This is a genomic window from Acidobacteriota bacterium, assembly GCA_034211275.1.
Taxonomy (GTDB): Bacteria; Acidobacteriota; Thermoanaerobaculia; order Multivoradales; family JAHZIX01; genus JAGQSE01.
The window spans coordinates 1-42426 of sequence record JAXHTF010000036.1; the positions used below are offsets into that span (position 1 = coordinate 1).

Here is a 42426-nt window from a genome sequence, read left to right on the forward strand (position 1 = left end):
GGACGACGAAGCGGTTGCGGAAGCCGATGAGGAAGAAGATGTGGACCAGCAGCCAGGAAAGCCAGGCGAGGAAGCCGGAGAGGCGGAGCTTGCCGAGGACGGCCACTGCGGACTTGCGGCCGAGGGTGGCCATGGAACCTTTGTCCTTGTAGACGAAGGGCTTCGGCGGCTGGTTGCGGAGGGCGCGGCGGATGTTGGCGGCGGCGTGCTCGCCTTGTTGGATGGCGGCGGGGGCGACGCCGGGGATCATTTCGCCGTCCTGCTCCAGGTGCACCAGGTCGCCGGCGATGACGACCTCCGGATGGCCGGGGATGGAGAGGTCGGGCTCGACTTTGACTCGACCGGCTTTGTCGAGGGGGACGCCGAGGCTCTTGGCCAGGGGGGAGGCGGCGACGCCGGCGGCCCAGAGGACGGTGCGGGCGGGGATGCGTTCTTCGCCGCAGGTGACGCCGTGCTCGTCGATCTCCGTCACCATGGTCTTCGTGCGGACCTCGACCCCTAGATCCTCCAGCTGCTTTTGGGCCTTGGCGGAGAGCTCCGGCGGGTAGGGCGGGAGGACGCGGTCGGCGCCTTCCAGCAGCAGGATGCGGGCTTCGCTGGGGTCGAAGTGGCGGAAGTCCCGCACCAGGGTGTGGCGAGCGATCTCCGACAGGGCGCCGGCGAGCTCGGCGCCGGTGGGGCCGGCGCCGACCACCACGAAGGTCAGGTGCTCCCGACGTTCTTCGTCGCTGGTGGCGGTTTCGGCGCGCTCGAAGGAGAGCAGCACCCGGCGGCGGATCTCCAGGGCGTCCTCGATGCTCTTGAGCCCCGGTGCCAGATCGCGCCATTGATCGTTGCCGAAGTACGAGTGGGTGGCGCCGGTGGCGATGATCAAGTGGTCGTAGGGCAGCGGGGCGCCGGGATCGAGATGCACCAGCCGTGCCTCCGGGTCCACCTCCGTAGCCTCTGCCAACAACACGTCGGTGTTCTTCTGTTTGTGCAGAATGCGGCGAATGGGCTCGGCGACGTCGATGGCGCTGAGGCCGGCCATGGCTACCTGGTAGAGCAGGGGCTGGAAGAGGTGGTGGTTGCGGCGGTCTACGACGGTGAGGCGCACCGGCGCTTTGGCCAGGGCGCGGGCGGCGTAGAGGCCGGCGAAACCGCCGCCGAGGATGACCACGCGGGGAAGTTGTTCGTTCATCAGGGGTCTTTCTGAGCCGCCGACGGAGAGTGCCGGGATCCCGGTGCCGGGGGCGGCGTCCGCCGGGTAGGGCTGTTCAGTTGGCCGTCCAGGTTGGGCCGTTCGGGTTGGGTCCCTCGGCTAACCCGTGCGCACCTCGGCGTCGACCTGATCTTCCCCTTCCGTACGGGCGATGATGGCGGCACCGCAGGAGTCGCTGAAGACGTTGACGGCGGTGCGGTACATGTCCAGGGGGCGGTCGATGGCGAGCATGGCGCCGACGATGAGGTCCACTTGCGGGCCGCGCAAATCCACCGAGTTGAGCACCAGGAAGATGATCACCAGGCCGGCGGAGGGCACCGCAGCGGCGCCGATGGAGGCCAGCAGGGCGGTGAGCACCACCGTCAGCTGCTGCATCAGGGAGAGCTCGATGCCCATGGCCTGGGCGATGAAGAGCACCCCGGCGCATTCGTAGAGGGCCGTGCCGTCCATGTTGATGGTGGCGCCCATGGGGAGCACGAAGGAGCTCACCTTGTTGGAGGCTCCCACGCGCTTTTCCACCGCGTTCATGGTCACCGGCAGGGTGGCGGCGGAGGACGAGGTGGAGAAGGCCATGGTCAGGGGCTCGAGCATGTTGCGGAAGTGGATCCCCGGGCGGATCCGGCCGAGCACGATGAGCAAGATCGGCAGGGTGACGAAGAGGTGCACCGTCAGGGCGCTGGCGATGGTCACCATGTACATGCCCAGAGCCCGGAAGGCTTCCGCTTCCAGGGTGTTGGCGGCGCGGGCCATGAGCCCCAGCACGCCGATGGGGGCGAGGCGGATGATCCAGCCGGTGAGCAGCATCACCGCCTGAAAGGCCGACTCGAAGAAGTCCAGGAGGCTGGTCCGAGGCTTCTCCGGCAAATGGGCGGTGGCTAGACCGAAGAGGATGGCGAAGAGGATCAGCGACAGCATGTCGCCGTTGGCCGCCGCCTGCACCACGTTCATGGGCACCATGTCCAGGAGCAGGTCCACCGGCGAGCTGGGGGTCTCGATGGACGGCGGCCGGGCGGTGTCCTCCGCCAGGTTGGCGCCGACGCCGGGCTGGATCAGGTTGACCGCCACCAGGCCCACCACCACCGCCAGGAAGCTCGACAGAACGTAATAGCCGAGGGTCTTGCCGAACATCCGGCCGAGGGTGCGCCCGCCGCCCACGGAGGCGACGCCGGAGATCACCGAGGTCAGCACCAGGGGCACGATGATCATGCGCAGCAAGCGCACGAAGAGGGTGCCGAGCCAGCCGAGCTTGTCGGCGGCGACGGCGCCAAAGAGGTCGTTGCCACCGAGCATCAGCCCGACGATCATGGCGGCGATGATCTGCCAGTGGAGCTTGCGGTACCAGGGACGAACGCTGGGAGCTTGACCTTCTTGCATGCCTGGACGGTATGGCATCGGCCCCGTTGGGCGCAAGGCCTAGCCTTTCGGCAGCTTGAGCACCAGAGAGGCGGTGGTGGTGGTGTCGGTGGTGTCGAAGCCCGGCACCGGGAGGTTGTCGTAGCGGAGCTGGTAGGCCACCTTCAGAGCCCAGGCGCTGGTCAGCGCTGCCTGGACGCCCACCTCGCCGTCGAAGCGATAGTCGTCGCTGACGTCGAAGTTGGGGTAGTAGGTGAGCTTGGAGGTGGCGGAGGCGTTCTCGGACAGCTGCCACGAGCCCGCCAGCTTGAAGAGGGCGCCGAAACTGTCGTCGCTGGTGTCGGCGTCCGGGTTGGCGGGGTCATCCACCAGCTCCTCGCGGGTCCAGGTCAGGGCGGCGGTGGTGGCGAAGGTCCAGGTCTCGTTGTCCACCCACTGCTGCTTCAGACCCAGATCGGCCACGGTGCGCAGATCGACGCCGGTGAAGCGATCCTCCAGCAGCGACAGCCCGGCGGTGAGGGAGAGGCGCTCGGTGAGCTGGCGGCTGCCGTGGGCGAAGGCGCCGTAGCGCTCGGCGGTGGTCTCGTTGTCCTCTTCGGCGCGCAGGGCGTTGGCGCCGGCCTCCAGGCTCCAGACCTCCCACTCCTTCGTATATTCCAGATCGAAGCCACCGGAGGAGGTGTCGGAGTTGCCGGAGGTGGCGACATAGCTCAGGCCGAGCTTGAGCTCCCAGGTGGGCTCGGGGGGTTCCGGGGCGGCTTCCGGCTCCTGGGCGAGGGCGGGCAGCGTGGCGAGAAGGACCAGGGCGATGAGGGTGGGGCGCAGGAGGGCACGAGGCTCGAACATGAAGAATCTCCGATGATCTGAGGCTGGGTCGTTGACGATGGGCAGTGTTGGTTGCGGCGTGGGGGATGAACGAGCGGCGGCGAGATCCCGGCATCGAAGCCGGTGGAGCCGCCGGTGAAAGCTATGCTATCCAATCTGCAAACCCTATGCCCATGGGGGTCAGGAGCTGGGTCGGGTTGGCGGTTTGGCTGCCGAGCAAGGCCGACCGGCGATCGCCCTGTTGCGCTTCCGAAGCCGGGGCGACGGAGGGTTCGGATAGCATGGCGAGCAACGAGGTACCGTGCCCATGAGCTCTCCGATCGTTGTCGGGATCAACCGCACCCAGGACGCCAGCATCTGCGCCATGGACGCCGAGGCGGTGCGCTTCAGTGTCCAGAAGGAGCGGCTGACCCGAGTCAAGCACGCCTGGGGCCGGCGCGGGGATCTGAAGTCGATCTATCGCCCCCGGCTGCCTCAGCTCGCCGATCCGGTGGATCTGGTGGTGGAGTGCTACTCCTCGGATCCTCAGGTGAAGTATCTGGCGGAGTACCGGGCGGAGCTGGAAGAGTGCCTACGCTTCCGCGAGGCACCGCGGGTGGTGGAGGTCTCCCATCACCTGGCCCACGCCTACGGCTCCTTTTTCCCCGCGGGATTCTCTCGGGCGGCGGTGATGGTGGTGGATTTCCAGGGCAGCCCGGTCTCCCGGTTCACCGAGGGCTTTCCTCGCGAGGTCGCGGTCTCTGAGGCTGCTGTCTTCAGAGGGGCCGAGGATCCGGTGGAGGTAGCTTCCTATTACCTGGGGGACGGCCGGAGCCTGGAGTGCCTGGACAAGCAGCTGTGGAATCGCTCCGCCGGAGAGCTGGGAGGCCTGGGGTTTTTCTTCTACCAGACCACCCAATGCCTCTTCCCCGGGGCGGGCCGGGAGGGGATTCTCATGGGGCTGGCTTCCTATGGCGATCCCGACGCGCTGGGATTGCCGCCTCTCGAAGTCCGCGGTGGCCGGGTCATCATTCCCCGCCCCTGGTCCGATCTCTGGGCGGCGCCCTGGCCCTTCCGCTTCTTCATCGACGGCCAGGGCCGCTTCGAGGACTGCGCCCATCTGGCGGCGGCAGCGCAGCGGGCTTTCGAGGAGGCACTGGTGGAGCAGGCGCGTTGGCTGCGGCAGAAGACCGGCGCCGAGGCTTTGGTCTACACCGGTGGTTGCGCCCTCAACTGCGCCGCCAACGCTCGGCTGGTGCGGGAAGCGGGATACCGGTCGGTGTACATCCCGCCGGCTCCCCACGACGGCGGCACCGCCTTGGGTTGTGCGCTCTATGGGTTGGTGGAGGAGCTGGGGGTCACTCCCGGCTGGCGCTGGGCGGTGGACTTTCTGGGCCCTGAGCCGGAGCTGGAGCCGGCGCTGGCGGTGCTGGACGAGGATCCGGAGGTCGACCTCTGGCGGCCGGAGGATTGGGTGGAGACCGTCACCGCGGCGCTGGCCCGGGGAGAGGTGGTGGCGCTCTTCCAAGGGGGCAGCGAGTCCGGTCCCCGGGCCCTGGGGCATCGCAGCCTGCTGGCGGATCCTCGCTACCGGGCGATGACCGATTTCATCAACCGCGAGGTCAAGGAGCGCCAGTGGTTCCGGCCGCTGGCTCCGGTGGTGACGGAGCGCTCGCAGGGGGAGATCTTCGAGCTCCACCGCCCTTCCCCCTTCATGCAGCTGGCGGTTTCGGTGCGGCCGCCGTACCGGGATCGCATCCCGGCGGCGGTGCATGCGGACGGCACCGCCCGTCTGCAGACGGTGACGGCGGAGCACCACCCGCTCCTCTTCGCCCTGCTGGAGAGCTTCGGCCGCCGTACCGGTTTGGAGGTGCTGCTCAACACGTCGTTCAACGGTCCCGGGGAGCCCATCGTCGAGACGCTGCAGGAGGCGGTGGACTTCTTCCTCCAGCGGCCGGTGCATCTCCTCGCCGTGCCGCCGTACCTGATCCGCAAGCGCCGAGAGGTGCCCCATCCCTTGCGCACCTGAGGCCGCCGGTCCCGGGGGCGTCGTCGCCGTCACCCTGGACGACCTTCCGAGCCTGGTGCTGGATGCCGGCCGAGGGCTTTGCGAAACCTCGTCGCCGAGGGCATGCAGTGCCCTCAGCGAGGAGCTGTTGAGGGTCCTGGCAGACCGTGAGATCCCGGCGGCGGTTTTCGTCAACAGCGGGTTGATGGCGGGGATGGAAGATCTGCTCCAGCGTTGGCACTGCGTCGGCGTCGAGTTGGGCAACCACACCGCTACCCACTTCGGCGTCGACCGGGGCTCGCTGGATCGGTGGTGTGAGGAAGTGACTCTGTGCGAAGACGCTCTCCGGGACATCACCGGCCGCGCACCGGCCTTCTTTCGCTACCCCTACCTGCGCTACGGCGTCGACCCCCGGCGCCGACGAGCAGCGGCCCGCTTTCTGGAGCACCGGGGATACACCGTAGCCCACATCAGCGCGCCGACGGCGGACTGGCTGCTGGCGATGCACTATCGTGGAGCTCTCGAGGCCGGCGATGAGCTGCTGGCCGAGGGACTGCGGCAAGCCTTCGTGCACCACGTGGTGAGCACCCTCGAGGCGGCGGCGGCCGTGGCCCACCGGTGCCTGGGCCGGGACGTGTGTCAGATCCTTGGCCTGCACGTGCACCGGCTGGCGGCCGACGGTCTCGGGGCGGTGCTGGATCGGCTGCGGCGTCGTGGCTACCGCTTCATCTCCTTGCGGCGGGCGCTGGACGACCCGGTCTACCGCGACCCGGAAGTGATGCGGCGTCATGTCCGGGGTAGCTGGCTCCTGGGTCTCGAGGCCTGCCGGCTCGGTCCTGAGGGGCCCCGTGAGGATTGGTTTCGCCTCGAAGAGGTGCGGCTCCTGCGGCGATTCGGCTCGCCGCTTCCGTTGGGGTGATGGCAGCGTAGAATGCTGGCCGGAGGTGTTGGATGTATACGACGGATCCGAGCAGAGGACGGATGAGCTTCGGGGGCTTCGGCGGCGGTGGGCCGGTGGCGCAGGATATTTGGATCTTGTTGGGGGTGGTGCTCTTCACCTTCTCGCTGCGCTTTTTTTCCGGCGTGCAGCTGATCCCGGCGCTCCTGCAGCTGACCCCGCTGGTCTATCAGCAGGGCTTCCTGTGGCAGCTGGTGACCTATCCCTTCATAGGCACCGGCGTGCCGAGCCTGTGGTTTCTCATCGAGCTGCTGATCCTCTTCTGGTTCACCCGCGACGTGTTCAACGCGCTGGGGCGCAAGCGCTTCTGGCGCACGGTGATGACCAGCGCCTTCGCCGGTGCGCTGGTGGCGAGCCTGGTGCAGCTGATCTCGGACCTGGCTGCCGGGAACGGCCTGCTCCAGCCCTTCGTGCTGATGCAGGGCCAGCGCATGCTGATGACCATCGTCATCGTCGCCTTCGCGGTGCTCTACGCCCAGGCGACCATCCTGCTCTTCTTCGTCTTGCCGGTGCAGGCGCGGTGGTTCGTGTGGATCGTCGTGCTCATGGCCTTCATGGGCTTCTTGGGCTCGAAGGATCTGGCGGGCTTCCTCGGTCTGCTCACCGCGGTGGGCATGACCATCGCCCAGCTGCGCGGCGGCTTGAACAACACCCTGCGCCGTTGGTGGCTGCGGATGCGGCAGAAGATGTACCAGAGCGAGCTGAAGCGCATGCGGGACAAGCGGGGCATGCGGGTGGTGCCCGGCGGCAAGGAAGATGCGGGAAGGCGCGGGCCGTGGGTGAATTGAGCCCTGCTGAGCTCGCCACGGGGACCCCGGAGCTACCCCTCGGCCGACGGGAGCTAGAGCAGGCCCACCAGCGTTTGGCGCCCCACGTGCATCGGACGCCGGTGCACACCTCCGCCTTCTTCGACCAGCGGCTGGAGGCGCGGCTGTTTTTCAAATGCGAGAACTTCCAGAAGGTCGGAGCGTTCAAGATCCGCGGCGCCACCAACGCCGTGCTCTCCCTGAGCGACGAGGAGCGCCGCCGCGGCGTGGTCACTCACTCCAGCGGCAACCACGCCCAGGCCCTGGCGCTGGCGGCCCGGCAGCAGGGCGCCCGGGCGGTGATCGTCATGCCCAGCAACGCGCCGGCGGTGAAGCGGGCGGCGGTGGAGGGCTACGGCGCCGAGGTACGCACCTGCGAGCCGACGCAGGCGGCCCGGGAGGAGACGGCGGCGGCGGCGGTGGCGGAGACCGGCGGGATCTTGATCCACCCTTTCGAAGATCTGCGCATCATCGCTGGCCAGGCTTCGGTGGCCAAGGAGCTGTTGGAGGACGTGCCGGATCTCGATCTGCTGGTGCCGCCGGTGGGGGGCGGTGGCTTGGCTTCGGGGACGGTGCTGGCGGCGCGCCACTTCGGGAGCTCCGGCGGCGGGACCCGGGTGCGGGTGCTGGGGGCCGAGCCCGCCGGCGCCGATGACGCCCGGCGCTCCCTGGAAGCCGGGAAGATCGTTCCCCTGGAGCGCCCTCGGAGCATCGCCGACGGTCTGCTCACCACCGTCGGTGAGATCACCTTCCCGATTCTGCGGGCCGGGCTCGAAGGCATTGTGACGGTGGAGGACGACGAGATCGTTGCCGCCATGAGGCTGATCTGGGAGCGCATGAAGCTGGTGGTGGAGCCCTCGGCGGCGGTGCCCCTGGCGGCGTTGCTCAAGGGGGAGAGGAAAACTCGGGGCCTGCGGATCGGGGTGATCCTCTCCGGCGGCAATGTCGACCTGGGCCACCTGCCCTGGAATCGCTGACCGGTTGACCCGAGAGCCTCAGCCGGGGCGCAAGAAGCGACTGCCGAGGGCGGTGAACAGGGCGGCGAAACCCAAGAGCGCCAGCGACGGTACCACCACCGCCTCCAGGCCGCGGCCGAAGGAGATGAGGCTGTGGAAGGCGTCCATGGCCCAGGCGGTGGGAAAGATGTGGCCGGCGGCGCGCAGCCATCCGGGCATCACTTCCGAAGGCCAGAAGCAGCCGCCGATGGCGGCCATCACCAGGGTGCTGAGCCAGCCCACCGAAGAAGCCTGTTCCTGAGTTTCCAACACCGCTCCCACCAGGGTGGCGAGGCCGGCGGCGGCGGCGGCGTAGCTGAGCAGCACCAGCGCCAGCCCGCCGGGAGACGAGCCCCAGGAGACTCCGAAGAGGAAATGTCCCGCTGCCACCAGGACCACGATCTGCAATCCCGCCAGCAGCAGCCGGCCGAGGAGCTTGCCGGCGAAGATTTGCCCGTAGGTGAGGGGCAGGCCGGCCTGGCGACGCAGGGTTCCCTGCTGTTTTTCCTGGGTCAGGAAAACGCCGCCGTAGATCACCGTCATCATCAGAACGATGAAGGTCAGGGTTCCCGGAACGCTCTGGGCCATGCCCTGGGGCACCGGCTGTCCCTGGCCGGCGGTGGCGACCTGCAGGCGCACCCGCGGCGGGCGCGTCGAGAGGCGCTGGAGCTCCTCGGCCAAAGTGCCGTTCAGAGCCGTGTTGCCGGCGGTCTCGAAGCTGCCTTCGCCGGAAGCTTCTTCTGGGGTTCCTTCCTCGACCTCATCGTTGGGCTCGGAGCTCTGCGAGGCCACGTCCCAGGTTTCCGCCATGCGCCCCAGCAGCCGTCCCAGGACCCGCACCACGTGCATCTGCGCCGCGATCGTGTATTGGGGGTTGGCGTTGCCGCGGCTGGCCAGCTGGAGGGTTTGTTGGTCGCCGGCCAGCGCCCCGGTGGTGAAGCCCGCGGGGATGATCAGCACCCGCGCCGGGTCCTCGTGCTCCTCCCGTTCCTCCGGAGCCAGCGAGCCCAGGAGCACCAGGGAGATGCTGTCGTCCTCGAGCTCCTGAATCAGCGCGTCCGCCAGCCAGCCGCCGTCTCGGTCTTCCACCGCCAGGTAGATCTGGGAGGCTTCGCCGCCCCCGCCGCCCATCTGGCCGAAGAGCCACATGAAGGCGATGGGCAGGATCAGCATCCAGACGAAGGCGGCGCGGTCGCGCACCGTCAGGCGCAGGTCGTTGATCGCCAACAGCCAGATTTTGCGCCCGCCGTTCACGCTAGCGCTCCCTGCCGCAGCCGGCGGCCCAGGAGAGTGGATCCGGTGGCCAGGAGGACGGCACCGAGGACGCTCAGCACCGCGATGTTGGTCCAGACGCCGACGACGTCGGCGCGCTCCAAGAGCAGCGCCTGGAATCCTTGGGTCGCCCAATAAAAGGGAGTGACGGGGGCCACGGCCTGCACCGAGGCGGGCAGCGCGTTGAGGGGCAGAAAGCTGCCGCTGGCGAAGGCCATGACCAGATAGACCACCGACGAGATGGTAGCGCCCTGCTTGGGAGTGCGGGCGAGACCGTAGAGAGTCGCGGCGGTACCGGTGATGGCGAGCACCAGGCTGCCGGCGAGGAGGGCGAAGGCCGGCAGGGAGACTCCCCGGCCGCCGATCCACCACGCCGCCAAGGACAGCAGCATCAATGAGAGGCAGGACACCGCGGCGGTGCTCAGGGCCTTGCCGGCGACCACCGTGCCCGTGCCCAGGGGGGCTACCAGCTGGCGGCCCAGGGTGCCCCGTTCCGACTCCAGCAGGAGGTCGCGCATGACGTGATCTCCGAGGGTGAAGAGGGCGAAGACCGCGATGCCCGGCAGGATGAAGAGAAAGATGGTGGTGGTCTGGGAGATGGGCTCTTCGCCGGAGCTCTCTTCCGCTTCCTCCTCTGGGCTCGGGGCGCTGAGGCTTCCCGGGTCCGCTTCCTCAGCCTGGAGATCTTCCAGCGACGCGGTCTCCAGGGTGATCAACGGTGGAAAGAGCACCGGGCCGGCGCGGGTCACCACCTGGTTTACCGCCACCGCGATCTCCGAGACCTGCTGGTCCGATGGGTTCTCGCCGTCTCCCCGGAGGAAGGTCGTGACCCGGCTCAGGGGCTGGTCGAGCAAATAGCTCGCCGAGGACAGCCCTTCCGCCAGCACAGTGGTGATCTGTTCGGCGATCTCCGGCAGGATGCTTTGGGCCGGATTGCGAATCAGCTCCAGGGTCACGGTCCGGCCTTCCAGCAGGTCCTCGGTGAAGTTCTCCGGCAGCCGTAGCAGCGCCGAGGCTTCTCCCGCTTCCATGCGCTGGAGGCCTTCCTCTCCCACTGCTTCGATGTCGAAATACTCCGCCGCCTGCTCGGCGGTGAAGGCGGAGCGGACGAGGTTCCCCGCCAGGCCACCGTCCCGATCCTCGATGAGCAAGTGCACCCGGGGGACCGACGGCTCGCCGCCTCCCCCGAAGCTCAGCGCCAGCAGGCCGGCGAAGACCAGGGGAAAGGAGAGCATCAGCAGAATCGCCAGGGGAGCCCGACGATGTCTCCGCAGATCCTTGACCACCATGGCGGCGAGAATGGAAAGGCGCCTCATCAGTCGCGCAGCTCCCGGCCGGTGAGCTTGAGGAAGAGACCGTTGAGACTCGGGGGCTGGATGGCGATGTGCTCCACCTCCAGCTCCGAAATCGCCTGCAGCAGCTCCATGACGGCGCGGCTCGAGCCGCCGGTGGAGAGGATCATGCGCTGGTCTTCGCTGCTCAGCACCTCGAGGCCGCGGATGCCTTCCACCCGCAGCCGCACCACTTCGTGGCTGAAGGAGCCGGTGAGGGTCACCGTCTCCTCCTCTCCCACCATGGCCTTGAGCTCGTCCAGCGTGCCTTCCGCCAGGATGCGGCCGTGGTCCATGATGGCGATGCGGTGGCACAGGCGCTCCGCCTCTTCCAGGTAGTGGGTGGTGTAGAGCACGGTGGTGCCGCCGGCGGCCACCGCTTCCACCACCTCCAAGATATTGAGTCGTGCTTGGGGATCGATGCCCACCGTCGGCTCGTCCAGCAGCACCGCTCGCGGCTGATGCACCAGGCCGATGCTCAGATTGAGGCGCCGCTTCATGCCGCCGGAGAAATTCTTCACCGGCTCGTCCGCCCGCTCCTCCAGCCCCACTTGCTCCAGAGCCCGGGTGCAGGCGCGGTCCAGCTCCTTGCCCCGGAGGTCGTAGAGCCCGGCCCAGAAGCGCAGGTTCTCCCGCGCCGACAGTTCCTCGTAGAGAGCGACTTCTTGGGGCACGACTCCCAGCTGCCGCCGGAACGCCACCGGGTCGGCGGCAAGGTCGATTTCGTCGAAGCGAACGCGGCCGGAATCCGGGGCCAGCAGGCCGATCATCATCGACAAAGTGGTGGTCTTGCCGGCACCGTTGGGGCCGAGGAGACCATAGATCTGGCCCTCTTCGACGCGGAAGGAGATTCCGTCGACGGCGCGGATATCCCCAAAGCTCTTGGTCAGGTTTTCGACCTGGATCACGAAGTTCTTCCTCCTGCCTAGACTACGCCCAGGTGCCGGTGCGGGTTGCAAAGTGCCTTGGGGACGTACTATACCGGGCGGAGTCTGCGGTGCTTCGGAAGTGTTCGTTGGAAGGAGCTTGTCGATGAGCCGATCTTCGCGCTGGTGGTTCGCCACCATTCTTTTGGTTGGGTCTCTCGTGCTCGGCGCCGAGGGGAGCCAAGCGCCGGTGCTGACCGGTCCTTTTGGCCTCGAGGCGGGGGCGGGACGGGAGCAGGTGGAGGAGGTGCTGGGGGAGCTCTCGCCGGTGCGGCCGGCGGTGTTCATGACCTCGTCGGTACCGGGGGATTGGCCTCACCTGGAAACCCTCTCACTGGTGATCACGCCCAACCAGGGGCTCTGTCGATTGCAGGCCACCACGGCTTTGTTCCCCAGCGCCGCCGACGGTGCCGAGGTGCGGCGACGCTTCGCGGAGCTTCAGCAGCGGTTGACTCAGAGCCACGGTGAGCCCAGCTTGCTGGATACGGCGGACGGGAAGAGCGCTGGGGAGAGCTGGATGGCGGATCTGCGGCAAAAGCGGGCGGCGCTGGTGGCGGTGTGGAATGCTGCCGGCGGCTCCGAGTTGGGATTCAACTTGGCGAGCGTGACCTTGAGCGCTCGCGCCCTCAAGGACGATGAGGCCTTCCTCACCGTCGACTACCTCTACACCATCTGGGACTATTGCCGCCCGGCGCTGGAAGCTGCGGAGGCGGCCGCGGAGGCCGCCGCGAAGAATGCCGAAGGTGCGCCATGACGCCGCCGACCCATGGGCGGGCGCTGGCCGACTTGCCGGGCTCCAATACCGGAGAAGGTGCCGAAGAGATCTTCGAGCGTTTGGCGGGACGGGAAGGCGTGACCATCGAGCGCATCGTCTCTCACGGGCACCATTCTCCCGAGGGGTTCTGGTACGACCAGGAGCAGTCGGAGTGGGTGATGGTGCTCCAGGGGCGGGCGGTGTTGGAGATCGAAGGCCGGGACGAGCCGCTGCACCTCGAACCCGGCGATTGGGTCGACCTCCCCGCCCATTGCCGCCACCGCGTCGTCTCCACCGATCACCACCAGCCGACGGTGTGGCTGGCGGTGCATTATTGAGCGTCTGCACGTTGGAAGGCGGGGCCTTCCCGGAAAGAGATCAGCTCTCCCGAGCCGGCGCCAACAGCACCAGATACTCCACGTTGCCGCGTTTCTTGCCCTTGCCGCCGAGGATGGGAGAGCGGGTGGAGCCGAGCACGTCCACTCCCAGCTGCGGCAGCTCGCCCAAGACCCGCTGGTGCACCTCCTCCGCCACTTCCTCCGGCAGCACCCCGCGGTCGAGGTGGGTCTCCTCCTCCGGCGTCACCTCGTAGTGGGGTTTGACCAGGGAGACGATGCGGCCCTCGCCGCTTTTTTCGACCCAACGCAACGCCGCCGGTACGGCCTTCGCTTGGCGGGTCCAGCTCAAATCCACCACCAGCAGGTCCACCGGTTCCTCCGGTGGCTCGGCGTGGAGGGCGTTGGTGCGCTCCCGCACCACCACCCGCGGATCGATGCGCAGCCGGTAGTCCAGCACCCCATACCCCGTCTCCACCGCCGTCACCTCCGCAGCGCCGTGGCGCAGCAGGCAGTCGGTAAAGCCCCCGGTGCTCGCGCCCAAATCCGCACACCGCAGCCCTTCCACCGGCAGCCCGAACTCCCGCAACGCGTGCTCCAGCTTCAGGCCTCCGCGGCTGGCGTAGGGTTTGTCTTCATCGGCAGGCTTGTTCTTGGTCACGAGCTGTCTCCCTCCGGGACCGGCCGGAGTCTCCGGCGTTCGCAAATCTATCCGCTGTAGAGTAGCCCACCATGAGCCACCCCACTTCCCGCGATCCAGTCTTTCCCCGCCACGCTGGCGCCGGGGAAGGGGTGCGGTTTCGGGCGCGAGGGCATCGCAACATCAAGGCGAGCCACGGCAAGAGCCTGGAGATCACCCGCGAGACCGAGCTCACCGAGCGGGGTACCTGCATCGTCGGCGTGGCGGCGGATTTCGAGCCGCGGCGGGTGGCCTTGGTACGGGGGCCGGTGGTGTTGCGGCTGCGGGTGGGGGAGCTGGAAGATGAGGTGCGGGCGGTGGTCACGCCGCACATGGCGGCCCGGGAGACCTTGGTGCTGCGGCGCAGCGACCAGCGCGCCGGGCGGACCTTCGCCTTCGCCGCGGACAAGGGAGCGCGGGATCTGGACCGGAAGCTGACCGAGGCCTTGAGGAATCCAGCGGCGGTGCTGGAGGTGGAGATCGAAGCGTTGCCCTCCGAGGAGCTGCCAGCGGTGGAGGAGGATGACGCCGGAACCTATCGCCCAGCCCTCACCGGAGCCCTCTACGTCGTGTCGAGAGCCCAGGCGGAGCATCCGAGCGAGGAGCTTCAGCGGCTACTCTCCGCGGTGGATGCGGTGATCACGGTCGATCCCCTGCCGGATTGGATGATGGCGCTGGATCCGCCCGTGGAGCAGTGGCCCCTGACCAGCGCCGTGGCCCCCGACGAAGCGGTGACGGCGGCGGCGGACGCGCTGAGCGCCGGGGCCCGGCTGGCGTTGCTGCTGGACGAGGGGACCCTCGCCGCCGAATCGCCGGAGCGGGCCCTGGTGCATGCCGCCTGGGAGCGTCGGGTGACTGTCACTCCTGGGCCCACGACGCCGACCTGGTGGGCGGTGGCGGCGGCGGCAGGGATCGCCCATCCGCCGTTGCAATGGTTGGGTGAGATACCCCGCCGGCGTCAAGAGTTGCGCACCGCTCTGACCCGGCGCCGCCACGCGGGTGCCTTGGTCGTCAGCGTCCCTGCGCGGCAGCTCGTCGTTCTGGGGGCGACTGCCACCGAGCTCCTGCCGGGATTTCGGGCGGTGGTGGTGGAAGACCCTGGTGGTCGCCGGGAGTGCTGGTGGCGAGGACCGGTGGAGGGCTTGGCCCAGTACGGAACGATCCGCTCCAAGATGTCAGCTCCCTGCTGGCTGGTACTGGATCCACCAGCCGGGGAGGATTCTTCGGACGCCGAGAATTCCACCGGAGCGGCCACTCCAGACGATCTGTTGCGAGCGTTGCTGGACCACGGCTTGCGAGTCAAGACCCTCTCTCCGGCTCTGGCAGCGGCTCAGGGCTGGACCCAGCGCCAGGCCTACCAGCACCTGCTGAAGCTAAAGGATGCAGTGAGCGGCCCGGAGGGTGGGGAGTGACGATGCGGATTCTCGAAGGCAAGCAGGAGCACGATCTCGACGCCGAGGCCCTGTGGGAGGAGCGCCGGGGCTACGAGCATTGCTTGGTGGACGTGGGCACCGGCGACGGACGCTTCGTGCTGCGCCATGCCAAAGAGCACCCCGACACCTTCTGCCTGGGGCTCGACGCCGTCGCCGACGCCATGCGCAAGGAGGCGGTGCGGGCGCGGCGCAAGCCGACCCGGGGCGGGGCGGCCAACGCGCGTTTCCTGGTGGCGGCGGCGGAGGATCTGCCGGGGCCCCTGGAGGGCATCGCCGACCTGCTGACGGTCAATTTCCCCTGGGGCTCGCTGCAGCGGATGTTGGTGGAGCCGGTGGAGCCTCAGCTGCGGCGGCTGGCTGCCCTGGCGGTGCCGGAGGCGCGGGTGGTGATCCTGCTCAACGCCAGCGTCTTCGACGACCACGACTACCGCGACCGCCTGGCCTTGCCGCCCCTGGACGCGGAGCGCGCCCGCCGCGAGCTGGTGCCCGCCTATGCCCGGGCGGGGGTCGTGGTGGACGAGGTGACGGAGCTCGCCGGCGAGATCCCCCACCGCACCTCCTGGGGCCAGCGGTTGGTGCGCGGTTCCGCTCGCTCGACGCTGATGTTGGTGGGGCGGCGGGTGGCTGACCTGAAGGCCCCGCGAGGGGTTGAAACCCCTCGCTAGTACATCTCGTCCCTGGCGGGACGACACCCCCACCCAGCCCAAGAACGCTGGGAGCACCAGCTCCGAGACGGCACTGGGGCAGCGGTGACCCGTTTCATTCCATTCGCCCCGCCGGTTCGCAGGCGGTGCCGTAACTAGTTTCACAACTCGTTTGCCCGTCGTGCTGTCGGATCCTCCGCGAGATATCATCCGCCCATGACGGAGCGGCAGCGGAAATTCCGCCTCACCGCCCTCGCCACCACCGGTGGCTGAGCGGCCAAAATAGGTCCGGGGGACCTTTCCTCGATGATCGAGCGGCTTACCGGCCTCGCCGGTGGGGACGGGAGAGTTGTGGTCGGGCCCCAAACCGCCGACGACGCCGGGGTGATGCGCTACGGCGACCGCGCCCTGGTGGCCACCGCCGACTTCATCACGCCGGTGTGCGACGATCCCCGCCGCTTCGGGCGGGTGGCGGCGGCCAACGCTCTCTCGGACATCTTCGCCATGGGCGGCGAGGCGCTGCTGGGCCTCAACCTCTGCTGCTTTCCCGGTGCCGGGGCGCCGGAGGGCGTGCTGGCGGAGATCCTGGTGGGAGCCGCGGAGAAGTTGCGGGAGGCGGGGGCGGCGCTGCTGGGCGGTCACTCGGTGAAGGACGACGAGCTCAAATACGGCCTGGCGGTGATCGGCGAGGCGGATCCGGAGCGACTGCTCACCAACGCCGGAGCTCGCCCCGGGGATCGCCTGCTGCTGACCAAGGCCCTGGGCACCGGCGTGTTGGTCAACGCCTTCAAGGCGGATCAGCTCGACGAGGCCGGGCTGGAAGCGGCGCTGACGCAGATGGAGGTGCTCAACCTGGAGGCCTCCCGCCTGGCCTTGGCCCATGGCGCCCACGCCGCCACCGACATCACCGGCTTCGGGCTCGCCGGTCACGCTCTGGAGGTGGCCAAGGCTTCCGGCGTCGAGCTACACCTTCGGTATGGGGATCTGCCGGTGCTCAACGGCTTCTACCGCCTGGTCCGAGCCGGTGTCAGCACCGGCTGCACCGGTCTCAACCGACGCTACACCCAGGATTCTCTGGAGCTGCCGGACCTCTCCAAGGAGCAGGAAGAACTCCTCTTCGACCCCCAAACCTCCGGCGGACTGCTGATCTCGGTGTCGAAAGGCAGCGCCGAAGCCCTCCTCGGCGGCCTCCGCTCCACCGGCCTCGACGCCCGGGAGATCGGCTTCGTCCGCCGCGGGGAGCCGCGGTTGGTGGTTTCCTAGCCTCGTTCCCTCGTTACTGCGCCCAGTCAGTTGGGTAAGAAGTTGGCCTTTCGGCAGCCGACGGGGCCCCTCAAGGCCGGATCATCCCCCCGCGATTGTGGCGGGAGCCGGCGGGGGGGCTTTGGGGGGCCGGAGGGGTAGCTTGCGCGCCCGGGGCGGTGCGCTGGACGCGGCGATCCTCCAATTGGCGCTCGACCCGCTGGTGGGGCGTGCTCTGGTGATAGTGCTCGCCGGGGTGGCCGTGGGAGGGGCCGGGGCGAAGGGTGCCGGGCGGGTAGTAGGGATGCTGGCCGGGCGCGCCGTAGAGCGGGCCGAAGGTTCCCACGGGATAGAGGGTCTGGGCGGCGACGCCGTCGGCGGTCTCCCGCTGCTCGCGGGTGAGCTCCGCCTCCAGCCGCGCCAGCTCCACCTCCAGCCGGGCCTGCTCGATCTCGGTGCGCCGCCGGCGGTCGGAGAGGGCGCCTTCGAGGGTGAGGATGCGGTCGCGCTCCGCCGCCTGCACCCAACCACCGCGGAAGGCCACCTGACCTCGCCGTCGGCGGTATTCTTCCTCGGTTACCCAGCGGTCGTCGTCGAGAACGTAGCCCAGATCGTGCCGGGCTTCCGGATGGTCCGGATCGATGAGCAGCACCTCCTCCAGCAGTCGGCCGGCGAGGGTGTAGGCGCTCTGATTCTGGCAGTAGAGGGCTAGATCGTAGAGACCGTCGGCATCGTCCGGGGCCAGCTGGCTCAAACGTTCCAGCACCTCGTCCTCGATGGTGTCTCCCCACTCGATGGAAGCCACCAGATCCCGCGGGAAGGCCAGGCTGCCGTAGGGCAGGACGATCTCGATCTGGCCGTTCTCCGCATCTCGCACCTTGCCCTCCAGAGTGCGCCCGTTCTTCAGCTGGATGACGTCCGCAGCGACATCTGCGGCCGGGACCAGGAAGGTCAGGAGGAGGGCGGTGAAGGCTAGTCTCGGCAGCCGGGGGGTGCGGAGAAATGCGGGATGGGTCGTCGGGCGGTGCATGGAACCTCCATCGGCGCGGGTTGGCAGAGACACTACTACTTCAGAAAACGCTTTCGGTGGCCAAGGAATTCCGGTCGAGACCGCGGAACGGGAGGTGCTACCATCCGGCTCCGGCGCTGCCACCGACCACCGCCGAAGATCCCCCCGGTGTCGGACGAGCAAGACCGGAGAAAAAGGCCGGAAAAGAGCAAGGCCGAAAAAGAAGCGCCATTCAAGAAGCGCCGCTCAAGAAGTGCCGGCAAAGACAGGAGTCGAAACACCATGAGTCAGGACGTCCCCAACCAGTCTGAGCAAGATCAGACCCAGCCGCCGCAGGACAAGCAGATCACCCTCAACGTTCAGCTGGACGAGAAACGCATCGCCGAGACCATTCACTGGCATGCCACCGATGCTCCTCATCCGGAGCCCCAGGCCTGCGATGCCTTCCTGCTCTCCATCTGGGATGCGGCGAACAAGGCGACGCTGCGCATCGATCTGTGGACCAAGGAGATGAAGGTGGATCAGATGAACGCCTTCGTCCTCCAGACCCTGATGACCATGGCGGATACCTTCCAGAACGCCACCAACAATCAGGAGCAGGCGGACGAGATCCGCGCCTTCACCCAGGATCTAGCGACCCGTCTGCAGCTGCCGGCGGAAGAGTAGCTACCGGTTTACGAAGCGAGGAGCTCCGCCAGCACGTCGAAGCCTCGCAACACCACCTCCGGCTCGGCGGAGGTGAAGCACACCCGCACGTGGTGAGGGTAGGGGCCGAAGCTGGGACCCGGGGCCACCAGCAGGCCGCGGTCGGCGCAGCGCTCGAGGAAGCCCAGGAGGGGATCCTCCTGCTCGAAGTCCAGCTGCTCGCTGACATCGACGAAGAAGAAGGTCGAGCCTTCAGGGGTCGGGACCCCTAGCTTGGCGGCGGCGGCGCGGCCGAGCTCCGCGTAGCGCTCCCGGGCCGTCCGCGCCCACTCCTGGCCGGGGCCGGCGAGGGCCTCGACGGCGGCCAGCTGGGAGGCGGTGGGGGCGCAATAGTAGGTGTCGGTGCCGATCTTCTTGCACTCCGCCAGCGCTTCCGCCGGCCCCACCAGATAGCCGCAACGATTGCCGGTCATGCCATAGGCCTTGGAGAAACTCTGGGAGGTGATCACCCGTTCCGGATCCATGGGCCGCAGGGGGGTGTGCTCACCGGCATAGACAAATTCCTCGTAAACCTCGTCGGAGATCACCCAGAGATCTTCCGAGGCCGCCCATTCCACGATCGCCCGCGCCCACTCCGCCGGCAGCACCTTGCCGCTGGGGTTGTGGGGCGTGTTGACGTAGAGGGCCACGGTGCGATCGGTGCAGCGGCTGCGGAAAGCCTCCACCGCTTCCTCGGCGTTGGCGGGTAGATCGTCGCCGGCGAAGAAGGGCACCGGCACCGGCGTGGCCCGGAAGGCTCGCACCATGCCCGCGATGAGCGGCCAGTAGGGAGCCATGATCAGCACTTCCTCACCGGGATCCACCAGCGCGCCGACGGCGGTGGAGAGGGCGGCGGTGGCGCCGGCGCAGATGATCACCTGGTCTTCCGTGGTGGCGCAGCCGCTGCGCTCCTCGGTGTGCCCAGCGATGGCGCGGCGCAGGTCTTTGCGCCCGGCGGGGGGCGAGTAGCGATGCATGCCGGGATGCTCCGCCACTGTCAGGTTCTCCATGCGGCAACCTTCGGCGGGCTCCATCCAGGTATCGCCGATGTGCAGCGGATAGAGCTCGCCGTCGTAGCGGCGGACTCGTTCGGCGACGCTGGAATAGACGGAGCCGACCATGGCGGCGATGGTGGGGGAAGCGCGTGGATATTTGGGCATTGCGGCGATTCTACACGGCCACAGGCCCTTCGCGCGAAGCGCCCGCCAGTGAGTGCGTCAGCTGGATCCCAGCAGCTCCCCCTGCGCCAGCCGCAGCCGAATGGAGGCGCGGACGACGTCCAGCTCGGCGAGATCTCGGCGGGTTTGCTCGTCCCGCAGGGCGGCCTCCGCCGCCAGCAGATCGTTGGTGGTGGCGCGGCCGGCGTCGTAGCGCTGGCGCTCGACTCGCAAGGTCTCCGTGGCCTGTTCGACACCGGTCCTGCCGACAGTGACGGCGCCACGGGCGGTGGCGAGCTCGGCGCGGGCGGCGCGGATTTCCAGGCTCACGCCGCGGCGGGCTTCTTGCAGCTCCCGCTGCCGCGCCTGGGCCTGGGCCTCCAGGGCCCGCTGCCGCGGCCGGTTGGTGGCGGCGGCGAAGGGGCGCCAGGAGACCAGCACCCCAGCCTCGATCCAATTGTCCTCGCGGTAGGGGCTGCCGGTGGTCCAGGTCCAGCGGGCGTCGGCGTCGAGGCGCGGCAGCCGTTCGGCGCTCACCGCCTTGCGCCGCAGCTCCAGGGCGTTCAGCTGCTGGTTTAAGGCGGCCAGATCCTGGCGGTGCTCGAAGGCCTGCTGCGCCGGTGCTGAGCCCCGGGCCTGCGCCGAGCTAGCGGCCAAGGCCTCGCCTTCCCCCTCGTTCTTCCACCCGCTTTTCCCTTGGGGCTCCCACCGTGGCTTCACGGGGTTGTCGGCTCCCACCGCCATGCCCAGGGCCCAGGTGGCGACCTCCCGGGCCTGCTCCAGGGCCAACAGATCTTGCCGCGCCGAGTCGAGGGCCAGCTGGACCTTGAGGGCGTCGGATTCCAGCGCCCGCCCGGCGTCGACCCGCGACCGGGTGTCCCGCAGGCGGGTCTCCAGGCTGGCGATGAAGCTCTCCGTAGCCTGGCGGCGGGCGTCCAGGGCGAGGACGTCGAGGAAGGCTTCGGCGGCCTCGGCGGCGGCCTCTTCGCGGCTTCGGTAGGCCTGGCTCTCGGCGGCCTCGGCCTCGGCGCGGGCGGCGGGGGCGGCGTAGAAGAGTCGCGCCGGGTCGAGGAGTGGCTGCACCACCCGCACCTCGCCGCTCTCGCTACGGCGGTCGCCGAAGGAGATGTCGCCGATGGGGGTGACCAGGTCGAGATCCCGATCCCGCTCGTTGACCCCGCCGCCGACGGTGACGGTGGGCAGCAGGGCTGCCCGTCGCTCGGCGCGGGCGGCGGCCCCGGCGGCCTCGGCGCGATCTCCGGCGGCCTGTGCCCGCGGGCGCTGTACCGCGGCGTCCATGGCCTGCTCGAGGGTCATCATCACCGGCGACTGATTCATCGGCGGTTGGGCCTGGGCGCCCCCCGCGGCCACTAGCGCCAGCAGCAAGAGCCCGGCGGTGGCGGCCCGGCGGGAACGCAACCACTGAGGCAGGAAGTCGATGCGCCGCGGCACGAAGAGCAGGGTGTAGAGCGCCGGCACCACCAGCACGGTGAGCACCGTCGAGGCGATGAGACCGGAGATCATGGCCCAGGCCATGGGCGGCCACAGGGTGGAGGGGGAGAAGGCCAGCGGCAGCAGACCGGCGACGGTGGTGGCGGTGGTCAGGAGAATGGGCCGCAGCCGGCGCTCCACCGCCTCGATGAGGGCCACCGGAATGGGTTCGCCGTCGGCCCGGCGAGCCTCCACCACCTCGAGCATGACGATGGCGTTGTTGACCACCACTCCCACCAGCGCGATGACCCCCAGCAGCGACATGAAGCCGAAGGGCTGACCGCTCACCAGCAGGCCCGGCACCACGCCGGCGGCGGCCAGGGGGACGGTGACCAACACGATGCCGACGCGGCGGAAGGAGCGGAACTCGGACATCAGGATGCCCAGCAGCAGCAGCACGCCGATGGGGAAGGTGCGCAACATGGCTACATTGGCTTCCTCCGAGCCCTCGGCGGCGCCACCGAACTGCCAGCTCACTCCCGCCGGCAGGTCCATGGCCTGGAGCTTCGGCTCCAGCTGGCGCAGTACGTCGCTGTAGGTCGCCTCGCCGTCGAGTTGGGAGAGCACCCGCACCACCCGCTGGCCATCGTGGTGGTGGATGGCGGCGGGGCGCCATTGGAGCTCCAGCCGGGCCAGCTGACCCAGGGGCACGGGTTCACCGCCGGGGGTGGAGATGTCCATGGAGAGGAGGTCTTCCACCGGCAGCGCCTCGCCCTCCGGCGAGCGCACCACCACCGGCACCGGCTCGTCTTCGGCGCGGAAGTAGCCCACCGGCAGGCCGCGGGTGCGGCCGAAGAGGGAGAGGGCGACATCGTCCCGGCTCATGCCCCGGCGGCCGGCGGCGGCGTCCTCGATGTGGAAGCGCATCATCGGCGTACCGCCGCCCAGGCTGTGGCGCACGTCGGCGGCGCCGGGGATGGCCCGCAGCTCCGCCAGCACCGCGTCGGCGGCCTGGCTCAGGGGCTCCAGCTCCTGGGCGTAGAGGCGGATCTCCACCGGTGCGGCGATGGACGGCCCCTGTTCGAGCTTCTGGACCACCAGCTCCACCGCCGGCAACTCCTGGTAGACGAAGTCCCGAGTCCAGTGGATCACTTCCTCCAGGCTGTCGGTGGAGGTGGTTTCCACCACCAGCTGGGCCAGGTGCGGGCTCCACGGGATGGTGTTGAGGTTGTAGTAGAACTTCGGCGTGCTGCGACCCACGAAGCCCGCCACCGAAACCACTTCCGGATGCGCCAGGAGCGCCCGTTCGAGCACCTGGGCCTGACGGTCGGTGGCGTCCAGGTGACTGCCCTCGGGCAGCCGCAGATCCACCACCAGCTGGTTGCGGTCGGAGGATGGGAAGAATTGCTGTTTGACCCAGCCGGCGGCCAGCAGCGAGGAGCCCACCAGCACCGCCACCGCCAGCAGCACCCAACCCGCCCGGCGCACCGCCAGCCGGCCCAGCCGCGGCGCCTGGCGCTCCAGCCATCCCTTGCGGGGCCCACCATTCAGAGAGCTGAGCTGGGGCCGCAGCAGCATGTTGGAGAGGGCGGGGGTGACGAAGACGGCGAAGAGGTAGCTCACCGTCAGGGTGAGCATGATGAGCAGCGGGATGGCGCGGGTGAACTCGCCGGTGCCGCCCTCCGCCAAGTACATCGGCACGAAGGCCGCCAGGGTGGTGGCGGTGGCCGCTGCCAAGGGTGTGGCCAGCTCCGCCACGGCGCCGGTGGCCGCTTCCTCGCTGGGCTCGCCGCGGTCCAGGCGCCACTGGATGTTTTCCGCCACCACGATGGCGTTGTCCACCAGCATGCCCAGGGCGATGACCAGCGCCGCCACCGAAATCTGGTGCAGCACGCCGCCGCCCATGGCGTAGACGGCGAGGGCGGAGAGGGCCACCAGGGGCACCACTGAGGCGACGATGAGCCCCATTCGTAGGCCCATGGTGAGCATCAACACGCCGGCGACGATCATCACGCCGAGGAGCAGCGAGCGTCCCAGCTCGTCCAGGCGGTGCTCCACCCGATCCGGCTGGAAGGCCACCTCGGTGACCTCCACCGGCGCCACCTGGTCTCGCAGCTCTTCCATCCGCCCGCGCACGGTCTCGCCGGCGGAGATGACGTTGATGCCGGTGCGCAGCACCACCCCCAGGCCCACGGCGTTCTCGCCGTCGTAGCGCATGCGCGCCGTCACCGGCTCCTCCGGCCCGCGGCGCACGGTGGCGATGGAGGAGAGGGGCACCGTCGAACCCGACGGCAGCAGCACCGGGGTGTTGCGGATCTCGTCCAGGCTCTCGAATTCGCTCTGGGGCCGCAGGGTCACGTTGCGTCCGGAAAGCTCCACCGAGCCCCCGGGGAGGATGCGGTTGCGGGCCCCCAGCTGGGCCGCCAGCTGGCGGGGGTCGACGCCCAGCCGGCGGGCGGCGGAGGCGGTGAGCTCGACCACGATCTGATCCCCGGGATCAGCGACGATCTCCACCTTGGAGACCACCGACAGCGCCAGCAACTCGTCCTTGAGCCGGTCCGCGGCGCCCTTGAGCTCCAGCGGATCGGGGTGCCCGGTGAGGGCGTAGACGATGCCCTCCTGGTCCTGGAGGTCGTCGTTGAGGCGCGGTTCGGAGGCGCCGTCGGGAAGCTCCGGCGTGGCGTCCTCCAGGGCCTCCCGCACCTCGTCCCAGGCGCCGTCGGTGTCGTCCGTGTCCTCTCGCAGGTCGATGGTCAGCACCGCCACCTCGCTGTAGGCGGTGGAGCTGATCTCCCCCACCTGGGCCACCGACGCCAGGTACTCCTCCAGCCGGTCGAGCACCAGCCGCTCCACCGTCTCGGCGTCGGCACCGGGGAAGGTGACCACCACCTGCCCCCAATAGTCCGGCAGCCGGGGATCTTCCTGCCGTTTCATGGTGGCCCAGGACGCCACTCCCAGGAAGGCCAGCAGAAGAGCGAGGGTGAGCACCAGCTTGCGCTGGCGCAGGATGCCGGTGAGGGCCCTCACCGCACCACCTCCACGGTGTCGCCGTCGAGCAGGCCGCCGTGGCCGCTCACCACCACCAGATCGCCGGGCTCCAGCTCGCCCCGCACCGCCACCCGCTCGCCGGTGAGCTGCTCGACCCGCACCGCCACCTGCTGCACGATTTCTTCTGCGCCGTCATCGATCAGACGAAAGACCCGGGGGCGGCTGCCGCCGGGGTTGAGGATGGCCGCCAGAGGCACCGTCACCGAGTCGTTGGTGCGGCTGGTGAGGAGCACTTCGGCGGTCATCCCCGGCGCCACCCCTTGCGGTTCTCCCAGCGCCACCACCACCGGGAAGAGGTTGCCGGCGCCGGCGGCGGCGCGCCCCAGGGAGCGGACGGTGCCGGGCACCGTGCGATCTTCGGCGAAGGGTAGTCGCGCCTCGGCGTCGCTCCCCGGCTCCAGCTGGGTCACCAGCCCTTCCGGGACCCCCACCTCGACCTCCAGCGGACCGTCACCGCTGACCACCATCACCGTCTTGCCGGCGCCGGCGTATTCCCCCACCTCCATCCTCACCTCGGTGATGGTGCCGGCGAAGGAGGCGATGAGCACCGAGTCGTCGCCCATCCGCCGGGCGTCCTCCAACCGCGCTTGGGCTGCGGCCTTGGCTGCTTCCAGGGCCTCGGCGGCGGCGGTGACCTGCTCCAGCTCCTCGGCGGTGGCGGCACCGCTGGCGGCGAGGCGCTCCACCCGTTGGCGCTCCTGCTGGGTCTGCATCCGCCGGGCCTCTACCTCCGCCAGCGCCGCCCGGGCGCTCTCCAGGGCGTTGGCGGTCTGCCGCAGGTCGAGCTCGGCGAGCACCTGGCCGGCCCGCACGCGGTCGCCGAGATCCACCGGCCGGCGCACCAGGCGCCCGCCCAGGGGGAAGGAGAGCTCGGCGTGGCGCTCCGCCCGAACGATGCCGGAGAAGCGCAGGTCGCGGGCGACATCGGCAGTGCTCGCTGGTGCCACCTCCACCCGTTTGGTGGCGATGGGGGGCGCCTCGACGCTGGTGGCGCGGGAGGTCAGGGCCAAGGGCAAAGCGATGGCTAGTAGGGCGATGCCGATGATCGGGGCTAGCAGGCGTCCTCGTCTCATGGTGTGGCTCCAGGTGGGGGTGGCGGATCGGCTATTCGGTTGAGGGATGTGGATCAGTACAGTGTTACGGGATTGTTAACTGGCCGGCCGGTCAATAGCGGGCCAGAAAAAAGGCAGCTCTCAGCGGGGCAAGACCCCCTCGAAGAAGATCTTTTCCATCGCCTCCAGATATTCGGCGTCGGTTTGCTCCATGGGCTGGTCGAAGTTCAAGGCGCTGCACAGGCGCTCATGAGATTGGAACCACTGCTTGCCCAGGGAAACGAAGAGGACCAGGATGTACCGGGGGTCGATGTCGTTTCTCAGGGAGCCGTTCTCCTGGCCCTCTCGGATCTTCTCCGCCCCCGCCAGCAGCACCTTGCGGTCGATGTCGGTGCACTCGTCGTCCCCTTCCAGATACATCCACGCCATCAGCCGTACCACCTCCGGATTGTCCTGGAGGAATTTGAAGTACAGCTTCATGGAGCGGCGCAGCAGGTCGGCGTCCGGCGACGAGGTCTCCGTCATGCGGATCTGCGCCTCGGCGTATTGAGCGAAGCGCCGCACCTTGACCTCGTTCCACAGCTTCTCCTTGGAGCCGAAGTGGTGGTGGATCAGGCTCTTGGTGACGCCGGCACCGCGGGCGATGGCGGAGGTGCTGGTGTCGGCGAAGCCTTTTTGCAGAAACTCCTCTTCGGCAGCCTGCAAAATGGCGGCGCGGGTGGCTTCGGGGTCTCGTTTGGCAGCCATTGTCGGGTTCGGTTCCTTCGCCGGCTCCAGGTGTTCTCAGTCGTGAACTGGCCGGCCGGTCAATACTAGGAAGTAGCTTTCCCGGGGTCAAGGCTTTTCTCCGGCCCTCTGACTGCCCGGCAGCCCCCCGGCGACGCCGAAGACTGCTCCAAGATCTTTGACGCGCTGCGGCATGTCCCGGTTCTGAGGATGGGAACAAGGGCCTAATAGATCACGCCGCGCCGCGGCTGATTGGTGGGTGACAGATCTGGTGATGGAGGCTAAATATTGTGGGTATTGATCTTATGGGCATTGCCGCGCCGCGGAATTGCCCTTGACAAGCATGCCGCAGTGCGGTATCTTTTGATTGTCGGGAGGCGGCAAAGAGCCGCACAAGCGATTCGCCAAGCCGCTTCCCGCGGTCAGCCAAAAAGGCTGAAGATTTTGACAACGAGAGTAAGGAGCACTGGACGGCGATGTGCCGTTCGGGGGCTCCACGAGATATAGCGCGCAGGACTCGGCGCCGCTCCCCAGCGAGCGCGCCGAGATGCGAGAGAGGAGAGACACCATGGCTAAGAACAAACTGAATGTCGACAAGCTTCAGACAGAGGTACTGGAATCCGCCCGCAAAGTGTGGCTTGCTGGCCTTGGCGCCGTCTCCACCGTTGAGGAGGGCACCACCAAGCTCTTCGATCAGCTGGTGGAGCAGGGTCGCGAGGCTTCTACCCGCGGCAAGAAAGAGGCGGACAAGGTGCGCGCTCGAGTCGAGGGCGAATTCGACAAGGCCCGTTCCCGGGTCGAGGGCGAGTACACCAAGGCTCGCTCCCGCGTCCAGGACACCCTCGACGAGGCCGGTGGCCGCTTCGACCAGCAGGTCGCCAACGCCCTTCATCGCCTGGGCATTCCCACCCGCTCGGAGATCCAGACCTTGACCCAGCGGGTCGAGGAGCTCACCAAGCAGGTCGAGCTGTGGAGCGGTGCCGCAACGCCGGCCGCCAGCCGCGTCGTCTACCACGTCTCCACCGAGGCCGACGGCTGGAAGGTGCAGGCGGAAGGCGCCGAGACCCCGGTGGTGATCAAGGACACCAAGGGCGAGGCCGTCGACGCCGCCCGCGAGCTGGCCAAGAGCCAGGAGCCGAGCCAGGTGGTGGTGCACAAGATGGACGGAACCATCCAGCACAGCTACAGCTACGGCGACACCTCGAACTAAGAAGCTCGCCCTCCGCCCGCTCGCAGCGGGCTTGTAGATAGCCAAAACCCCTCCCGGCGCCCTGCCGCGGAGGGGTTTGGTGCATGGGAAGAATCACCCGCCGCCGACGATCCACCGTCCCGGATCGCCGGTCTCGAAGCCGTCGCTGAAGATCTCCTCCCGGCCGCCGCTGTAATCCGGCGGAATGTCGTTGCCCTGGACCACGCCCAGGGGGCTGTAGCCGCCATAGCCGGGGAAAACGGTGCCCAGCTGGTTGTTGCCCAGCCGGCGGATGAGGATCTCGCTCAGCACCTGTCGGTAGTCGGTGGTCACCGCCAGATCCACCCCTTCGAAGAGCTGCCCCGGCGCCAGCCCCGGCCAGGCGCCGTGGAACCCGCCGTTGACGTTGCCGCCGAGCACCATCATCACGTTGCCGTGCCCGTGGTCCGTGCCGTCGTCGGCGTTCTGGGTGAAGCGGCGGCCGAACTCGCTCTGGGCCACCACGGTGAGCCGCTGGGCGTAGTTCGCGCTGCCGCTGCCGTCGAGGTCCAGATAGAGCGCCGCCAGCCCCTGAGCCAGCTCCCCCAGCAATCCGGCGAAATAGCCACCGGAGCCATTGCCCTGGCTTTCGTGGGTGTCCCAGCCGCCCAGATCGACGGTGACCACCCGCAGCCCCAGATCGAGCTTGATCATCTGGGCCACCACCTGCAGGTCCTCGCCGAAGCTGGTCTCCGGGTATACCGCGCCGTTGGCGGGCATGTAGTTGTCACCGGTGTAGAGCTCGACGATGTCCACCGCATCCAGGGCCTGGCGGGCGGTTTGGTGCAGAGGGCTGTTGCCGCCTTGGAGCATCCGCCGCAGAGCGGTGCGCTGGGCGTCGCGCCAGCGCCAGGGGCCGTTCTGGAAATGGAATTGATCCGGATCCACCAGGTTGATGGTCTCCAGATTGCCCAGCTGGGAGGTCTGCTGCAGATCCCCCACCGCCAGCGACGGCATGACGATCTCCGGCGGCAGATTGTTGGCGGAATCGAGATGGCGGGTCAGCCAGCCCGTGGTGGTGCTCTTGACTCCTGGGGTGCCCAGCTCGATGTACTCCATGGCGTCGAAGTGGGAGCGGGTGGATTCGTTCATGCCGGCGGCGTGCACGATGGCCAGGCTGTTGTTCTGCCACAGGTCGTGCAGCGGCGCCGCCGCCGGGTGGAGACCGAATTGGGCGTCCAGGGGCAAGGCGGCTCCGGTGCCGGAAACCGGCAGCTGGAGGTCCGGCCGCGCCGCCTCGTAATGGCCGCGGTCGACGCCGTCGATGGGCGCCACCACGTTGAGCCCGTCCATGCCGCCGCGCAGGAAGACTACCACCAGGGTTTCGTCGTTAAATGCTCCTTTTGGATAGGGCCCTTCCGGGCCGGTATCGCCAAAGGCGACGGTGTGGATGCGCGAGCCCGCCAGGCTGGCGATGGCCGCCGAGCATCCCATCATGAATCCGCGTCGTGTGCTTTTCATCGTCGTCACCTCCGCCTCAGCGCCACAGGAAATCCGGGGATAAGAAGATCAAGCCGAGCATCGAGCGCAGCCGCTCCTGGACGTCCGCATCCGTGTCCAGCGGCAGATCGAAGTCCGGGTTGCGGCCCTGGGCCATGAACTCCACCACCTCGGTGCGCGCCGCCGGATCCATCGGCCGGCCGAGAATGCGGTCACTCCAGAAGTCCACCAGGGCACTGCTCGAGCGCACGCCGGCGGGGGTCTGAGGGGTGGGATCGAAGATGGGCACGTCGTCGACGTTGGCGTCGGTGAACCAATTGGTCAGGCGCCACGAGGTGACCCGCGGCGAAGCGCTCATCCAGGCGCCGGCGACGTCCGGATAGCCGTTGGGCGGCTTCCAGCGGAACAGGCGGTGGCCGGTCATGCCGTAAAGCCAGAAGAACGTGCCGGCGATGGGGCTGCTCATGGACAGGTCGAGGTCGGCGCCGACGCTGCGCAGGGAGCTGACGGCGATCTCCGTGGGGCGCTTGACCTTCTGCCCCCAGGTGTTGCGGAACTCGTCGGAAAGCACGATGAAGCGCACCACCTGGGCGATCTGGTCCGGCGCCGTGGACAGCGAGGTGAAGAGGTCCGCGGCCTGGTTGATCAGCGACGACGGCGTGCCGTCACCGATCAGCTTGCGGCACAGCTTCCGAGCGATGAAGCGGCCGGTGCCGGGGTGGTCGGCGAGGATGCGCAGCACGTCCAGACCGTCCTGCATCTCCTGCCCCGCCGGCAGGTCGTTGCCCAACACCGTCTTGGCGCCGGTGTCGTGCCACTCCGGCCGATAGAGGAAGAGGCCCGTATTGCCGACGTCCGGATCCCAGCTGCTGTTGCTCACGGACCAGCCGGTGAGGGCGCGGGTGACGGCGAAGACGTCCTCGTCAACGAAGCCCACCGGCATGCCCCCGCCGTCGGTGGGCACGTCTCCCGGTGGGATCACGCCGTAATAATTCTCCGACCCCAGGGTGTGGAGCTCCATCAGCTCCCGGGCGTAGTTTTCGTTGGGGCCGTCGGCGGAGCTGGTGTAGTTGTCCAGGTAGTAGAGCATGGAGGTGCTCTGGGCTACCGCCACCAGCATGTCGTGGAAGTTGCCCAGGGCGTGGGGGCGGATGCAGTCCCGGTCGTAGTGCACGAAGACCGGCATCACGATGTAGTGGCGGCTGTAGACGCTGAAGTGGTCGTGCCAGAAGTCCGCCAGCACCTCGAAGAGCTGGCGCTCGCCGTAGATCCGGCGGATCAGCGTCGCCCGCTCCGTCTCCACCTGCGGCAGAGTGCGGTAGTCGTAGTTAGGGTCGTTGACCGCGTGGTCGCTCCACAGCTGCTCGCGGGTCTTGCCCAGGCTGATGAACCCCCCGGCGGCGATGCGGGCCTCGGCCTCGGTGTCCGGAATGGAGGCGGGGTCTAGCTGTTGGTCGACGTAAGCGGTGAGGCGGGCGGTGTCGGTGCCGCCCAGTGCCTGGAAGGCGTCCAGGTCCCCCGGCCGGGGTCCGAAGCCCAGCCGATTGAGGGCCACCACGGCGAGGGGCGGTAGCGCCGGTTGGGTGGGTACCCCCTCGAAGGCCGTCCGGTCCCGACGGCGCATGGCGGTGGCGCGGCCGCCGGCTCCCTTGAATGCGGAGCCTCTAGTTTCTGGCGTACTGGTTTCCGGGGTACTGAGTCCGCCGGTGATCCATCGGCGGCGGGTCGATAGAGTCCGTTCGACTTTCACGGGCCTCTCCTCCTCCAACAAAACGAAGAACAAAAGACCAACGCAGCGAAGGAGGGGGGCGGCCCCCGCCGGCCAGGCCTCGGGCGAAAGTGCGTTGCAGTTTATAGCCGGATTGCGATGAGTGCAACTTGGGGCTGAGAATGCCCGCCTTCGCGGTCAAGATGATAGGGATGGTGGCTGCAGTGGGCGGCGCTGATCTGGGCGCCCCTGGGAGCGCCGGCCTCTGGCCGGCTCCGATGGTTCCGGAAAGCAGGCTTGGTGGAGCAGGCTCAGGGAGCCGGATTCATCCGGCGGAGTCCTGGGTAGCCCCGGGATTGATCCCGGGGCGGGGGTGGAGAGACTCTCAAGACCGCCTACCCACGCCGAAGCTCCCTCCAGCCCCTCGTCACTCCCGCTCCTCGCCCCGCTCGAAGACCAAATCCGGATCCCCATAGTGGTGGTAGGCGGCCCACAGGCTGCCGTGGATCTTCCGTCGATCCCACAGCGCCTTGCGGGCGATGCGCAGGGCCTCGCCGAGGGGCTCTCCCTGCGGCCGGTCGTTCGGCAGCAGGGCACCGTAGAGCTCCTCCATGAAGAGCACCGCCCCGGCGTCGTTGATGGCCCAGGCGGTGCCGATGTAATTGCGCACGCCGCGGCGGAAGAACTCATCGGCGAGGGTGGGGAGCAGACCGATCTCGCTGCGCTCCGCCGAGGTGCCGCCGTGGAGGAGCTGGGAGATGCGGGAAGTCAGGCAAGCGTTGGCCACCACCAGCTGGGGCACCCGGTCCATCTTCTCCAGCTCCGCGGCGGTGAGCAGGCCGTCTTTGAAGCGCCAGCCGGCGCGCTCCGGATCCTTGGCATCGAAGTCGCCGTGGCCGCAGTAATGGAGCAGATCGTATTGGTTCTTGTTCAGCAGGTGCAGGACGTCCAGCCGAGTGGCGGGAGGGAATCCGGGCTCGTCGCCCTGTCGGTCCCGCCCCACCGACACGCCGATGAGGGCGTCGACATGCCATCCCTTCGAACGCAGGATCCGCACTGCCCGCCGCGCTTCCTCCCGAGCTCCCGGCAAGTCATGGCCGCGCTTGGGATCGCCGGGATCGCCGATCACCAGCGCCCGCTGCACCGTCGGTAGCTTCACCACCGGCGGCGGGCTGTAGGTGGTGCGTAGCTGACGGCTGACGGTGGTGGACAGGGCGAGGAAAGGGGCTTCGCCGCCGGCTTTCGCCGCATCGCTGGGCAGCATCTCGAAGGGAATGCGGGCGGTATCGCGGTTGACCTCGAAGATCATCTTCTGTCCGAAGCGGATCTTGGAACGGAAGTCGCGGGGTACCAGCAGCTGATCGAGGCTCGGACTGTACTCTTCCAGGTCCTCGACGGTGGGATCCTTCAGGCGCTCGACGAGCTCTTCGATGAGGCGGAAATCGATCTTCGCCACCCGTTCCGGGATCACCGCCGAGCTTTGAATGGCGGCGACCCGCAGCGCCTTGCCGTCCTTGATGAAGGAGATGCGGGCGGCCATGGTCTTCTCATTCTGTCCACTGCGGCGCTGCACCCGCAGGCTCGTGGCCAGCCGATCCCGATAGTCCTTCTCTTGCTCGCCGTCTCTGCGCTCCAGCGTGATCTCACGCAGGGCCTTGAGCACTTGGGGTAGGCGTTGGTCGCTCTGGGTCAGGCTCTGTTTCAACAGATCCTCGGCGGCGGTGCGGATCTTGGCATGGCTGGCGCCCTCCTGCACTGCGTGGTGGATGGCGCCGAGAACCAGCGACAGGCAGTACTCGTCGGACAGCCAGCCGCCTCGCTGGGGTGAGAAGTCGGCCCGGATCTCGAGCTGGAACTCCTGCGGATACTTCGCTTGCAGCATCAGGAGCTCCTCGTGGATCTGGTGGGCGCGGTCGAGCTGAATCTCCACGATGCGCAGCCGTGTGACCTCGAGGCCGGTGGTCAAGATGCCGCCGCTGAGGGTGTCGCGCATGCCCGCGAGCATGCCGCGGAGGGATTCACCGACGGTGAGGCCGCCGTCGCCGGAGCCGATGAGCACGGTGCAGGCAGTGCGCACGTGGGGCAGCAGGCCGATGGTCCACGAGAGATTGCGCGCCAGCCGCCGCAGCCGGGCCTCGTCGAAAGTACCGGGGTAGCCCATGCCTGCGATGGCCACCGTGGGCATGGCTTCGCTTTCCCCGCCCGAGGTTTCTCCCAGGCTCCGCTGTTTCTCGATGGCCGACCATGCCCAGGGATAGAAGGTGATCTGCCCGAGCTCGCCGCTGAGGATGCCGCGGGCGGTGAGGTCGTCGAGGACGTGGACGGGCCGCTGGGCCGCCGTCTCGTTCTTTGGCTCGTCAGCCTGCGGGTCCGGATCCCAGGTTCCGGAGACCACCTGGTCGAGGGCTTCCTCAGCACGCTGCGGCGGAACTCCGTGGTAGTGGCCGACGCAGTACACATCGCCGGGGATCCGCCGGATGTCTCCCCACACCACGTCCACCTGCAGCTTGAGAGGTGGGGTGCGGCGCTCTTCGGCCTGCGGTGGGGTCGGGCGGGCTCCCAGGTTGCGGACCAAGAGGGGCGATCCGCCGCCGAGCCAGCCATCGGTGAGGGACGTTTCGAGGGTCGCCCGAGCCTCGGCGGCCGCCAGCTCCGGCTCGCGGGGCTCCCCTTCCTCGTCGCCCTTGCCTGCCGCCTCTCCTCTTCGGCTCGGCTTCTGTTCCAAGACCGTCGCGGCTTCCAAGAGCGATTCCCAGCGGGTGGCCTCGAGCTCCGCGGCTTCGTCTTGAATCTCTTCCGGAGACTGCCAGCGCGGCTCTTCCACAGCCCGGCGTTGGGTCGGTTTGGAGGCCAGCAGGAGCTGGGCGGATCCGTTGGCCAGCAGCTCGTGGACGTCCTCGAGCACGTGCTCGCTCTCCGGCAGCTTGCCGTGGATCTCCCGCACCCAATACGTGGTGACCTCGGGGAGCAGCCCCAGCTCGTGGGGGACTCGCCCGTCCCCTTCCCGGGTCTGCTGGTAGCTGAACTCTCCCGGGCCGTCGACGCGAATGCGGTGGGGCGTGTCGTAGTCGTAACCGGCGACGTAGATCAGCCGGTCCGGAGTCTCGACGGTGGCCATCTCGCGCTGGAACCGAGCGCCCAGATCCAGCAGCTCCTGGTGGTGGGGAGTGGTTCCCCAGGCGGTGCTGCCGAAGAGTTGCTGGCGATCGTCTCCCACCTCGACCTCCGGTGACGGCAGCATCTGGTAGGGACCGTGGAAGGTGCTGATGGTCGAGAGCGTTGCCCGCATGCCGTGTTTGCGGTCCACCAGCGCCAGGCGTCGCACCGCCTTCTCCTCGCCGGTGAGGGTCAGGGTGATGGCGAAGGAACCCTTGTTGGGCGTGCCGAGCATGATCAGGCGGCCGCCGCGGTGATGTCCGTCGGCGTCGTCCATGGATTCCCACAGATCGGGGAAGCGGTGGATCATCCGCCGCGCCACCAGCCCGCCCATGGAATGGGCCACGATGTGCACCGGCTCGCCCTTGGCCCAACCGCGGATGCGCTTCGCCAACGCCTCGGCGCTGCGGTCGATGTCCAGGCGCCAGTCGAAGGGGCAGGGGAGCACGTGCCAGAAGCTGTCCAGCTCCAGCTGCAGCCGCCAATAGCTCTTGTGCAGACCGCCGATGACGATGCGGGTGTCCGGATCCGCCGGCCCGCCGTTGAGTCCCATGCGCAGATGTTTCAGATGGCCGTTGAAGAGCTTCCACAAACTGACCCAGATGCGTTGATCGCCCTTCTGCAGCCGGCGGTCCAGCAGCGCCCCCATGATGCCGTTGATCACCACCACGCGGCCCTGCTTTTGCCGGTGCACGCCGCGGGCGGCGCTGCGGGTGAGGCTGGCGACGGCCTCCTCTCCCATCTCGGCGGCGAGGATCTGGCGTTCTTCCTCCGACAGGCGCAACAGCTGCTGGCGGGCGTCGCCCAGGCGCCCCTCGGCGAAGGCTTTCTCGACAGCTTGCAGACCGGGAGGGGTGGGCAGCTCTTCCATGGGGCTCTCCAGGATGGGCCTTCGCATCGGGAAGGCGATGGGGTGTTTCAGCTCTCCCTTTCATGTTACCGGGGCCCGAGCCTCAGTGGACAAGGATCTGCCGCTCCATCGACGTTGCAGGACCGTCAGCGGAGAACGCCGAGGCCTTCGGTATCATCGGCGCTGTACGCCGCAAACACCCCCCGGAGGTTCTTCATGAAGGTTCTCGTCGCCGACAAATTTCCCCCCGAAGGTCTCGATCAGCTGCGCGCCGCGGGCTGCACCGTTCACGCCGACGCGTCCCTGGCGGACGACAGCCTGCAGGCGGCCCTCGCGGAGCATCAGCCGGGGGTCTTGGTGGTGCGCAGCACGAAAGTCCGGCCGGAGCACCTGGACGCCGCTCCCAGCCTCAGCCTCATCGTGCGCGCCGGCGCCGGGGTCAACACCATCGACGTCGCCGGCGCCTCCCAGCGCGGCATCTTCGTCGCCAACTGCCCGGGCAAGAACTCCATCGCGGTGGCGGAGCTGGCCTTCGCCCACATCCTCTCCCTCGACCGCCGGGTGGTGGACGGCGCGGTGGAGCTGCGGGAGGGCCAGTGGAACAAGAAGGAATTCCAGCAGGCCCGGGGCATCTTCGGCCAGCGCTTGGGGCTCCTGGGGCTGGGGCAGATCGCCCTGGAGATGATCCCCCGCGCCCGCGCCTTTGGTCTCGAAGTCGCCGCGTGGAGCCGGTCTCTGACCCCCGAGCGGGCGGAGGAGCTGGAGATCGAATGCGCCGACAGCCCCGTCGAGCTGGCGCGGCGCAGCGACATTCTGAGCATCCACGTGGCCCTCAACGACGACACCACCGGCCTGGTGGGCGAGGAGGTCCTCGCCGCCCTACCCGACGGGGCGATGGTGATCAACACCTCCCGCGGTCCGGTAGTGGACACCGCGGCGCTGGAGCAGGCGGTGAAGGAGCGCGGCCTGCGCGCCGGCCTCGACGTCTTCGAGAACGAGCCCTCCGGCGGCACCGGCGAGCTCGATCCCGGCATCTTCGCCCTCCCCGGCGTCCAGGGCTCCCACCACATCGGCGCCTCCACCACCCAGGCTCAGCTGGCGGTGGCTGCGGAGGCGGTGCGGGTGATCTCCACCTTCCTGGAGCAGGGCACGGTGCCTAACTGCGTCAACCTCGCCCAGCGCACCGAGGCCACTCACCTCCTGGTGGTGCGCCACCACGACCGCGTCGGCGTGCTGGCCAACGTGCTCCAGGCGCTACGCCAGGCGGGGATCAACGTGCAGGAGATGGAAAACATCCTCTTCGCCGGCGGCGGCGCCGCCTCGGCGCGCATCCAGCTGGCCAAAGAGCCTTCGGAGGAGCTGGTTCGGAGCCTCGAGGACTCCTCCGACGACGTGCTCGGGGTGTCGGTGACGGCGCTCTGAGCGCTGCTTTTGGAGGGAGGGGCTGGGTGGTCGTTCCGGGGGCCCCGTCTCCGGCTGCTAGATCAAACCCACGTCCGCCATCACTTCCACCAGCGCTGGGCCGTCGTGGGCCAGCGCCCGCTCCAGCGCCTCGTCGAGCTCGGCGGCGCGGGTGACGCGGATGCCCAGGGCGCCGCAGTTCTCGGCGAATTGGGCGAAGTTGGGGTTATGCAGCGCCGTCTGCCAGACGTCCAGCTGGCCTGCCCTTTGCTCCTTGGAGATCTTTCCCAGCTCGCCGTTGTTGAGCAGCACGTGGGTGATCTTCATGCTGTATTTCACCGCCGTGGTCAGCTCCGCCAGGTACTGGCCGAAGCCGCCGTCGCCGGTGAGGGCCACGATGGGGCGATCCGGCGCCGCCGCCCAGGCCCCCATGGCCGCCGGGTAGCCAAAGCCGATGGAGCCGAGATAGCCGGACATCAGCACGCTCTGCTCGCGGCATTCGAAGTAGCGGCCGAAGGAGTAGGTGTTGTTGCCCACGTCCACGGCGATCACCGCGTTGGCCGGGATCTGGCGGTTCTTGGCGGCGAAGAGGGAAGCGGAGCTGACGCCCCGGCCGCGGTCGTCCGCCTCGCGGCTCGCCTTCTCCTGGCGCCACAGCTGCCAGCGCTCGGCGATCTCCGGCCGCTGGTCGACGGCGGCGAGGTCTTCCCCCAGCTGCTCCAGCATCAGCTGCGCCGTCACGCCAATCTCCCCCAACACCGGCACCGTGACCTTCTGCACCCGCCCCAGCTGCCACGGGTCGAAGTCCACCTGGATCGCCGGCTTCTTGGGGGTGATCCCCGTGTGGTTGGAGAACGACGCGCCGAAGACCAGTAGCAGATCGCATTCGTTCATGAACCAGCTAGCAATGGGCGTGCCGCTCCTGCCCAGCACGCCGCAGCCCAGCTCGTGGTGGTCGGAGATCTGCCCCTTGCCCTTGAAGGTGGTGATCACCGGGCAATGCAGCCGGCTCGCCAGGGAGATGATGGCGTCCATGCTCTCCCGGGCGCCGTAGCCCACCACGATCACCGGCCGCTCCGCCCCCCGCAGCCGCTCCAGCGCCGCCGCCAGGCTCTCCTCCGGCGGCCGGATCCGGAGATCCGTCAGCCGCCCCTCCGGCCCCGACGCCTGGATCTTCTCGGCGGGCAGCTCCTGGACCTCGTCCGGAAAGATCAGGTGCGCCACCTCCCGGTGCTGCACCGCGTGCTTCAAGGCCAGGTTGACCAACTCCGCGTGGCGACTGGTGTGGAGCACTGTCTGGCTCCAGCCGGTGACGGCGTCGAAGGCGGCGGCCAGGGGAAGCTCCTGGAACGCCCCGGGCCCCAACACCTGGGTGTTCACCTGCCCGGTCAGCGCCAGCACCGGTGCCCGGTCCACCTTGGCGTCCCACAGCCCGGTCAAGAGGTTGGTGGCCCCGGGCCCGGCGATAGCCAAACACGCCGCCGGCCGCCCGGTGAGCTTGGCGAAGCCGCTGGCGGCGAAGGCGGCGGCGCCCTCGTGGCGGATGCCGATGAAGGTCAGCTTTCCCGCCTCCTCCTGCACCCGCAACGCGTCCGCCAGCCCCAGGTTGGAATGCCCCACCATGCCGAAGACATGAGTCACCCCCCACGCCACCATGGTCTCCACCATCACATCCGACACCGTCCGCTCCCGCGGCTCCTCCTCCGGCACCCCCACGTAGACGCCGTCCTCCCGCACCTCGGTGGGGTAAGTTTGGACCCCGTCGTCATAGCCTCCCGGTGGCTTGCCCGACAGCGGGCAAAAATCCCACCCGTGCCACGGGCAGCGCAGGTACCCCCCTTCGATGGAGCCCTCCCCCAAGGGCCCGCCCTGGTGCGGGCAGGCATTGTCCAGCGCCCCATACTGGCCTTCGTGATGGGTCAAGGCCAGGCTCAAATGCCCCACCGTCACCGTCATCACCCGCCCCTCCGGAAGCTCCTCCAACCCCGCCACCCGATGCCATACGGTCGTCTCGCCCATGGTTCTCGCTCCTCCTGGTGACGGTTCCCAGCGGAACCGCGGGTTCTTCACCTCGCCTGGAATGCTGAATCAGCCTGATCATTGTGGCAGAAGCCCCATAGCTCGCGGGCATCTTCTAGCTCGCGGGCATCTTCGGCTAACTCCTACGATGCTCACCAGAGAGTTGGACTTTCTGGCAAGGATCTTCCCTTAGGGCGGTGACCAGAAGTCCCCTCGCACCTCTGCAAGGCTAATCCTCTTATTCTTGGCGGGTACCCATGCGTACCTGGGGGAACAAGAGGCATCATCCCCACCGGCATACCGCCGGCCCTTCGGTGCCTCGAGGAGGAAAAAGCCATGCGGTTTTTTGTCATCACTCTTGCTCTATGCGTCGGGATGATCGGAGCTCTGAGCTCAAACCTGGAGGCCGACACCTTCAGCCCAACAGCATCCGGTGACGCCGTCGAGCTTCAGGCTTCATCGAGCGACACCGGCGACACTGGTGCTTCCATCGATCCGGACGGCCGGTGGTCGGGATTCGGTGAGACGGGAGCTTCCATCGATCCCAACGGCTGAGGTCGATCTCGCCGGCACGGGCCTGCTGCGGCCGTGCCGGCGAGTATTCCTAATCCAAGAGCAGGGCCGGGTGAACCCTCGGTATCGCCCGCTCGCGCCCAAACCCCCACTTAACCTTCTCTCCTGCTGTGTTTCTACGAAGAATGGGGCTGATCCTCCATCGCTTCCGCGCACGCTTTTCTTTTCGGATGCTCGATCCTTTATGCTCGAAGGGATCCCCCGGAACCGCTCGACCATGCTTCGCCCGCCGCGGCTCGGTCTTTGTAGAGAGGTGAGGAATGTCAGGCAACGATCACTGGACTCTCGACCTGAAAGCCTTGGGCATGCAGCCCGCCGGCGACGAGCTCGCCCGCCGCGTGCTCACCTGCCGCCCGCCGTATGCGCTGTGTGTGCAGGGGAAGTGGGGGAGTGGCAAGACCAGCTTGATGCGCTATGCGATGGCGAAGTTGGGTGGGGAGCCGTTGGCGGTTACGTTGGCTACCCAGACGAAACCTACCCGCGAATTGCCCAAAGAGATTCAGCAGGATTGGGACGAGCTTTACGAAGAGTCGGCTGGCTTCTTGATCGAGCAGCTGGCGAGTCGCCTGACTTCCAAGATCGCAAAGGACGAGCTCGATCCGCGTGTCGTCCCCATTTGGTTCAATCCGTGGCAGCACCAGCAGACCGAGCAGCCGGTCGTCGGGCTGCTTCAGGAGCTTCAGGAGCAATTCACCGGTCTGCTCAAGCACCGCAAAGAATTCGCCGATGCGCTGCAGACCTCCGTCGAGGCAGCCCTACCCTTGCTCGATACCCTAGCGAATGCTCTTGGGGCGCTCCAAGGCCTGCCACCGGTCTCAGGTCTTAGCGGTTATGTGGAGAATTGGCGAGAGTCCAAGAAGCGCCGGGATGAGCGAAACTTTCGCGCGATTCCCGATGCCCAACGCCTCAATCTTCTGTTCGAGGAAGCGGTCCGGCGTCTGCTCGGCGCCAATGAGAAGAACACCTTCGTTACGGGCAAGGGCGGGGAGCTAGTGGTCCAGCGCAGGCTGGTCATTTTCATCGATGACCTCGACCGTTGTGGAGAACAGCAGACGGTACACCTGCTGGAGGCCATCAAGCTCTATCTCCAGACGCCGTATTGTGTCTTCGTGCTAGGTATGGACGGCGCAGCGGCCCGGCGGGCGGTGGAGGGGGTTCTCGGGCAGGGGCAGGAAGTCGCGCGGGAGTATCTGGAGAAGCTTTTCCAGTCCACTCTCCACGTACCTTTACCGGTGCAGCCGGAGGCTTTCATCGTGGGGCTGCTCAAGGCTACGGGCCTCACCCGCAGCACGACCGGCCTGACCTACAGGGAGCTCGCGCGGCGGATCGAAGAACTCGTCGAGCCCAATCCGCGGAAGCTCAAGACTTTTGTGAGTGGGCTATCCGCAGGGTGGGCCATCGAAGGCAAGAGCTCCGAGGATTTTGGCTTCTATCTCCTCCTGACCTATCTACGCACCGTGCACCCCGATGTCTACCGTCTCCTCGCCTACGAACCATCCTATGTTGGTAATCTGCACGAGATTCTGGCAGACGGCAGCCTGCCCAATACACCTACTCCCGTGGACTATTTCCTCCATCGCGCACTTCGCCACGCTTTTGATCATTTGCAAGGGTTGAAGGAATTGCCCGAGCGGCCGGATACGGATTTGGTGGTGGATGAGCTCATCGAGCGCCTAGATCATCTGAGGGGTGATCGGGCGTTCCGCGAGCAGTGGACAGACGAGGTTTTCGGGACAGGCGAGATCACTGCCGAAATTGTTCAGGCTCGAGCCACTCGCTTGTTGCGGCTGGGGCCTCCGCTGCTTGAGGAGAAGACTTGAGCGAGCCCAAACCGACCACTGCCATGCTCAAAGTCCGCGGCGTCTACCGCCGGTGGCTGGAGCGTCGCTATGGCCGCATCACTCTCGCGGGGCTGGCCCCTGACGATGAGCCGCTGCTGCTCCGGCAGATCTACGTTCCTCTGAAGCTTGCGGACCAGAGGCTGCTGGACTCGGCGGACGAAACGCAGCTGGAGAATCAGGGCAAGGAGCTGGAAGATTGGCTCCTGAGCCTTGAAGAGCCAAGCGGAGAGGAGGTGTCTGAGGAGGTTCTCTACAGCAGTCCCGCTTGGCGTGTGAAGAAGACGCGAACTCTGCTGATCTCCGGCGAGCCTGGCAGCGGCAAGACTACACTCACCCAATCGGTCATCGCCAGCCTCAGCGGAAGCGTCCCGGACGAGTTCAACCGGTGGTTCGAGGGCTGCATCCCCATCCCCATTCCGCTCCGTAGCGTCCCCAGCAGCGCCTTGGGCAAGCTCGAAAAGTTGGTGGCCTGGTGCTTCAAGGAGGTACAGAAAGAATCGAAGGAGCCGTTCGACGCGGAGGCACTGCGAGAGTTCCTTGACCGTGGCTGGGGCATCTTCCTGTTCGACGGGCTCGACGAGCTGGGTTCGATGCAGCAGCGCAAGCGCTTCCTCAAGGCGCTACGGGATCATCGATGGCTCGAAGGTGAGGACGCCAATCTCGCCCTGTTGACGGGACGGCCTTCGGGCTATGAGGGGGTGGAGAAGGTGCTGCCGCCGGGGCTCCGGCTCCACGTCATGCCCTTCTCCAAGGAACAGATCGGCAGCTATCTGAAGAAGTGGTTTGCGCTGCGGCCGATGCGCTCCGGGGAGCGGGATCGCGCGGCCCAGTCTTTGCTCGAACGACTCACGTCTCAGCAGGAGACTGAGCGCTTGTTGCCCATGGCTCGTCGCCCGGCCTACCTGGCGGCTTTGGCCTTCGTCCACGGGACCCGTGGGCAGCTACCCCACACCCGGGCGGAACTCTATGCGCTGCTGGTCGATGCCTACCTAGAGGTTCTGGATCAGTATAAGGATCAATCTCGGCATCCGGGGTCGCAGGCGGAAGAGGACCGTCGGAATTGGAGTCGGCAGGACAAGCTGCAGGTGCTCTCGATGGTCGCCTTCATAGCTCACGAGGGAGCTACGGAAGGGAGTTCGCGCAAGAAGTCCGAGAAGGAAGATCGGCGGTTCCAGTGGACGAAGGAGGATTTGGTCAAGACGGTGCGGCAGGCCATTGAGGTCGGAGGGGAACGGCTGCGCGACGCCGAGATTAGGGATGCGAAGGAGCTCACCGACTACTTCGTCGCCCGCACCGGATTGCTGGCAGAGACCGCCGAGGGGGTGTACCAATTCGCCCATTTGAGCTTTCAGGAGTACCTGGCGGCCATTTACCTGCTCGATGAGGCCAGCGCCGATCCCGACAAGGCAGGAGTGATCGACTCGGAGCTGCTGCAGACTCGACTCCAGCGGGATGGCTGGCAGGAGGTAGGTCTTCTGCTGCTCGCGGCGGATGCGTTGCGCACGCAGAACACCGGCCACCGGGCGGTGCTGGCCAAGCTCGATCTGGCGAACGAAGCTCAATTCGAGCTGTTGACGCAGGTGCTGGCGGGTGGGGAGGTGCGGCTGGGGGAGAGCGAGCGGCGGTATTGGGTGGTGGTCTGGTACGCCTATGCGGCAGCTTTTGATCGGCCGGATGGAATCGAGAGGTTGGCCAGGAATTCGGCAAACCTGCCCTGGTTGATTCTTGCCTGGCAAGCATGGGCTGAGGCTCTTGCCAAAGAAAGAGGCTTGGTGGAGGTCGTATCCGAGGCGGCCGGTCCCGCGCCCTCCAGCGGTGGCGGGCGACAGCGGGGCCTCTTGGGAGCTGCGTCGAAGGGGGAGGCATCATCCTCCGGCGGGCCACAAAGTGGTGTCGAAGCACTCCGGGCTCGGCTGGAAAATGAGGATTGCTGGGCAGCGGCACTAGCGCTGCCGCTGAACTTGCATGAGCCTCCGCTGAAAGAGGTGTCCAACGTGCTGGGCCAGATCGCTGATCGCCATCCCCTTTTCCAAGGAGCAATCGTAGGGCCGGAGGTTTGGGATCCGCGGCCGCTGTACTGGGTGGTAGAAGCGTGGAGCTTGCGTGAGGCGGCGGTGGCCTCTTGGCTTAATGAGTCGATTCCGCTGCCGCGTCTGGCGGACGACCCACTGGCGGGGGACAGGGCGCTCTGGAGCAAGGCGGAGTCTCCTAGAAGCCGCTGGCAAAAAGAGCTGCTGAGTCAGTATTTCCTGGTCGACCTGGCTGCCTCGGCGCTTGGTGGACAGCGTGAGGGCCACAGCTCTGGACCAGACCTTGGTCGCCTGCTGCTCGAGCGCTGGCCAGCGCTCGAGCAGCAGGCGAC

General features: G+C 67.7%; 31 protein-coding genes. 15 read left to right on the forward strand and 16 right to left on the reverse strand.

The features are described 5' to 3' along the window. The 3 genes from SX243_08335 to SX243_08345 all read right to left on the reverse strand — a co-directional run. Positions 1-1180 (reverse strand): NAD(P)/FAD-dependent oxidoreductase (locus tag SX243_08335; protein MDY7092964.1); only part of this gene is annotated, 1180 nt, incomplete at its 3' end. A gap of 120 nt (positions 1181-1300) precedes the next feature. Further along, positions 1301-2575 carry a dicarboxylate/amino acid:cation symporter gene (locus SX243_08340; protein ID MDY7092965.1) on the reverse strand — a complete coding sequence of 425 codons (1275 nt, stop codon included), beginning with the start codon at positions 2573-2575 and terminating at the stop codon, positions 1301-1303. 39 nt (positions 2576-2614) lie between these two features. Next, entirely contained in the window at positions 2615-3400 is a 786-nt protein-coding gene (locus SX243_08345; protein ID MDY7092966.1) for a DUF481 domain-containing protein, read from the reverse strand. A 286-nt stretch (positions 3401-3686) separates the two neighbouring features. On the opposite strand from SX243_08345, the gene SX243_08350 reads away from it, so the two are divergent. The 4 genes from SX243_08350 (at position 3687) to SX243_08365 (ending at position 8107) form a co-directional block, all read left to right on the forward strand. After that, positions 3687-5387, forward strand: a complete 1701-nt coding sequence (locus SX243_08350) for a carbamoyltransferase C-terminal domain-containing protein (protein MDY7092967.1) — start codon at positions 3687-3689, stop codon at positions 5385-5387. After that, positions 5371-6285: a polysaccharide deacetylase family protein gene (locus SX243_08355; protein MDY7092968.1), complete on the forward strand. Its 915-nt coding sequence runs from the start codon at positions 5371-5373 to the stop codon at positions 6283-6285. Before SX243_08350 ends, SX243_08355 begins: the two co-directional genes overlap by 17 nt. A gap of 62 nt (positions 6286-6347) precedes the next feature. After that, positions 6348-7112: a hypothetical protein gene (locus SX243_08360; protein ID MDY7092969.1), complete on the forward strand. Its 765-nt coding sequence runs from the start codon at positions 6348-6350 to the stop codon at positions 7110-7112. Next, positions 7100-8107 carry a threonine/serine dehydratase gene (locus SX243_08365; GenBank protein ID MDY7092970.1) on the forward strand — a complete coding sequence of 336 codons (1008 nt, stop codon included), beginning with the start codon at positions 7100-7102 and terminating at the stop codon, positions 8105-8107. Before SX243_08360 ends, SX243_08365 begins: the two co-directional genes overlap by 13 nt. Before the next feature lie 18 nt (positions 8108-8125). Here SX243_08365 and SX243_08370 read toward each other — a convergent pair whose 3' ends face one another. From SX243_08370 to SX243_08380, 3 genes are read right to left on the reverse strand one after another with little or no spacing between them, the layout of a single operon-like run. After that, entirely contained in the window at positions 8126-9379 is a 1254-nt protein-coding gene (locus tag SX243_08370) for an ABC transporter permease (protein MDY7092971.1), read from the reverse strand. Further along, complete coding sequence (locus SX243_08375; GenBank protein ID MDY7092972.1) at positions 9376-10713, reverse strand: ABC transporter permease; 1338 nt, start codon at positions 10711-10713, stop codon at positions 9376-9378. Before SX243_08375 ends, SX243_08370 begins: the two co-directional genes overlap by 4 nt. After that, the gene (locus tag SX243_08380; GenBank protein ID MDY7092973.1) at positions 10713-11636 is read right to left on the reverse strand and encodes an ABC transporter ATP-binding protein; all 924 of its coding nucleotides are present in this window, start codon (positions 11634-11636) and stop codon (positions 10713-10715) included. Before SX243_08380 ends, SX243_08375 begins: the two co-directional genes overlap by 1 nt. A gap of 124 nt (positions 11637-11760) precedes the next feature. On the opposite strand from SX243_08380, the gene SX243_08385 reads away from it, so the two are divergent. Both SX243_08385 and SX243_08390 read left to right on the forward strand, forming a co-directional pair. After that, positions 11761-12408 carry a hypothetical protein gene (locus SX243_08385; protein ID MDY7092974.1) on the forward strand — a complete coding sequence of 216 codons (648 nt, stop codon included), beginning with the start codon at positions 11761-11763 and terminating at the stop codon, positions 12406-12408. Continuing rightward, entirely contained in the window at positions 12405-12746 is a 342-nt protein-coding gene (locus tag SX243_08390; GenBank protein ID MDY7092975.1) for a cupin domain-containing protein, read from the forward strand. The genes SX243_08385 and SX243_08390 overlap by 4 nt, the downstream gene beginning before the upstream one ends. Positions 12747-12786: 40 nt before the next feature. Here the strand turns inward: SX243_08390 and SX243_08395 are convergent, their stop codons facing one another. Next, a complete protein-coding gene (locus tag SX243_08395) occupies positions 12787-13404 on the reverse strand; it encodes an SAM-dependent methyltransferase (protein MDY7092976.1) in 618 nt (205 codons plus the stop codon). A 71-nt stretch (positions 13405-13475) separates the two neighbouring features. Between SX243_08395 and SX243_08400 the strand changes: the two genes are divergently transcribed. The 3 genes from SX243_08400 (at position 13476) to selD (ending at position 16762) form a co-directional block, all read left to right on the forward strand. Continuing rightward, the gene (locus tag SX243_08400) at positions 13476-14834 is read left to right on the forward strand and encodes a DUF371 domain-containing protein (protein MDY7092977.1); all 1359 of its coding nucleotides are present in this window, start codon (positions 13476-13478) and stop codon (positions 14832-14834) included. Next, entirely contained in the window at positions 14831-15520 is a 690-nt protein-coding gene (locus SX243_08405) for a class I SAM-dependent methyltransferase (protein MDY7092978.1), read from the forward strand. Before SX243_08400 ends, SX243_08405 begins: the two co-directional genes overlap by 4 nt. 261 nt (positions 15521-15781) lie before the next feature. Next, a complete protein-coding gene (gene selD, locus SX243_08410) occupies positions 15782-16762 on the forward strand; it encodes a selenide, water dikinase SelD (GenBank protein MDY7092979.1) in 981 nt (326 codons plus the stop codon). A 70-nt stretch (positions 16763-16832) separates the two neighbouring features. Here the strand turns inward: selD and SX243_08415 are convergent, their stop codons facing one another. Further along, positions 16833-17771: a hypothetical protein gene (locus SX243_08415; protein MDY7092980.1), complete on the reverse strand. Its 939-nt coding sequence runs from the start codon at positions 17769-17771 to the stop codon at positions 16833-16835. A gap of 261 nt (positions 17772-18032) precedes the next feature. Between SX243_08415 and gldC the strand changes: the two genes are divergently transcribed. Further along, positions 18033-18416 (forward strand): gliding motility protein GldC, encoded by a 384-nt coding sequence (gene gldC, locus SX243_08420; protein MDY7092981.1) that lies wholly within the window; start codon positions 18033-18035, stop codon positions 18414-18416. 8 nt (positions 18417-18424) lie between these two features. Here the strand turns inward: gldC and SX243_08425 are convergent, their stop codons facing one another. The 4 genes from SX243_08425 to SX243_08440 form a co-directional block, all read right to left on the reverse strand. Continuing rightward, positions 18425-19594 carry a pyridoxal phosphate-dependent aminotransferase gene (locus tag SX243_08425; GenBank protein ID MDY7092982.1) on the reverse strand — a complete coding sequence of 390 codons (1170 nt, stop codon included), beginning with the start codon at positions 19592-19594 and terminating at the stop codon, positions 18425-18427. Between the two features lie 57 nt (positions 19595-19651). Continuing rightward, complete coding sequence (locus SX243_08430) at positions 19652-24049, reverse strand: efflux RND transporter permease subunit (protein MDY7092983.1); 4398 nt, start codon at positions 24047-24049, stop codon at positions 19652-19654. Further along, the gene (locus SX243_08435; GenBank protein MDY7092984.1) at positions 24046-25143 is read right to left on the reverse strand and encodes an efflux RND transporter periplasmic adaptor subunit; all 1098 of its coding nucleotides are present in this window, start codon (positions 25141-25143) and stop codon (positions 24046-24048) included. The genes SX243_08430 and SX243_08435 overlap by 4 nt, the downstream gene beginning before the upstream one ends. Positions 25144-25263: 120 nt before the next feature. Beyond that, positions 25264-25869: a TetR/AcrR family transcriptional regulator gene (locus tag SX243_08440; GenBank protein MDY7092985.1), complete on the reverse strand. Its 606-nt coding sequence runs from the start codon at positions 25867-25869 to the stop codon at positions 25264-25266. Positions 25870-26416: 547 nt separating this feature from the next. Between SX243_08440 and SX243_08445 the strand changes: the two genes are divergently transcribed. Then, positions 26417-27058, forward strand: coding sequence for a phasin family protein (locus SX243_08445; protein ID MDY7092986.1), 642 nt, complete (start codon positions 26417-26419; stop codon positions 27056-27058). A 93-nt stretch (positions 27059-27151) separates the two neighbouring features. Here SX243_08445 and SX243_08450 read toward each other — a convergent pair whose 3' ends face one another. The 3 genes from SX243_08450 to SX243_08460 all read right to left on the reverse strand — a co-directional run bounded on the left by SX243_08450 (position 27152) and on the right by SX243_08460 (position 34251). Then, a complete protein-coding gene (locus tag SX243_08450) occupies positions 27152-28537 on the reverse strand; it encodes a DUF1501 domain-containing protein (GenBank protein ID MDY7092987.1) in 1386 nt (461 codons plus the stop codon). 16 nt (positions 28538-28553) lie between these two features. Beyond that, complete coding sequence (locus SX243_08455) at positions 28554-30266, reverse strand: DUF1800 domain-containing protein (protein MDY7092988.1); 1713 nt, start codon at positions 30264-30266, stop codon at positions 28554-28556. 385 nt (positions 30267-30651) lie between these two features. Next, positions 30652-34251 carry a CHAT domain-containing protein gene (locus SX243_08460; GenBank protein MDY7092989.1) on the reverse strand — a complete coding sequence of 1200 codons (3600 nt, stop codon included), beginning with the start codon at positions 34249-34251 and terminating at the stop codon, positions 30652-30654. A 195-nt stretch (positions 34252-34446) separates the two neighbouring features. On the opposite strand from SX243_08460, the gene SX243_08465 reads away from it, so the two are divergent. Continuing rightward, positions 34447-35652, forward strand: a complete 1206-nt coding sequence (locus SX243_08465; protein ID MDY7092990.1) for an NAD(P)-dependent oxidoreductase — start codon at positions 34447-34449, stop codon at positions 35650-35652. Positions 35653-35709: 57 nt separating this feature from the next. Here the strand turns inward: SX243_08465 and SX243_08470 are convergent, their stop codons facing one another. Next, positions 35710-37650, reverse strand: a complete 1941-nt coding sequence (locus tag SX243_08470; GenBank protein MDY7092991.1) for a thiamine pyrophosphate-binding protein — start codon at positions 37648-37650, stop codon at positions 35710-35712. Between the two features lie 336 nt (positions 37651-37986). Between SX243_08470 and SX243_08475 the strand changes: the two genes are divergently transcribed. The 3 genes from SX243_08475 to SX243_08485 form a co-directional block, all read left to right on the forward strand. Next, entirely contained in the window at positions 37987-38205 is a 219-nt protein-coding gene (locus SX243_08475; GenBank protein MDY7092992.1) for a hypothetical protein, read from the forward strand. Between the two features lie 278 nt (positions 38206-38483). Continuing rightward, a complete protein-coding gene (locus SX243_08480; GenBank protein ID MDY7092993.1) occupies positions 38484-40043 on the forward strand; it encodes a P-loop NTPase fold protein in 1560 nt (519 codons plus the stop codon). Continuing rightward, positions 40040-42426, forward strand: a 2387-nt coding sequence (locus tag SX243_08485) for an NACHT domain-containing protein (protein ID MDY7092994.1), incomplete at its 3' end; no start/stop codon positions are given. The genes SX243_08480 and SX243_08485, both read left to right, overlap by 4 nt.

Bases quoted from the DNA above. Each gene is read 5' to 3' on its own strand.
- SX243_08400 (MDY7092977.1), top strand. From the start codon at position 13,476: ATGAGCCACCCCACTTCCCGCGATCCAGTCTTTCCCCGCCACGCTGGC.
- SX243_08425 (MDY7092982.1), bottom strand. From the start codon at position 19,594: ATGCCCAAATATCCACGCGCTTCCCCCACCATCGCCGCCATGGTCGGC.
- SX243_08350 (MDY7092967.1), top strand. From the start codon at position 3,687: ATGAGCTCTCCGATCGTTGTCGGGATCAACCGCACCCAGGACGCCAGC.
- SX243_08470 (MDY7092991.1), bottom strand. From the start codon at position 37,650: ATGGGCGAGACGACCGTATGGCATCGGGTGGCGGGGTTGGAGGAGCTT.
- SX243_08415 (MDY7092980.1), bottom strand. From the start codon at position 17,771: ATGCACCGCCCGACGACCCATCCCGCATTTCTCCGCACCCCCCGGCTG.
- SX243_08360 (MDY7092969.1), top strand. From the start codon at position 6,348: ATGAGCTTCGGGGGCTTCGGCGGCGGTGGGCCGGTGGCGCAGGATATT.
- SX243_08465 (MDY7092990.1), top strand. From the start codon at position 34,447: ATGAAGGTTCTCGTCGCCGACAAATTTCCCCCCGAAGGTCTCGATCAG.
- SX243_08480 (MDY7092993.1), top strand. From the start codon at position 38,484: ATGTCAGGCAACGATCACTGGACTCTCGACCTGAAAGCCTTGGGCATG.
- SX243_08460 (MDY7092989.1), bottom strand. From the start codon at position 34,251: ATGGAAGAGCTGCCCACCCCTCCCGGTCTGCAAGCTGTCGAGAAAGCC.
- SX243_08345 (MDY7092966.1), bottom strand. From the start codon at position 3,400: ATGTTCGAGCCTCGTGCCCTCCTGCGCCCCACCCTCATCGCCCTGGTC.
- SX243_08375 (MDY7092972.1), bottom strand. From the start codon at position 10,713: ATGAGGCGCCTTTCCATTCTCGCCGCCATGGTGGTCAAGGATCTGCGG.
- SX243_08440 (MDY7092985.1), bottom strand. From the start codon at position 25,869: ATGGCTGCCAAACGAGACCCCGAAGCCACCCGCGCCGCCATTTTGCAG.
- gldC (MDY7092981.1), top strand. From the start codon at position 18,033: ATGAGTCAGGACGTCCCCAACCAGTCTGAGCAAGATCAGACCCAGCCG.
- SX243_08450 (MDY7092987.1), bottom strand. From the start codon at position 28,537: ATGAAAAGCACACGACGCGGATTCATGATGGGATGCTCGGCGGCCATC.
- SX243_08445 (MDY7092986.1), top strand. From the start codon at position 26,417: ATGGCTAAGAACAAACTGAATGTCGACAAGCTTCAGACAGAGGTACTG.
- SX243_08385 (MDY7092974.1), top strand. From the start codon at position 11,761: ATGAGCCGATCTTCGCGCTGGTGGTTCGCCACCATTCTTTTGGTTGGG.
- SX243_08435 (MDY7092984.1), bottom strand. From the start codon at position 25,143: ATGAGACGAGGACGCCTGCTAGCCCCGATCATCGGCATCGCCCTACTA.
- SX243_08340 (MDY7092965.1), bottom strand. From the start codon at position 2,575: ATGCAAGAAGGTCAAGCTCCCAGCGTTCGTCCCTGGTACCGCAAGCTC.
- SX243_08475 (MDY7092992.1), top strand. From the start codon at position 37,987: ATGCGGTTTTTTGTCATCACTCTTGCTCTATGCGTCGGGATGATCGGA.
- SX243_08390 (MDY7092975.1), top strand. From the start codon at position 12,405: ATGACGCCGCCGACCCATGGGCGGGCGCTGGCCGACTTGCCGGGCTCC.